The 57082-nt window shown below is 68.4% G+C and carries 52 protein-coding genes (2 of these 52 cut by a window edge); 14 read left to right on the forward strand and 38 right to left on the reverse strand.

The genetic code is table 11. The features are described from left to right. On the reverse strand, positions 1-478 hold the start of the coding sequence (locus tag LK996_RS13645) for an efflux RND transporter permease subunit (protein ID WP_230527907.1). It extends 2660 nt beyond the left edge of the window; the window shows 478 of its 3138 coding nt (coding positions 1-478); its start codon is at positions 476-478; the stop codon falls past the left edge of the window. 1 nt (position 479) lies between these two features. Further along, positions 480-1559 carry an efflux RND transporter periplasmic adaptor subunit gene (locus tag LK996_RS13650; RefSeq protein WP_230527908.1) on the reverse strand — a complete coding sequence of 360 codons (1080 nt, stop codon included), beginning with the start codon at positions 1557-1559 and terminating at the stop codon, positions 480-482. A gap of 177 nt (positions 1560-1736) precedes the next feature. On the opposite strand from LK996_RS13650, the gene cysK reads away from it, so the two are divergent. Further along, complete coding sequence (gene cysK / locus LK996_RS13655; RefSeq protein WP_230527909.1) at positions 1737-2690, forward strand: cysteine synthase A; 954 nt, start codon at positions 1737-1739, stop codon at positions 2688-2690. Between the two features lie 17 nt (positions 2691-2707). Here the strand turns inward: cysK and LK996_RS13660 are convergent, their stop codons facing one another. Beyond that, a complete protein-coding gene (locus LK996_RS13660) occupies positions 2708-3262 on the reverse strand; it encodes a hypothetical protein (protein WP_230527910.1) in 555 nt (184 codons plus the stop codon). 179 nt (positions 3263-3441) lie between these two features. Between LK996_RS13660 and LK996_RS13665 the strand changes: the two genes are divergently transcribed. Both LK996_RS13665 and LK996_RS13670 read left to right on the forward strand, forming a co-directional pair. Beyond that, positions 3442-3960 carry an O-acetyl-ADP-ribose deacetylase gene (locus LK996_RS13665; RefSeq protein WP_230527911.1) on the forward strand — a complete coding sequence of 173 codons (519 nt, stop codon included), beginning with the start codon at positions 3442-3444 and terminating at the stop codon, positions 3958-3960. Then, positions 3957-4571 (forward strand): DUF6498-containing protein, encoded by a 615-nt coding sequence (locus LK996_RS13670; RefSeq protein WP_230527912.1) that lies wholly within the window; start codon positions 3957-3959, stop codon positions 4569-4571. Before LK996_RS13665 ends, LK996_RS13670 begins: the two co-directional genes overlap by 4 nt. 107 nt (positions 4572-4678) lie before the next feature. On the opposite strand, the gene LK996_RS13675 is transcribed toward LK996_RS13670, so the two are convergent. The 7 genes from LK996_RS13675 to pyk form a co-directional block, all read right to left on the reverse strand. After that, on the reverse strand, positions 4679-5689 hold the full coding sequence (locus LK996_RS13675) for a class I fructose-bisphosphate aldolase (protein WP_230527913.1): 1011 nt from the start codon (positions 5687-5689) through the stop codon (positions 4679-4681). 86 nt (positions 5690-5775) lie between these two features. Next, entirely contained in the window at positions 5776-6387 is a 612-nt protein-coding gene (locus tag LK996_RS13680) for an energy transducer TonB (RefSeq protein ID WP_230527914.1), read from the reverse strand. A gap of 104 nt (positions 6388-6491) precedes the next feature. Then, on the reverse strand, positions 6492-7094 hold the full coding sequence (locus LK996_RS13685) for an energy transducer TonB (protein ID WP_230527915.1): 603 nt from the start codon (positions 7092-7094) through the stop codon (positions 6492-6494). A gap of 33 nt (positions 7095-7127) precedes the next feature. Beyond that, positions 7128-7727 (reverse strand): energy transducer TonB, encoded by a 600-nt coding sequence (locus LK996_RS13690; RefSeq protein ID WP_230527916.1) that lies wholly within the window; start codon positions 7725-7727, stop codon positions 7128-7130. Positions 7728-7897: 170 nt separating this feature from the next. After that, positions 7898-8482, reverse strand: coding sequence for a hypothetical protein (locus tag LK996_RS13695; RefSeq protein ID WP_230527917.1), 585 nt, complete (start codon positions 8480-8482; stop codon positions 7898-7900). Positions 8483-8530: 48 nt separating this feature from the next. Next, positions 8531-9085, reverse strand: a complete 555-nt coding sequence (locus LK996_RS13700; protein WP_230527918.1) for an energy transducer TonB — start codon at positions 9083-9085, stop codon at positions 8531-8533. 126 nt (positions 9086-9211) lie between these two features. Further along, complete coding sequence (pyk, locus tag LK996_RS13705) at positions 9212-10687, reverse strand: pyruvate kinase (RefSeq protein WP_230527919.1); 1476 nt, start codon at positions 10685-10687, stop codon at positions 9212-9214. A gap of 33 nt (positions 10688-10720) precedes the next feature. Here pyk and LK996_RS13710 point away from each other — a divergent pair, with 33 nt between their 5' ends. Beyond that, positions 10721-11311 carry a GNAT family N-acetyltransferase gene (locus LK996_RS13710; RefSeq protein ID WP_230527920.1) on the forward strand — a complete coding sequence of 197 codons (591 nt, stop codon included), beginning with the start codon at positions 10721-10723 and terminating at the stop codon, positions 11309-11311. A 30-nt stretch (positions 11312-11341) separates the two neighbouring features. Here the strand turns inward: LK996_RS13710 and LK996_RS13715 are convergent, their stop codons facing one another. The 5 genes from LK996_RS13715 to gap form a co-directional block, all read right to left on the reverse strand. Then, positions 11342-13633: a tetratricopeptide repeat protein gene (locus LK996_RS13715; RefSeq protein WP_230527921.1), complete on the reverse strand. Its 2292-nt coding sequence runs from the start codon at positions 13631-13633 to the stop codon at positions 11342-11344. Further along, positions 13633-15726, reverse strand: a complete 2094-nt coding sequence (locus LK996_RS13720) for a DUF3857 domain-containing protein (protein WP_230527922.1) — start codon at positions 15724-15726, stop codon at positions 13633-13635. Before LK996_RS13720 ends, LK996_RS13715 begins: the two co-directional genes overlap by 1 nt. A gap of 86 nt (positions 15727-15812) precedes the next feature. Further along, positions 15813-16991: a phosphoglycerate kinase gene (locus LK996_RS13725; protein ID WP_230527923.1), complete on the reverse strand. Its 1179-nt coding sequence runs from the start codon at positions 16989-16991 to the stop codon at positions 15813-15815. A gap of 63 nt (positions 16992-17054) precedes the next feature. Then, complete coding sequence (locus tag LK996_RS13730) at positions 17055-18806, reverse strand: sensor domain-containing diguanylate cyclase (RefSeq protein ID WP_230527924.1); 1752 nt, start codon at positions 18804-18806, stop codon at positions 17055-17057. Positions 18807-18953: 147 nt separating this feature from the next. Then, positions 18954-19955, reverse strand: coding sequence for a type I glyceraldehyde-3-phosphate dehydrogenase (gene gap / locus LK996_RS13735; RefSeq protein WP_230527925.1), 1002 nt, complete (start codon positions 19953-19955; stop codon positions 18954-18956). Positions 19956-20065: 110 nt separating this feature from the next. Here gap and LK996_RS13740 point away from each other — a divergent pair, with 110 nt between their 5' ends. Genes LK996_RS13740 through LK996_RS13750 form a run of 3 tightly spaced genes read left to right on the forward strand, consistent with a single transcriptional unit; the run spans position 20066 to position 22606 of the window. Beyond that, the gene (locus tag LK996_RS13740) at positions 20066-20953 is read left to right on the forward strand and encodes a S1/P1 nuclease (protein ID WP_230527926.1); all 888 of its coding nucleotides are present in this window, start codon (positions 20066-20068) and stop codon (positions 20951-20953) included. A 22-nt stretch (positions 20954-20975) separates the two neighbouring features. Beyond that, a complete protein-coding gene (locus tag LK996_RS13745; protein WP_230527927.1) occupies positions 20976-21839 on the forward strand; it encodes an MBL fold metallo-hydrolase in 864 nt (287 codons plus the stop codon). A gap of 14 nt (positions 21840-21853) precedes the next feature. Then, positions 21854-22606, forward strand: a complete 753-nt coding sequence (locus tag LK996_RS13750) for a sulfite exporter TauE/SafE family protein (protein ID WP_230527928.1) — start codon at positions 21854-21856, stop codon at positions 22604-22606. Positions 22607-22735: 129 nt separating this feature from the next. On the opposite strand, the gene LK996_RS13755 is transcribed toward LK996_RS13750, so the two are convergent. From LK996_RS13755 to LK996_RS13820, 14 genes are all read right to left on the reverse strand, one after another. Next, positions 22736-23227 (reverse strand): hypothetical protein, encoded by a 492-nt coding sequence (locus LK996_RS13755; protein ID WP_230527929.1) that lies wholly within the window; start codon positions 23225-23227, stop codon positions 22736-22738. 144 nt (positions 23228-23371) lie between these two features. Further along, entirely contained in the window at positions 23372-25363 is a 1992-nt protein-coding gene (gene tkt, locus LK996_RS13760) for a transketolase (RefSeq protein ID WP_230527930.1), read from the reverse strand. Between the two features lie 83 nt (positions 25364-25446). Continuing rightward, a complete protein-coding gene (locus tag LK996_RS13765) occupies positions 25447-26760 on the reverse strand; it encodes a dicarboxylate/amino acid:cation symporter (RefSeq protein WP_230527931.1) in 1314 nt (437 codons plus the stop codon). Between the two features lie 58 nt (positions 26761-26818). Then, positions 26819-28474: a BatD family protein gene (locus tag LK996_RS13770; RefSeq protein WP_230527932.1), complete on the reverse strand. Its 1656-nt coding sequence runs from the start codon at positions 28472-28474 to the stop codon at positions 26819-26821. After that, on the reverse strand, positions 28471-30237 hold the full coding sequence (locus LK996_RS13775) for a VWA domain-containing protein (protein WP_230527933.1): 1767 nt from the start codon (positions 30235-30237) through the stop codon (positions 28471-28473). The genes LK996_RS13770 and LK996_RS13775 overlap by 4 nt, the downstream gene beginning before the upstream one ends. Next, a complete protein-coding gene (locus tag LK996_RS13780; protein WP_230527934.1) occupies positions 30234-31265 on the reverse strand; it encodes a vWA domain-containing protein in 1032 nt (343 codons plus the stop codon). The genes LK996_RS13775 and LK996_RS13780 overlap by 4 nt, the downstream gene beginning before the upstream one ends. Next, a complete protein-coding gene (locus LK996_RS13785; RefSeq protein WP_230527935.1) occupies positions 31265-31717 on the reverse strand; it encodes a DUF4381 domain-containing protein in 453 nt (150 codons plus the stop codon). The genes LK996_RS13780 and LK996_RS13785 overlap by 1 nt, the downstream gene beginning before the upstream one ends. A 1-nt stretch (position 31718) precedes the next feature. Further along, positions 31719-32633, reverse strand: coding sequence for a DUF58 domain-containing protein (locus LK996_RS13790; RefSeq protein WP_230527936.1), 915 nt, complete (start codon positions 32631-32633; stop codon positions 31719-31721). Between the two features lie 2 nt (positions 32634-32635). After that, entirely contained in the window at positions 32636-33628 is a 993-nt protein-coding gene (locus LK996_RS13795; RefSeq protein ID WP_230527937.1) for an AAA family ATPase, read from the reverse strand. A gap of 116 nt (positions 33629-33744) precedes the next feature. After that, a complete protein-coding gene (locus LK996_RS13800) occupies positions 33745-35688 on the reverse strand; it encodes a type IV pilus secretin PilQ (protein ID WP_230527938.1) in 1944 nt (647 codons plus the stop codon). A gap of 12 nt (positions 35689-35700) precedes the next feature. Further along, positions 35701-36228, reverse strand: coding sequence for a pilus assembly protein PilP (locus tag LK996_RS13805; RefSeq protein ID WP_425493778.1), 528 nt, complete (start codon positions 36226-36228; stop codon positions 35701-35703). 8 nt (positions 36229-36236) lie between these two features. Beyond that, complete coding sequence (locus tag LK996_RS13810) at positions 36237-36932, reverse strand: type IV pilus inner membrane component PilO (protein WP_230527940.1); 696 nt, start codon at positions 36930-36932, stop codon at positions 36237-36239. After that, positions 36929-37657: a PilN domain-containing protein gene (locus tag LK996_RS13815; protein ID WP_230527941.1), complete on the reverse strand. Its 729-nt coding sequence runs from the start codon at positions 37655-37657 to the stop codon at positions 36929-36931. Before LK996_RS13815 ends, LK996_RS13810 begins: the two co-directional genes overlap by 4 nt. Continuing rightward, positions 37657-38715, reverse strand: coding sequence for a type IV pilus assembly protein PilM (locus LK996_RS13820; RefSeq protein ID WP_230527942.1), 1059 nt, complete (start codon positions 38713-38715; stop codon positions 37657-37659). Before LK996_RS13820 ends, LK996_RS13815 begins: the two co-directional genes overlap by 1 nt. Positions 38716-38945: 230 nt before the next feature. On the opposite strand from LK996_RS13820, the gene LK996_RS13825 reads away from it, so the two are divergent. Beyond that, positions 38946-41447, forward strand: coding sequence for a penicillin-binding protein 1A (locus LK996_RS13825; protein WP_230527943.1), 2502 nt, complete (start codon positions 38946-38948; stop codon positions 41445-41447). Between the two features lie 86 nt (positions 41448-41533). Further along, positions 41534-42181, forward strand: a complete 648-nt coding sequence (locus LK996_RS13830; RefSeq protein ID WP_230527944.1) for a hypothetical protein — start codon at positions 41534-41536, stop codon at positions 42179-42181. 51 nt (positions 42182-42232) lie between these two features. Here LK996_RS13830 and LK996_RS13835 read toward each other — a convergent pair whose 3' ends face one another. Continuing rightward, positions 42233-43522 carry a citrate synthase gene (locus tag LK996_RS13835; RefSeq protein ID WP_230527945.1) on the reverse strand — a complete coding sequence of 430 codons (1290 nt, stop codon included), beginning with the start codon at positions 43520-43522 and terminating at the stop codon, positions 42233-42235. Between the two features lie 222 nt (positions 43523-43744). After that, the gene (locus tag LK996_RS13840) at positions 43745-43993 is read right to left on the reverse strand and encodes a type B 50S ribosomal protein L31 (protein WP_230527946.1); all 249 of its coding nucleotides are present in this window, start codon (positions 43991-43993) and stop codon (positions 43745-43747) included. Between the two features lie 344 nt (positions 43994-44337). Between LK996_RS13840 and LK996_RS13845 the strand changes: the two genes are divergently transcribed. Continuing rightward, positions 44338-44844, forward strand: a complete 507-nt coding sequence (locus tag LK996_RS13845) for a MuF-C-terminal domain-containing protein (RefSeq protein WP_230527947.1) — start codon at positions 44338-44340, stop codon at positions 44842-44844. Here LK996_RS13845 and LK996_RS13850 read toward each other — a convergent pair. The 7 genes from LK996_RS13850 to LK996_RS13880 form a co-directional block, all read right to left on the reverse strand. Continuing rightward, positions 44841-45776: a nucleoside hydrolase gene (locus tag LK996_RS13850; protein ID WP_230527948.1), complete on the reverse strand. Its 936-nt coding sequence runs from the start codon at positions 45774-45776 to the stop codon at positions 44841-44843. The genes LK996_RS13845 and LK996_RS13850 overlap by 4 nt on opposite strands. An 8-nt stretch (positions 45777-45784) precedes the next feature. After that, entirely contained in the window at positions 45785-47893 is a 2109-nt protein-coding gene (gene recG, locus LK996_RS13855; RefSeq protein ID WP_230527949.1) for an ATP-dependent DNA helicase RecG, read from the reverse strand. A gap of 16 nt (positions 47894-47909) precedes the next feature. Beyond that, positions 47910-48293: a RidA family protein gene (locus tag LK996_RS13860; protein ID WP_230527950.1), complete on the reverse strand. Its 384-nt coding sequence runs from the start codon at positions 48291-48293 to the stop codon at positions 47910-47912. A 47-nt stretch (positions 48294-48340) separates the two neighbouring features. Beyond that, positions 48341-50533 carry a RelA/SpoT family protein gene (locus LK996_RS13865; RefSeq protein ID WP_230527951.1) on the reverse strand — a complete coding sequence of 731 codons (2193 nt, stop codon included), beginning with the start codon at positions 50531-50533 and terminating at the stop codon, positions 48341-48343. A 67-nt stretch (positions 50534-50600) separates the two neighbouring features. Beyond that, a complete protein-coding gene (gene rpoZ, locus LK996_RS13870) occupies positions 50601-50900 on the reverse strand; it encodes a DNA-directed RNA polymerase subunit omega (protein WP_230527952.1) in 300 nt (99 codons plus the stop codon). 106 nt (positions 50901-51006) lie between these two features. Continuing rightward, positions 51007-51627, reverse strand: a complete 621-nt coding sequence (gene gmk / locus LK996_RS13875; RefSeq protein WP_230527953.1) for a guanylate kinase — start codon at positions 51625-51627, stop codon at positions 51007-51009. An 11-nt stretch (positions 51628-51638) separates the two neighbouring features. Continuing rightward, complete coding sequence (locus LK996_RS13880; protein ID WP_230527954.1) at positions 51639-52499, reverse strand: YicC/YloC family endoribonuclease; 861 nt, start codon at positions 52497-52499, stop codon at positions 51639-51641. A gap of 76 nt (positions 52500-52575) precedes the next feature. Between LK996_RS13880 and rph the strand changes: the two genes are divergently transcribed. The 4 genes from rph to LK996_RS13900 form a co-directional block, all read left to right on the forward strand. Further along, positions 52576-53304 (forward strand): ribonuclease PH, encoded by a 729-nt coding sequence (rph, locus tag LK996_RS13885; RefSeq protein ID WP_230527955.1) that lies wholly within the window; start codon positions 52576-52578, stop codon positions 53302-53304. A 5-nt stretch (positions 53305-53309) separates the two neighbouring features. Continuing rightward, positions 53310-53906, forward strand: a complete 597-nt coding sequence (rdgB, locus tag LK996_RS13890) for an RdgB/HAM1 family non-canonical purine NTP pyrophosphatase (RefSeq protein WP_230527956.1) — start codon at positions 53310-53312, stop codon at positions 53904-53906. A 32-nt stretch (positions 53907-53938) separates the two neighbouring features. Continuing rightward, positions 53939-55099 carry a radical SAM family heme chaperone HemW gene (gene hemW, locus LK996_RS13895; protein WP_230527957.1) on the forward strand — a complete coding sequence of 387 codons (1161 nt, stop codon included), beginning with the start codon at positions 53939-53941 and terminating at the stop codon, positions 55097-55099. A gap of 193 nt (positions 55100-55292) precedes the next feature. Next, positions 55293-57082 carry the 5' portion of a DUF1631 domain-containing protein gene (locus LK996_RS13900; protein WP_230527958.1) on the forward strand. Its footprint extends 664 nt past the window's final position, so 1790 of the gene's 2454 nt are visible here — the first part of the coding sequence; the start codon lies at positions 55293-55295; its stop codon lies off the right edge, out of view.

Here is a 57082-nt window from a genome sequence, read left to right on the forward strand (position 1 = left end):
AACGCTCCGCGTAATCGCTGAGCTGCAACGTGTCCATGCCGGACGACGACATGTTGAGCCAGATGATCGGATCCGAATCGCTTTCGACCTTGCTCACCTGCGGCGGATCGGCTTCTTCCGGCAGGCGGTTGGACACGCGGCTGACCGCGCTGCGCACGTCGTTGGCCGCGCCTTCGATGTCGCGCTCGAGGGTGAACTCGATGCTGACCGACGAACGCCCGTTGACGCTGCTGGACTGGATCGTCTCGACGCCTTCGATGCCCGACAGCGCATCTTCGAGCACCTGCGTCACGCGCGTTTCGACGACGCCCGCGGAGGCGCCGGTGTAGTTCACTTCGACCGAGACGATCGGCGGATCGATCGCCGGCAACTCGCGCAGGGTCAGGCGCGTGAACGCCATGACGCCGAGCACGATCAACAGCAGGCTGAGGACGGTCGCGAAGACCGGGCGCTTGATCGACAGGTCGGAGAGCCGCATGTCAGCCCTCCGAAGCCGTCGCCGCCGCCTTCGATTCGGCGATCTTCGAACCCGGGCGCAGCTTGCCGGTGCCGTCGACGACGACGCGGTCGCCTGCGCGCAGGCCCTTCAGGATTTCCGCGCGGCCGTCGGCGCGCGTGCCTACCTGCACGTCGATCTGTTCGACGCTGCCGTCGGGTTTGGCGCGATACACGAACGTGCGCTGGCCCACCTGCACCACCGCGATCTCCGGCAGCTGCAACGCAGTGCGCGTGCTGCGCTGCAGTTCGACGTTCACCAGCATGCCGGGGCGCAGGCTGCAATCGGCGTTCGCGAAGTCGGCACGCACGGTCACCGAACGCGTCGTGGGATCCACGCGCGCATCGATCGTGCTCACGATGCCGGTCAATCGCTTGTCGGGATACGCGGCGGTGCGACCGAGCACTTGCTGGCCCTTCGCGAGTTGCGCGAGCGCGCCTTCGGGCACGGGGAAGTCGACGTACATCTGCGAGATGTCGTCGAGCGTCGCGATCGCCGTGCCCGGCGTCACCAGCGCGCCCGGGCTGACCTGGCGGATGCCGAGCACGCCGGCGAACGGCGCGCGGATCGAACGGTCGCCGAGTTGCGCGCGCACCTGGTTGACCTGCGCCATCGCCTGGTCGCGCATCGCGCGTTGCGTGTCGAGTTGCGAGGTCGCGATGAGTTGCTGGCGCGCGAGTTCCTGCTGGCGCGCGTAGAGCTGCTGCGCTTCCTTCGACGCGGCCTCGGCCTGCGCGAGCGCGGCCTGCTGTTGTTGGCCGCTGAGCGTGACGAGCACGGCGCCTTTGCCCACTTCGTCGCCGCTGTCGAAATGCACCGCCTGCACCGTCTCGCTCACCTTCGCGGTGACGGTAATCGATTCGCGTGCGCGCGCCGTGCCGATCGCGACGATGCTGTCGGCGAACGAACTCGGTTGCAGCACGGTGGTGGTGACGGTCACCGGCGTGTCGCCTCCGCCGCTGCCGCGGTTGGAAGCGGCGGCTTGATCGCGCCCGCAGGCGACGAGGCCGGCGCTGAGCGCGACGAGGGCGAGGAGGCGAAGCGGTCGGGGGGAAAGCGTCATGCGCGGATTCTAGGCCGTTGCGTGCGAGGGTTCGGTTACCAACCCCGCGAAAACGCGCCGCATGGCGCCCCGTTGACCCCGAACGCCCCATGACCAATGACAGTGGCGCGCCCCGGCCGACGGCCTGCACCGGGGCGCTGCTACGTTGTTCCTGTCATTCCCCCGAGAGGCAGACCCATGCGTTACGACAGCATCCTCGACACCATCGGCCACACCCCGGTCGTCCGCCTGCATCGCATCGCGCCGAAGCACGTGACGATGTACGCGAAGGTCGAGTCGTTCAATCCCGGCGGTTCGGTCAAGGATCGGCTCGCGATCGCGATCATCCTCGATGCCGAAGCGAAGGGCCTGCTCAAGCCCGGCGACACCGTCGTCGAAGCGACGTCGGGCAACACCGGCGTCGCGCTGGCGATGGTGTGCGCGGCGCGCGGTTACAAGTTCGTTGCAACGATGGCGGAGACGTTCTCGATCGAGCGCCGCAAGTTGATGCGCGCGTACGGCGCGAAGGTGATCCTGACGCCCGCCGCCGAACGCGGCAGCGGCATGGTGCGACGCGCGGAAGAACTCGCGAAGCAACACGGCTGGTTCCTCGCACGCCAGTTCACCAACCCGGCGAACCCCGCGTATCACCGGCAGACGACCGCGGCGGAAATCCTGCGCGATTTCGCCGGCGATCGCCTCGATCATTTCGTCACCGGCTGGGGCACGGGCGGCACGCTCACCGGCGTGGGCGAAGTACTGCGCGTCGCGCGCCCGGAAGTGAAGATCACCACGTGCGAGCCCACGAGCGCGGCGCTGCTGGCGGGCGCGGAGTTCGTGCCGCACAAGATCCAGGGCTGGACCCCCGACTTCGTGCCGGAAGTGCTCAACCGCGAAGTCGCGGGCACGCTGTTGAAGGTCGACGAGATGGTCGCGCGCGACACCGCACGCAGGCTCGCGGAGGAAGAAGGCATCTTCGTCGGCATTTCCGCGGGCGGCACCGTCGCCGGTGCGCTCGAAGTCGCGAAGCACGCGAAGGAAGGCGAAGTGATCCTGGCGATGCTGCCGGATACGGGCGAACGCTACTTCTCGACGATCCTCTTCGAGGGCGTCAACGAAGGCTCCGACGACGAGTGGCTGGCGGGGCTCTGAGCGCCCGCGCGATCCACTCAGGCGACCAGCGTGCCGCCCTCGACGGCGTGTGGGTCCATGCGCCCGTGGCAGATCGCCATCACGCGCGAACGCATGCGGCGCGGATTGTCGAACGACTGGATGGCGAGCGCCGCCATGCTCATCGCGACGGTGAGGTTCGCGAGCGCGGTCTCGCCGGTCGAGGCGAGCATGCTGGGCGTCAGCGCCGCGGCGACGGTGAGTGCGACCGACACGATGACGTAGGTGCGGATCGCCGACCACGCGTTCTGGTCGAGGCCCTTCGCGTGGAAGCCGCGCCGATACGGCAGGCCCATGATCTTCGAGAGCGCGTCGGCCAGGCGGATTTCGTGGATGGTGCCGGCGGCCTTGATCGCGAACCCGAGCAGCGTCGCGCCGAGGCCGGCCATCGACGCCCACGCGGGAAGATCGGCGCGCGGCAGCGTGACGATCACGCACGCGAGCACGAACAGGATCAGGCCGAGGCGATGCAGGCGGGCCGCACGATCCACCTTTTTCTGCAGGCGGTCGATGTTGCCGAGCGTGACGTGCTTGCTGAGCAGCGGGAACTTCATGACAAGACTACTGACGAGGTGAGCGCGCAAAGGGTTGCAGGCGCGAGGGTCGCAATGCGATCGAAGGCGCGCCGGGCGGCGCGTCACAGGTCGGGAAATCCCCACGTGGCGCGCATTTCACCACGATTTCACGCCATGCTCATGAATGCGACGGAAGCGGCCGTTACAGGGGCACACGCGTGAAAATCGAAGTCATCGAAGGCGACATCACGACGCTCGCGCTCGACGCGATCGTCAACGCCGCCAACCACGCCCTGCTGGGCGGCGGCGGCGTCGACGGCGCGATCCACCGCGCCGCGGGGCCGGGCCTGCTTGAGGAATGCCGCGCGCTGCCCGAGTTCGTCTCCGGCGTGCGCTGCCCCACCGGCGAGGCGCGGATCACGCACGGGCACGCGCTGCCGGCGCGGTTCGTGATCCATACCGTCGGCCCGGTGTGGCACGGCGGTCGCAACGACGAAGCGCGCAAGCTCGCGGCCGCCTACCGGGCCTGCCTCGCGCTCGCGGCCGAACACGACCTCGACTCGATCGCCTTTCCCGCGATCAGCTGCGGCGTGTTCGGCTATCCGATCGAACAGGCGGTGCCGATCGCGGTGCGCACCGTGCGCGAATGGGAAGGCGCGAAACCGTCGCGCGTCGTGTTCTGCTGCTTCGACGGCGGCATGGCGAACCGCTATCGCACGATGCTGGCGCTGCGATGAGCCCTTCGGCGCGCATGCTGCTGCTGGCGAATGTCGCGACGCTCGCCGCCGCGCTGGTGTTCGATTGGCCCGCGGGCTGGCTGCTGTGGCCGTACTGGATGCAGAGCGTGGTGATCGGCTGGTATGCGCGCAAACGCATGTTGTCGCTGCACAACTTCAGCACCAGCGGCTTCACTTCGAACAATCGCGCGGTGCCGGAGGACGAAGCGGGCAAACGTTCGACCGCGAACTTCTTCACCCTGCACTACGGGTTCTTCCACCTCGGCTACTTCGTGTTCTTGTGCGCGCAGCATCCGCTGCACGCGGGCTGGGACCTGATCGTGCTCGCCGCGTGCGGCGTGTCGTTCGTGCTGTCGCAACGCCAGACCTATGCGGCGCAACACGCGGCCGACCTGCGCGGCCGGCCGAACCTCGGCACGCTGATGTTCACGCCGTACCTGCGCGTGATCCCGATGCACCTGGCGATCCTGCTCGGCGCCGCGTTCGGCGCAAGCACAGGCCTGATGGTGTTGTTCACCGCGCTCAAGACACTGAGCGATCTGGGCCTCGACGCGATCGATCGACGCATGGCGGTGCGCGGCGCGGAACGCACGACCGTCGTCGTGGAGTAACAACGCACAACGAAAAACGCCGGCGCGAAGGCCGGCGTGTCTCGCGGGGGTCGGAGTACCTTTTCCACCGGAAAAGGTGCTCTGACCCCTGTTTTTGCTTTCGCCGCTTACGCGACCTTCTTCCACTGACCCAAAGCAGCCAGACCGTTGTCGCGCGCACGCGCGAACACCGTTTCCTGCGCCTTGCCGATGTTCTTCTGCAGGTCCTGCGCCCAGATCTTCAGCGCGGCGGACTGCATCGCGCGGCCGTAGGAGAACGACAGCGGCCACGGGTTCGGGCCCATGCGGTTCATCGCGTCGAGATGCGCGGTCGCGTCTTCGTCGCTCTGGCCGCCGGAGAGGAACACGATGCCCGGCAGGATCGCCGGCACGGCGGACTTCAGGCACATCAGCGTGCTTTCGGCGACTTCGTCGACCGAGGCCTTCTCGCCGCTGTCCTTGCCCGGCACGACCATCGACGCCTTGAGGATGGTGCCTTCGAGCATGACGTTCTGGTTGTACAGCGCGTCGAACAGCGCGCGCAGCGTGACTTCGGTGACCTCGTAGCAGGTCTGGATGTCGTGCGTGCCGTCCATGATCACTTCCGGCTCGACCATCGGCACCAGGCCCGCTTCCTGGCACAGCGCGGCGTAGCGCGCGAGCGCGTGCGCGTTGGCTTCGATGCAGGTGCCCGACGGGATGTCGTCGCCGATGTTGATCACCGCGCGCCACTTCGCGAAGCGGGCGCCGAGCTTGTAGTACTCCTCCAGGCGCGCGCGCAGGCCGTCGAGGCCTTCGGTGACGACTTCACCCGGGAAACCGGCGAGCGGGAACGTGCCCTTGTCGACCTTGATGCCCGGCAGGATGCCGTTGTCCATCATGACCTTGGTGAACGGCACGCCGGCCTTCGTCGACTGGCGAAGGGTTTCGTCGAAGAGGATCGCGCCGGAAATGTGCTCGCCGAGCTTCGGCGTGGTCAGCAGCATCTCGCGGTAGGCGCGACGGTTTTCCTCGGTGTTTTCGACACCAACGCCGGCGAAGCGCTTGCCGATGGTGGCGGTGGATTCGTCGATCGCGATGATGCCCTTGCCCGCGGCCACCATGGCCTGGGCGGTTTCGGCAAGCTGTTCGATGCTCATTTCGGTGCGGACTCGAGGCTCCGGAAGGGTCGTCGATTATAGCGGCCCCTCCGGGTGCCCGTGCCCTCACGGCCGAGCAGCTGCGGCTAGTACGGCGTGCCCGCGATGGCCTGGTGGCGGTCTTCGTTGCGGCGCTGCGCGCGATCGAACAAGTGATCGTTGAGGTCGTAGCGCTCCTGGTACCTGTGCAGGAAGGCGGCCAGGTTGTCGATGTCGCACCGGCCCCGCAGGGCATTGGGCCAGGTGTCGGCGCGCGTCTTCCAGGTCAGCGTGGCGACCGTGAAGACCGGTTGCGGCGCACCGGCTTCGGGGCGTGGCGTGAACTTCCACTGCCGCACCGCGTCGACCCCGGCGCCTGCGAACGCGGCCCAGAAACCGTCGGCGGGTTCGATGCCGCCGGTGTCGCTGTTCCATTGCTGCAGGACGTGGAAGTTCGACGTGCTGCCGTCGGGGTTGATCGTGTAGCCGAGCGCCAGGCAAACATCGCGCCTGGCTTGCGCGAAGCCGTCGGGCCAGGCCGGGAGGGCGAGCTCGCCGTCGAGGGCCCACCGATTGCGGATGGCGCCTTCGTTGGCGATTTGCGCGGATTCCGGCGGTGCGAGGTTCGGGTCGGTCTCGGAAGACGCCTGGACCTGGGCAGCGGCGGGCGTGGCCATCGCGCACAGTGCCGTGGCGAAGGCGAGTGGCAGGAGGGTCATGGCGACCTCCTCGCGTGAGCGGGCACGGGGCCCGGGAAGAGTCATTCCTTGATAACGGCGACCCTGCCGGGCCCCGGCCGCTTCCCCCTGACCGGGGTCCGCGCTCAGGGCTTCATGTTGGGCTGGTTCTTCGGCGTGCCCGCGAAGGTCTGGATGCGGTCGTCGCGACGGCGCATCACGCGCTGGAATTCGTGTTCGTTCAGGCCGTACTCGCGGTCGACGTCGCGCATGAAAACGATGAGATCGTCGATCTTGCACCGCCCGCGCAGCGTGGCCGGGTTGGTGTCCTTGCGCGTCTGCCAGGTCAGCGTGGCGACGGTGAACACGGGCGCGGGCGTCGCGACTTCCGGGCGAGGCTGGAACTTCCATTGACCCACCGCGTCGGCGGCGGCGCTGGCGAAGCCGTTCCAGAATCCGTCGACCGGTTCGAGCCCCTGCGTCTGGCTGTTCCACTGCCGCAGGACGCGAAAGCCGGAAGTCGAACCATCGGGATTGATCTGGTAGCCGAGCGCGAGGCAGACGTCGCGCTGTGCCTGCGCGAAGCCATCGGGGTACACGGGCATGGCGAGCTTCGCCCCGTCGGCGAGCATCCACTTGTCGCGAATCGCGCCTTCGCTGGCGATTTCGACATCCGATGCGTGGTCGACTGCCATCGCGGGACCCGCGATGCAGAGTGCGAGGAACGCGAGCGCGGGAATCCTGGTCATTGCGGTCTCCAGTGACGGGGGATGGCTTGCGCGTCAGCGCGGGCCGGGGGTCAACGCTTGCATTTGCATGCGGTGCGAGCGCGCGCGGTACGTGTGCTCGATCTGTTTGGACACCATCGTGTCGCGGCGATCGAGGTCGCGCATGAACACCGCGAGATCGGTGATGCGGCAGTGCGCGCGCAACTCGCTGGCATCCGCCACGGTCGCGCCGAAGAAGGACAGCGTGGCGACGGTGGTCACCGGTTTCGCACTGGCGACATCGCGCGGCTGGAACCGCCACTGGCCCACCGCGGCTGCGCTGGCGCGCGCGAACTTCAACCAGAACGGACGCATCTCGGTGCGCGAAACCGGTCCGCTCTTCCACGTGCGCAGGACCTTGAAGTCGCCGGTCGTGCCGTCGGGATAAACCGTGTAACGCAACGCGATGCACGCGTCGGGACGTTCGTCGGTGTCGTATTCGGCGGGATAGGCGGGCGCGACGATCTTCGCGCCGGGCGCGACCGTCCAGTCCTTCGCGAGACCGCCTTCGTTGGCGATGTTGTAGTTCGGAAGCCGCTCGGCGCCTGCGCCGGCGGAGAAGCACACGATCGCTGCGGCGACGACGCCGCGAATCCCGTTTGCGTACGACGCCATTCCCTGCTCCTTGCGCATCGGCCGGTCAACGAGCCAATGCGCTTGCCGCCCCTGATCACGGCCATCCCCGGCCGTTGGCGCATCATTTGCCTGCGCGCCATGAACGGCTGCTTACTTTTACGGACCCCGGGAGAAGTCGCTACGCGGCTTCTCCCGGTGACCCCCGGTCACTAGTTACGGGGCGTCCCCGCCGCCCGCCGGATCGCCGCATCGCGCGAGCGGTTGTCGTTGTCGATCTGGTGGTCGTTGATGTTCTTTTTCTTGGTCTTCGCCATGTGGTCGGCGAGGTCCGGGATCTGGCAATGGGCGCGCAGGTCGGCGGCGGTGAGGTCGCGCGTCGCCTGGAAATTCAGCGTGGCCACGGTGAACACCGGCGCAGGCGACGTCACTTCGGGGCGAGGCGAGAACTTCCACTGGCCGACCGCCGCGGCGCCGGCTTTCGCGAAGGCCTCATAGAAGCCCGGCTGCGGTTCCTTTTCCTCGGTGGCGCTGTTCCATTGCTTGAGCACCTGGAAGTTGCTGGTCGTGCCATCGGCGTTGATCGTGTAGCCGAGGGCCATGCACACGTTGCGCATGTCGGGGGCGAACTCGGCGGGATACCCGGGGGCGGCGAGCTTCGCGCCTTCGGCGAGCATCCACTTGTCGCGGATGCCGCCTTCGTTGGCGATCGCCGTGGCGGGTTCGGCGGCGTTGGCGGATACGGCGGCCAACAGCGACAACGCGGCGAGCGCGCGAAGGGAATTGCGGACGAGCATGGGGCGACTCCTGGAAAGCGGAACGGTTCGCGGAACGTGCCGCAGATGCTATCGCTGGCCGAGTCCGCTGTCGCGCAGGTCGAGCTGGGCGAGGATCGCGGGGACGCGGCGGCCCGATGCGCCACGCAGGTCGCGCAGCAGCGCAGTCAGGTTCGCGATCCGGCAATGGTCGCGCAGCGCCGGGGCGCCCGCGGCGCCGCCGAACACGAAGGTGCCGACGGTGTACACCGGCGTCGCCTGCTTCACTTCGGGGCGCGGCTGGAAACGCCACTGCGCGAGCGCATCGCCCGCGGCGCTCGCGAACGCCATCCAGTAGCCGTCGGCGGGTTCGTCGTCGTTGCCCGATGCGCTGTTCCAGGCCTTGAGCAACGTGTAGTCGGACGTCGTGCCGTCGGCCTTCAGCAGATAGCCCACGCTGACGCACACCGCGTCCTTGCGCGGTGCGAACGCCGGCGGATAGACCGGAACGGCGATCGGCACGCCTTCCTTCAACATCCACTTGTCGCGGATGCCGCCTTCCTCGACGACATCGATGTCCTGCCCGGCGAATGCCGGCGCGACGATTCCCAATGCACAAAGCAACACGATGCTCCGCACGTGCATGGCAGGCCTCCTCGGCGAATGCCGCTGGCGAAACCTTCGCCACCGGAATACACCCGCTTCGGGGAGGGAGCAACGGCCGCTGGTCGGCGCTTTCGTACCGGTTCCGTTACCTGAAGGCGCGCCGGCTCAGGCGAGGTCGCCGAGCCCTTCGGCGCGGCCTTCCGGGCCGACCTGCAACAGGCGCAGCGTATTGGTCGCGCCGTGGTGCTCCATGTGGTCGCCGCTGGTGAACATGACGCGGTCGCCGACGTCCAGGATGCCCTGGTCGTGGAGGAGCTTCAGCGCCTGCCGCGCGGCGTCGCGCGACGCCAGGCCGCGGCTGTCGAACTCGACGGGGAACACGTCGCGCATCATCGCCATGCGTCGGCGCGCACCGATGAAGCGCGACAGTCCGTAGATCGGCACGGTCGAGCGGAAACGCGACAGGAAGCGTGCGGTACCGCCGGATTCGGTCATCGCGATGATCGCGCGCACGCCGATGTGTTCGGAGAGGAACATCGACGCCATCGCGATCGCCTGGTCGACGCGTTCGAGGTTGCGCGGCGCCTTCTCGAAATCGGTATCGAACTCGAACTGGCGCTCGGCGCCGACGCAGATGCGCGCCATCGCTTCCACCGCGCGCACGGGATAACTGCCCGCCGCGGTTTCCTGCGAGAGCATCACCGCGTCGGTGCCGTCGATCACCGCGTTGGCGACGTCGAGGACTTCGGCGCGCGTCGGGATCGGGCTGTCGACCATCGACTGCAGCATCTGCGTCGCGGTGATCACCACTTTGTTGCGCAACAGCGATTCGCGGATGATCTTCTTCTGCAGGCCCGGCAGTTCCGCGTCGCCGATTTCCACGCCGAGATCCCCGCGCGCGACCATGACCACGTCGCTCGCGTCGACGATCTCGGCGAGGTTGTCGATCGCCTCGGTGCGTTCGATCTTCGACACCAGCGCGGCATCGCTGCCGGCGGCGCGGGCGATCGCGCGCGCCTCTTCCATGTCGGCGGCGTTGCGGCAGAACGAGACGGCGATGAAGTCGGCGTCGATCTGCGCGGCGATCTTGATGAGCTCGCGATCGCGATCGGTCAGCGCACCGAGGGACAGGCCGCCGCCGAGGCGGTTGAGTCCCTTGCGATCCGACAGCGCGCCATCGTTGAGCACGGTCGTGGCGATGCGGTCGCCTTCGACCGATTCCACCCGCAATTGCATCAGGCCGTCGTCGAGCAGCAACGTGTCGCCGGCGCGCACGTCGTTCGGCAACCCGAGGTAACTGATGCCGACTTCGCGTGCGGTGCCGGGCGGTGCGTCGGCGCGCGCGACGAGATCGAACGGCGCGCCCGCCTTCAACTGCACGCGGCCTTCGGCGAAGCGTTCGATGCGCAGCTTCGGACCCGGCAGGTCGACGAGCAGGCCGACTTCGCGACCGGCGCGCTGCGCGGCTTCGCGCAACGCCTGCGCACGCACGACCTGGCCGGCGGGATCGCCGTGCGAGAAGTTGAGGCGGACGACATCGACCCCCGCCTCCAGCAGTGCGTCGAGCACGCCGGGCGGATCGGTCGCGGGGCCGAGGGTGGCGAGGATGCGGGTGCGGCGGCGGTGCGTGGTCGGAGTCATTAAAGTGTTCTACCACAGCCCCGCGAACCGGCCATGGCATTGCATACGTTTTCCATCGACGACGCGCTCGCGGCACTGCCGGGTTTCCCCGAACTGCGGGGACGACGGACGCGCCTGCGCGGCCCTCGCGAAAGCGACGCCGATGCACTGTTCGCCGTGTTCTCCGACGCGCGGGTGATGCGCTACTGGAGCCGTCCGCCGATGACCTCGCGCGACGAAGCGGCCGGGCTGGTCGCCGAATGCCACGAGCAGTTCGAAGCGCGCACGCACCTGGGCTGGGTGATCACCGCTCGGGACGACGACGAAGCGATCGGCACATGCACCCTGTTCCACTTCGATGCGCGCAATCGCCGCGCCGAAATCGGCTACGCCCTGCGTGCCGATCGCTGGGGCCAGGGGCTCGCGCGGGATGCGGTGTCGCGCGCGATCGCGTGGGCGATCGCGCACCTGGGCCTGCACCGGATCGAGGCCGACATCGATCCGCGCAACGACGCGTCGCGCCGGCTGCTGCACGCCATCGGGTTTCGCACGGAGGGCCTGATGCGCGAACGCTGGATCGTCGGCGGCGACATCGCCGACAGCGAAGTGCTGGGGTTGCTGGCGCAGGACTGGCGCGACGGTTGAGCGTCGCGCCAGCGGTTTACCGCGGCCGGCTCATTCCATCTGGCTGTCGAGCGGCTCGATGTAGATCTTCTTCGCTTCGTACAGCGCCAGTCGTTCCTGCACTTCGCGCGACTGCTTCACGATGTCCGCCGAAGCGTTCGCGTAGCCGGCGATGATCTTCTGCCACTGGTCCACGACCTTCTTCTGCAACTCGACCGCGCCGGCGAAATCGCCGCTCGCCGCGCGGCACGCCGCGACGGTGTCGACGTATCCCCAGTTGAGGTCTTCGATCGCGCCCATCTCGGCGACGATCTGCATGCCGGCCTTGCCGTCGCGGAAGCCGTCGACCTGCGTGGTGCAGTAGGCCCACGCGAGGTTGTTCGCTGCAGCCTCGTCCTTGTTGCGCACACCCTTGTGCCAGACCTCGACGGCCTTCGCGCGCGATGCGTCGGTCGCCTTCTTGTAGAAGAGCCAGTAACCGTAGTCGGCGGTGATGGCGTCCGAATTCCCCGCGAGTGCGCGCTCGGCCCAGCGAGTGCCTTCGGCTTCGTCGACCGGACCGAGCCTGCCGTTGAGCAGCGACGTGCCGAGCAGCGCCTCGGAATCGTGGTCGCCCTGCTTCGCATCCGACTCGAGCAACGCACGTGCGCGCACGATGTCTTTCGGCGTGCTGTCGTCGCGCATGAAGCCGACCGCGAGCAGGCGGCGCGCTGCGGCCTGACCGTCGATCTCCAGTGCCTTGTAGAGCGCGGCGGCGTCGCCATCGGCGCTCGCGCCGGGCATCTTGCGGTCGTACAGCAACGCCAGGTCGGCCGCCGCGAAGCGGTCCTCGGCATTGATCACGCCGTCGAGCAGCCAGCGTTCGGCGGCCGCGCCGTCGTTGGCCGCCTGCGCCTTGTACGACAACATGCGACCGGCGAACGAGGAGCCGCCGTGCGCGGCTTCCTCGAACATGCGCAGTCCCGCCGCTTCGTCGTGCGGGCCGTCGGCGGCGTACGCGATCCGGAAGGCTTCGCTGGCCTGCGCGTCGGGATCGCCCGCTTCGGCCGCCTGCTTCAACCAGCGTGCGTGCGCAGCGTCGTCTTTCTTCGCTTTCGCCCAGTCGGCCAGCATCGCGAAGCCGTCGCCGCGGCCGTTCTGGCTGCGGCGTTCGAGGAAGGCGATGTCCTTGTCGGTGAGCGCTGCGGTCTCGTTGTCCGCGAGCATGGCGCGCAGGCGCATCATCGTCGCGTTCTCGTTGCCCGCGGCTTCGGCGCGAGCAAGGCGCGCGGCGAGCGCCGCGGGCAGAGGTTCGTCGTGGAGGTCGTACCAAAGCTGCAGGTAGGCGACGGACGCCCCCATGTTCGACCAGTGCGCGTCGGCGCGATCGAGCAGCTTGTCGGCGACGGCGGCATCCTGATCGACGCCCACGCCGTTCGCGTAGGCCCAGGCGAGCAGCATGGTCTGGTAACCGTAGTTCTTTTCCGCGTACGGCAGCAGCGTGTCGACGAAGCCGTCGGCGCAGCGCTCCGGGGCGTTCTCGCGTTCGCACAACAGCAGCCAGAAGCGCGCCGACATCACGCCGCCGGCGGTCGCGCCGCGACGTGCGATGTCGCGCCTCGCGGACGGGTCGGCGGTCTCGCGCGCTTCGCGCCAGGCGACCGCGTCGGTGGCTTCGGGGTGGTTGGCATCGCGCGTGACGTCCAGCAAGCTCTTCGCCACCGACGTGCGGAGGAACGGGTACTTCGCTTCGGGATTCCGCAGGATCGCGGTCGTTGCATCGAGGAAGTCGAACGAGAGGTGGCGTTCGACCTTGCGATCTTCATCCCACGCAGCGACGACGATCGGCATGTAGCGATAGATGCGCCATTCCGGGTAGTACGCGTACAGGCCACTCAGGCCCGCGGTGACGACCACCGCGCGCGCATCGACCGGCCGCAGCACGCGCGCCGGGCGGCCGGACCGCGACTCGCCGGTCTGCGACAACGCCAGTTTCGCGAGCGCGGCAACGGCGGCGGTTTCGCGTTCGGCCGTCGCCTGGTCGCCCGTGGCGTCGGCGCACAGCATCGCGGTGCGATGCAGGGCAATGCTGACCGGCACGCGCTCCACCGCGCCGCGGACCGCGGCGGCGTGCGTGCGGCACGCGTCGGCATCGACTTCGTTGTCGCTGTAGCCGACGTCATCCATCACGTTGTACGCATCGAAGATGCCCTTCGATCCGTCGGCATTGGCCAGGAAGTGGTCCCACGCGGCAGCAGGATCGCGCGCGACGTCGGGCGCGGCCGCGGGCGTCGGCGTCGCGGCGTGCGCGCTGCACGCGGCGAACAAAGCCAGCGCCAGGACGGAGGGGAACAGCTTGTGCATCACGGAGCTCCTTGCGTCGTGTTCGAGGTGTCGCCACTGCCGCTGTCCAGGACATCGCGCAGCAACGACTTCAGGCGTTTGTCGCGTTCGCTGGCTTCCAGCGTCGCGGCCGGCGGTGCGAAGCGCAGGCGTGCCGAAAGCGCGTCGCGCACCTTGCGCATCTGTTCCAGGTGCGCGGTCGCACGCGCGCCATCGATATCGGACGCCGTGACCTTGAAGTCGTACACCACCTTCACGGTCTCGCCGTCCTTCGAAATGTCACGCGCGAAATCGAACGCGGGCGAACTGTACTTCTCGTGCTCCGGCGCGACGGTGGCGCGCCAGCCCTGCGGCGCGGCGATCGAGACTTCGTGGCGATAGGCCGCCGGCGTGCCCGTTTCCATCGGGCCCTTGCGCGCCATCGTCGATGGCAGCTGGCTGATGCCGTCGAGCGTTTCGGCCCACACGTCGAGGCCGCGAATGTTGCCTTCCACCTCGAACGGCGCGCGCAGCACGTAGCTCTCGGACATCTTGAGCACGTTGGCGTTGCGATCGTCGACGACCTTCGGCGCCTGCACCGACTCGAGTTCGCCGAAACGCTTGCGGTAGTAATCCGCGTAGCGGCGTTCCATCTCGTCGGGACGCGAGCCCGCGAGGCTGCTCCGCGCGTAGTTCGCGTTCATGCCGCGGTAGGTCGTTTCGATCTCCAGCTTGAGGCTGCCGTCCTTGCCTTCGGGCGTATAGCGCTCGACGGTGTCCATGCCCGCCTCCGCCTTTGCCGGCGGTGCGATCTCTTCGAGCGCCGTCGTGCCCGCGACAATCGGCAGGCCCACGCCGTAGTCGCTCAGGTCGAGCGTGCGGGGATCGCCGCCCTGCTGCGTCATCGTCGGATCGACCCATACCGGCTTGTCGTCGATGGTCGCGCGCACGATGACGTGGTTGAACGCCGCCGCGGTCGGTTCGATTTCGCGAAGCCCGCGGCCGCGCGTGGTCGACACCAGCGCGGGCACGCCCCGGATGTCGAGCTGCGCGAGGATCGTCGAAAGCAAGTACGCCTTGTCTTTGCAGTCGCCGTAGCGACGGGGCCAGGTTTCGGAGGGGTCGGCGGGGCGGTGGGTATTGCTGCCCATTTCAACGCCGAAGTAGCGGACTTCGTCCTGCACCGCGCGCAACGCCGCGGTCAGGCGCGCGTTCGCGTCGGGCAGCTTGCGCCATTCCGCGATGCGCGCCTGCAGGTCCGCAGGCAGCGCGCCGGCTGCCGGATACAGCGGCATCGCCCATGCGACGACGTCGTTCCATCCGCGCGCGGGGCCGAGGTGCAGGCGCGGCGACGGATCGAACCACACCGGGTAGTTGCCTTCGTCGACCACGGGCGTTGCACCATGTACATCGAGCGTGGCTTCCACCGCGTCGGGTTCCTTCAGCACCGTCGGCGCGGGCGCGCCGTTGCGCTGATGCACCTGCACCTGGGTGCCGGGGTCGTACAGCACGCGCATGTGCAGGTCGTGCATCGGGCTGCGCCAGGCCGTGGCCACGCCATCCCAGCCCTGTCCGGCGAGGATCGGGTTGCTGCCGGTGATCGTGTAGCTGACGCGCACGACGTCGCCCACGCGCACGTCGTCGAGGACGATCAACGCGGTGACGCGGCCGTCGGACAGGTCGTTCTCGAAATCCGTTTCGCGACGCGCGAGCGATATCTTGTCGGGCAGCAGGCGGTCCTCCCACTTGCCGTCGCGGCGCAGTGCCACGGCGTGCAGCACGAGGCGCTGGTATTCGGGGTTGAACTCGATCTGGTACTTGCCCGCGTCGCGCACGTTGCCCGTCGTGCGGGATTCGTACGCGTAATCGGTGTACGACGCATCGATACCGCCACGGTGGTCGGTCTGTTCGTCGTACAGCCAATAGCGCCAGACCTTTTCGTCGGCGCCGGGCGCCTTCGGATCCCACGTCGCCGCGACCGGATGCGGTTCGACGAAGGCCGGCGCCGGCCCGACGTAGAACTTGAAATCCCCGCGCTTGTGTTCGACGTCCGCCTGTTTGACGTCCGCCGACCAAGCCGTTCCGCAACACGCAAGGCCCATCGCGAGGGCCAACGCCAACGTCCAGCGCTTCATCGGTACTTCCGTGCTTGATTTCCCCGGCGCCAGCCTACACCGGCCCGCGGCGGCACGGATGCCGCGGGCCACCGGGTCTCACGAAATCAGATACCGCGCGACTGCAGGGCCGCTACCGCAGGTAGCGTCTTGCCTTCGAGGAACTCGAGGAACGCGCCGCCGCCGGTGGAGATGTAACCGACGTCGCCGGCGATGCCGTACTTGTCGACGGCCGCGAGCGTGTCGCCGCCGCCGGCGATCGAGAACGCATCGGACTGCGCGATCGCGCGCGCGAGCGCTTCGGTGCCCTTGCCGAACGCGTCGAACTCGAACACGCCGACGGGTCCGTTCCACACGACGGTGCCGGCCTTCATGACGATGTCGGCGTAGGCCTTCGCGGTGTCGGGGCCGATGTCGAGGATCATGTCGTCGGGGCCGACGTCGTCGACCGACTTCACCGTCGCCGGCGCATCGGCGGCGAACGCGGGCGCGACGACGACGTCGGTCGGCATCGGGATGTCCGCGCCGCGTGCCTTCGCATCGGCCAGGATCTTGCGCGCCGTGTCGACAAGGTCGGCTTCGTACAGCGACTTGCCGACCGGCTTGCCGATCGCGGCGAGGAAGGTGTTGGCGATGCCGCCGCCGACGATCAACTGGTCGACCTTCGACACGAGCGAGCCGAGCAGTTCCAGCTTCGTCGACACCTTGCTGCCGGCGACGATCGCGAGCAGCGGGCGTTTCGGCGTTTCCAGCGCGCGCGCCAGCGCGTCGAGTTCGGCCATCAGCAACGGACCGCCGGCGGCCTGCTTCGCGAACTTGATGACGCCGTGCGTCGACGCCTGCGCGCGATGCGCGGTGCCGAAGGCATCCATGACGAACACGTCGCACAGGTCGGCGTACTTCTTCGACAGCGTCTCGTCGTCCTTGCCCTCGCCCATGTTCATGCGGCAGTTCTCGAGCAGCACGATCTCGCCGGGCGCCACGGTGAAATCGCCGCTGAGCCAGTCGCGCACCAGGCGCACTTCGCGGCCGAGGCGCTCGGAGAGACGTTCGGCGACCGGCTTGAGCGAGTCGTCCTCGGTGAAGTGGCCTTCGGTCGGGCGGCCCAGGTGCGACATCACCATCACCGCGGCGCCCTGATCGAGTGCGGACACGAGCGTCGGGAGCGCGGCGGCGATGCGCTGTTCGGAGGTGACTTTGCCGTCCTTGATCGGCACGTTGAGGTCTTCGCGGATCAGCACGCGCTTGCCGCGCAGGTCGAGGTCGGACATCCGGACGATGGGCATGGGGCGCGCGCCTTGGCGAATCTGAGGGGCGCACATTGTACCGGCCCCATCCGGGGCGGGCCTTCAGAGCGAGACCCGGTTCCTGCCCTGGTGCTTCGCGCGGTACAGGGCCGCATCCGCGCGCGCCAGCATCACTTCCGGGTCGTCGCCGTCTTCCGGGAGGTTGGTCGCCACCCCGATGCTCACCGTCAGCACGCCCACCGGCGAGCCGGCGTGCGCGATGTCGGCGTGCAGCACGCTCGCGCAGATGCGCTCGCCCACGCGCACCGCCTGCTCGAGCGTGGTGTCGGGCAGGAACACGATGAATTCTTCGCCGCCGGGGCGCACGATCACGTCGTCGCGATGGTAGAGCGCGCTGCGCACGGCGCCGGCGAAACGCTTGAGCGCGTTGTCGCCGCGCGGATGGCCGTAACGGTCGTTGTAGGCCTTGAAGTGGTCGATATCGAGGGCGAGCGCCGACAGCATGGTTCCGTTGTCGCGCGCCTCGCGCCACAACTGGTTCGCCGCTTCGCGGAAGCCGCGGTAGTTGAGGCAACCGGTGAGCGCGTCGGTGCGGCTGAGCCGATCGAGTTCGGCGACGACGTTGCGCAATTCGGCGGTGCGCTGCGCGATCTCGCGTTCGCGCGCGTCGACGACCTGTTCGAGCGACGCGCGCAGGCGGCGCTGTTCCTCGAGGCTGCGACTGGTCGCGCGATAGGCGTCGGCCATGCGGTCGCTGAGCGAGTTCATCGCGTCGGCGAGCGGCGCGAGTTCCTGCGGCATCGACTTCGGTTCGATCGGCGAGGAGGCGTGTTCGAGTGCGAAGCGCTGCATCTGCACCAGCAGCTTGTGCACGCTCATCGACAGGCGGCGCATCTGCCACCACGCGATGCCGAGCACGCCCGCGGCGACCGCGACCAGCAGGCCGAGCATCGTCGCGATCGTGCGGAACAGTTGCGCGTCGAGGGTTTCCTTCGGCATCAGCACCAGCAGGCGCCAGCCGCTGTCGAGACCCATCGCGATCGCATACGCATCGGCATCGTCGTGCAGCACGCCATCGACGCGTTGCCAGCCCGCTTCGGGTGCACCCGGTGCGACGGCGCCCAGCGCCTTGCCGCCGCCGGTGGCGTCGAGCCGATCCATCGCCTGGAACGGCAAGCCGCTGCTCGCATACGCGACCTGGCCGAGGCGATCGACCAGCACCGCTTCGTAACCGTGCGTGCGCAACCACGCCACGCGCGCACCGGCGAAGGCTTCCACGCGCATCGCGCCTTCGACGATGCCGGCGAAGCGTTCGTTCACGCGGATCGGCGATGCGACGCAGGCGAGCGGCGGCTGGTTCGGCGCGGCGCGGTACACGTCGGAGCTGGCCGGCGCGTCATCGCGCGCGACCAGGTCGAAACACGGGCCGGGGGACACGCCGGTGCGATCGGCCGGTTCGGCGGCGATCACGCGGCCCTGCGCATCGAGCACGCGCATGGTGGCGAACGAGGGGTACTGGTCGCGCAGGCGGCGCAGGTCGCCGGTCCAGCTGGCGCGGTCGGCGAACGCGCCGCGGTCTTCCATCGCTTCCGCACCGCGGCGCGCGGCGAGCACGCGCGTCGCCGCGCCATGCACCTGCAGGAATTCGTCGAAGCCGCGCGCACTGATCTCCGCGGCCGATCGCAGTTGCGTCGCCGCGTCGGTGCGTTGTTTCGCAGACTGGCTCCACGCGAGCAATGCGCAGAGGATCAAGGCGGGCAATACCACCGCGACGACCAGAAGACGCGCGAAGTCGCGCCGCAGCGCCCAGTCCGGACCTGCCGACCGGATACCGATGGGAACCGCCGCCGCCATGGATGCCAAGCTACCGATGTGCCGTGGACGCGGCAACGGGGAAACGCCCCGCGAGGCGGCACTACGTCGCAAAACGACGCGACCCCGCCGAAGCGGGGTCGCGATGTGAAGACCGGGCCGTGACCCGTTCCTCAATGCAGGCCGCGGTCAGCCCTTGGCGATGACCTTGACCATCTCGAGGCACTTGTTCGAGTAGCCCCACTCGTTGTCGTACCAGCTCACCAGCTTGACGAAGGTCGCATCGAGCGCGATGCCGGCTTCGGCGTCGAAGATCGACGTGCGCGCGTCGCCGCGGAAGTCGGTCGCCACGACCTTGTCTTCGGTGTAGCCGAGCACGCCCTTCAGCGCGCCTTCCGACTGCGCCTTCATTTCGGCGCAGATCTCGGCGTAGGTCGCCGGCTTGTCGAGTTCCACCGTCAGGTCGACGACCGACACGTCGGAGGTCGGCACGCGGAACGACATGCCGGTGAGCTTCTTGTTGAGCTCCGGGATCACCACGCCGACGGCCTTCGCAGCGCCAGTGCTCGACGGGATGATGTTCTCGAGGATGCCGCGGCCGCCGCGCCAGTCCTTGTTGGACGGACCGTCGACGGTCTTCTGCGTCGCGGTCGCCGCGTGCACGGTGGTCATCAGGCCGCGCTTGATGCCCCACTTGTCGTTGAGCACCTTCGCGATCGGCGCGAGGCAGTTGGTGGTGCACGACGCGTTGGAGACGATCGCTTCGCCGTTGTACTTCGCGTGGTTCACGCCGTAGACGAACATCGGCGTGTCGTCCTTCGACGGGGCCGACAACAGGACCTTCTTCGCGCCCGCGTCGAGGTGCTTCTGCGCGGTGGTCTTGTCGAGGAACAGGCCGGTGGATTCGATGACGACGTCGGCGCCGACTTCGTCCCACTTCAGGTTGGCAGGGTCGCGTTCCTGGGTCAGGCGGATCTTCTTGCCGTTGACGATGAGCGCACCGTTCTCGACCTTGACGTCGCCCTTGAAGCGGCCATGCACCGAGTCGTACTGCAGCATGTAGGCCAGGTAGTCCGGCTCCAGCAGGTCGTTGATCGCGACGATCTCGATGTCGCTGAAGTTCTGCACGGCAGCGCGCAACACGTTGCGGCCGATGCGGCCGAAGCCGTTGATACCAACCTTGATCGCCATGGAAGCTCCTGGAGCGAGGGGAATGAATACCGGAGAAGATCGAGGGTCGCGGTGGCCCGCGTCCCGGGAAGCCCGGTATTTTAGCGACTCCCTCCCCCACGGCCACCTGTATGACCCGGTTTCCGCACGCGCTCGCCCCCCTCGCCGTCCTCGTGGGGGCCCTGCTGGCCGCGCCCGCGGCCCATGCGTGGAGCGCGCTCGGGCACCGGATGGTCGGCGAACTGGCGTCTCGCCACGTGAATGCCACGACGCAGGCGGAGATCGCGACGCTGCTGGCCGGCGAGCCCGACCCGACCCTCGCCGGGGTCGCCACCTGGGCCGACGACCTGCGCGACAACGACCCGGCGCGCTTCAAGGCCACTTCGCGCTGGCACTACATCAACACGAACGACGGCACCTGCGACTTCGACATGGCGCGCGACTGTCCCGACGGCCAGTGCGTGGTGGGCGCGGTCGAAACGCAGCGCGCGATCCTCGGCGACCGCACGCAGCCGCTGCAAGCGCGCCGCGACGCGCTGAAATTCCTCGTCCACTTCGTCGGCGACATGCACCAGCCGATGCACGCGAACAACCACCAGGACGCCGGCGGCAACAAGTACCAGATCAGCCTCACGACGACGCTCGCGCCCGAGGCCTACGCGAAGAAGCACTACGTCGACGGCGTGATGGGCACCAACCTGCACTCGGTGTGGGACTACTACATCCTCGGCGAGGTGGGCGTCGACAAGCCCGGTCATCCCGGCCTCGGGCTCGCGGGCTATGCCGATCGCCTCGATGCGCTGCCGTGGCCGCCGGAATCCGGCGCGGTCAGCGAACCGATGGCGTGGGCGAAGGAGTCCTGCCGCCTCGTCGATGCGCGTTCGTTGTATCCGCAAGGACACAAGCTGGATCGCGCCTACCTCGACGCGAACCGGCCGCTGGCCGAGCAGCGCGTGCGCCAGGCCGCATGGCGGCTGGCACGGCTGCTCGACGACACGCTGGGCGCGCCGGCGCCCTGACCCCAAACGCAGGAGCCACGCCATGCGCCCCGACGTCGCCGCCTTCCACGATCCCGCCACCGGCACCTGGAGCTACGTCGTATCGGACCTGGCGACGCGCAAGGCGGCGATCATCGATCCCGTGCTCGACTTCGACGCGAAGGCCGCGCGCACGACGCACGATTCGGCGCAGAAGCTCGTCGACCACGTGCGCGCGAACGACCTCGACGTGCGCTGGCTGCTCGAAACGCACGCGCACGCCGATCACCTGTCGGATGCGCAATGGCTGCTCGAACAGTTTCCCGGCGCGACGCTCGGCATCGGCACGGGCATCCGGCAGACGCAGCGCAGCTTCGCGCCGGTGTTCGAGTTCGGCGACGACGTGGCGCTCGACGGATCGCAGTTCGGTCGCCTGTTCGAAGCGGGCGACCGGTTCGCGATCGGCGACATCGACGCCGAGGTGATCGCCGCACCCGGCCACACCGCCGATTGCGTCGCGTATCGCATCGGCGACGCGCTGTTCTGCGGCGACACGCTGTTCATGCCCGACGCCGGCACCGCGCGCACCGATTTCCCGAACGCCGATGCCGCCATGTTGTATCGCACGATCCAGTCCTTCTACGCGCTGCCCGACGACACGCGCGTATTCGTCTGCCACGACTACGGCCCGAACGGGCGCGAAGTCGCGTGCGAGACGACCATCGGCGCGCAGAAGCGCGACAACACCCACCTGCGCGCCGACACATCGGAAGCCGAGTACGTCGCGTTGCGCCAGGCGCGCGATGCGACGCTGCCGATGCCGGCGCTGATCCTGCAGTCGTTGCAGGTCAATCTTCGTGCGGGGGCGTTGCCGCCGCCATCGGGGAATGGCGTGCGCTATCTCAGGATTCCCCTCGACCGCGTGTAAGGAAACACTGATCCATGACGGAAGCCGAATGGGCCGCCGCGGCCCTGTTCTTCATCGTCGCGACGCTCTATTCGTCGGTCGGCCACGCGGGCGCGAGCGGATACATCGCCTCGATGGCGCTGCTCGGCTTCGCGCCGGAACAACTGCGCCCGACGGCGCTTGCGCTGAACCTGCTCGTCGGCGGCATCGGGTTGTTCCGCTTCTGGCGCGGCGGGCAGGTGAAGTGGCGCAACGTGTTGCCGTTCGTGCTCGCGTCGGCGCCGGTGGCGTTCTTCGCGGCGCAGATCAAGTTGCCGAAGGAAGCGTATTCGACTCTGCTCGGCGTCGTGTTGCTGGTTGCCGCGATCGGCATCTTCCGCAGCGCATCGCGCGCCCAGGTGCAGGATCACGCAGCGGAAGGACGTCGCGTGCCGTGGTCGCTCGGGTTGCTCATCGGCGCCGCGATCGGACTGCTGTCGGGCCTCACCGGCACCGGCGGCGCGATCTTCCTCACGCCGCTGCTGTTGTTCGCGCACTGGATGCCGACGCGCGAGGCAAGCGGCACGTCGGTCGCATTCGTCTGGATCAATTCGCTCACGGGCCTCGCGGGCTTGTTGAGCGCCACCGGCACGTTGCCGACCGCGTTGCCCGCGTGGCTGGTCGCGGTCGCCGCGGGCGCGTTGCTCGGGACGCAGTTCGGCCTGCGATGGTTGCCTGTCGCGCGATTGCGACAGGCGTTGGGCGTGGTGTTGCTGATCGCGGCGGGGAAACTCCTGTTCGCGGCGTGAGCGTTCTCCTCGAGAATCAGCGCTGAATCGCATCTTGCCCGGTTTGCGGCTGGCGGGCGGGCGGAGTAGGATCGCCCCTCGAAACAGCCCTACAGCGCCCCATAGCTCAGCACCCATTCGCCGGGTGGTCTAGGGGATTGCCGAGGGGGCTGTTTTTTTATGCCCGCGTTGTTCGCACTTGCGCGCAGGCAAGCCCTTCGGGATGACGTCGAAGACATGCACGTATCCGAACGCGTCGGACGTGATGGGGACGATCAGTTCGAAGTCGCACGACCAGCGCGCATCGACGGCAGGCAGGATAAGGAACGGGCGTCCATTCTCCTGTACTGCAACTTCCGCGACATCCGAGCAGCCGGCGACCAACCATTCGACGAAGTCAGTCGGGTCGAAGCCGTCCTTCAACACGCGGCTCGCATACCCGTGGCGCGGCTTGAGATCGAGCACTCGCGGGCATTCGTAGGGCTTCCCCCAATACGCTGTCAGATGCCTCGTGAGATGCGCCTGCTGCAAGCGCGTCAATGCAACGGCCTGTTTGGCCGTCGCATTTTGCGGGACGCCGGACACTGCCACGTGCTCGACATAGCGCAGCAACCAGCGGTGCGCATCAGCCGTGATCGCCACGCCGCAACATTCCGAATTGATGGAATCCGGAATGTGCGTGAGCGGTTCCTGCTCGCTAAGGTGTCGAGAGACTCGACGTCAGCCTGCTCTTTCGTCTCTCGTTCATGACGCTTGGCTTCTTCGACGAGCGTCGGTTCGCGTCCGTCAGCGCAGCGACTGCGCCACGCGCACCACGTTCTCGACCGTGAACCCGAAGTGCGGGAACAGCGCTTCGGCCGGCGCGCTCGCGCCGAAGCGATCGATGCCGATCACCGCGCCGTCGAGGCCGACGTACTTGCGCCAGAAGTCGGTGACGCCGGCTTCGATGGCCACGCGCTTGCGACAGGCGTTCGGCAGCACGGCTTCGCGGTACGCGGCGTCCTGGCGATCGAACACGTCGGTCGAGGGCATCGACACGACGCGCACGCCGTCGCCGAGTTGCGCGGCGGCCTGCATCGCGAGGCCGACTTCCGAACCGGTGGCGATGAGGATCAGTTCCGGCGCGCCGACGCTGTCGCGCAGGATGTAACCGCCACGACGGATGTCGGCAACCTGCTGCGCGTCGCGCGGCTGGTGCGCGAGGTTTTGGCGCGTGAACACCAGGCAGCTCGGACCGTCGTGCTGTTCGATGGCCGCGCGCCAGCACACCGCCGATTCGACGGCGTCGCACGGGCGCCACACGTCGTTGCCGGGGATGTAGCGCAAGGAGGCGACGTGTTCGATCGGCTGGTGGGTCGGGCCGTCTTCGCCGAGGCCGATCGAATCGTGCGTGTACACGTGGATCGCATGCGCGCCCATCAGTGCGCTCATGCGCACGGCGTTGCGCGCGTAATCGCTGAAGACGAGGAAGGTCGCGTCGTACGGGATGAAGCACTCGTGCAGGCCCATGCCGTTGCTGATCGCGGTCATCGCGAACTCGCGCACGCCGTAGTACACGTAGTTGGCGTTGGCGTCGTCGCTGGTGACGGACTTGCTGCCCTTCCACAGCGTCAGGTTCGAATGCGCGAGGTCGGCCGAGCCGCCGATCAGTTCCGGCAACAGCGGGCCGTAGGCTTCGAGCGCCATCTGCGAGGCCTTGCGCGACGCGACGACCGGGCCGTCGGCCTGCAGCTTCGCGATGTACGCATCGGCGGCGGCGGCCCAATCGTCCGGCAGTTCGTTGCGCGCGCGGCGCACGAGTTCGTCGGCGAGTTCGGGATGGCGCACGGCGTAACCGTCGAACAACGTGTTCCACTGGTCTTCGCGCACCAAGCCGGCGTTGCCCGCGCGCCAACCGTCGCGGATTTCCTGCGGGATCTCGAACGCGCCGTGGTTCCAGTTCAACGCGGCGCGCGTCGCGGCGATTTCGTCCTTGCCCAGCGGTGCGCCGTGCGAGGACTCCTTGCCGGCCTTGTTCGGCGAACCGAAGCCGATCGTGGTACGCGCGCAGATCAGCGTGGGCTTGTCGCTCGATGCGAGCGCCGCGTCGACCGCGCGCTTGATCGATTCACTGTCGTGGCCGTCGACGCCGCGGATCACGTTCCAGCCGTAGGCCTCGAAACGCTTCGGCGTGTCGTCGGTGAACCAGCCCTGCGTGTCGCCGTCGATCGAGATGTGGTTGTCGTCCCAGATGGCGATGAGCTTGTTGAGGCCCCACGTGCCTGCGAGCGACGCGGCTTCGTGCGAGATGCCTTCCATCAGGCAGCCGTCGCCCATGAACACCCACGTGTGGTGGTCGACGACTTCGAATTCGGGGCGGTTGAAGCGCTGCGCGAGCAGCTTTTCGGCGAGCGCCATGCCGACGGCGTTCGCGAAGCCCTGGCCGAGCGGGCCGGTCGTCGTTTCGACGCCCGGGGTCATGAAGTTTTCCGGGTGGCCCGGCGTCTTCGATTCGAGCTGGCGGAACGACTTCAGGTCATCGATCGAGAGGTCGTAGCCGGACAGGTGCAGCAACGCGTACTGCAGCATCGAGCCGTGGCCGTTGGACAGCACGAAGCGGTCGCGGTTGAACCACTGCGGGTTGTTCGGGTTGTGGCGGTAGTAGTCGTTCCAGACGACCTCGGCGATGTCGGCCATGCCCATCGGCATGCCGGGGTGCCCGGACTTCGCGGCCTCGACCGCATCGATTGCGAGGAAACGGATGGCGTTGGCGAGGTCGCGGCGGCTGGGCGTCGGCATGGCGGGCGGGCGTCGGGGATGCGGCAAGGGACGCGCATTGTCCCATACCACCCGGCCCGGACCCGCTCCCGGACGACGAGGCTCTACGGGGCAGCGGCCGTTTCGCCCGCGCCGAGGTCCGGTTCGCCCGACGCGACCAGCGTGGCGAGCGTGAGGTCGCCGGTGACGTTGAGCGTCGTGCGGCACATGTCGAGGAAGTGGTTGACGCCGAGGATCATGCCGATGCCGACGGGGTTGACGCCCACCATCGAGCAGATCAGCGCCACCACCGGCAGCGACCCCGACGGCACGCCGGCCGTGCCGATGCCGCCGAGGATGCACACGACCATCACCATCGCCTGCTGGCCGAGCGAGAGGTCCACGCCGAAGAACTGCGCGAGGAACAGCACCGTCACGCCTTCGAACAGCGCGGTGCCGTTCTGGTTGGCGGTCGCGCCGACGGTGAGCACGAAGCGCGCGATGCGGCGCGGCAGGCCGAGTTCTTCTTCCGCCACGCGCAGCGCGGTCGGCAGCGTCGCATTGCTCGACGCCGTGGAGAACGCCATCACCATCGCTTCCTGCGCGCCGCGGAAGAACTTCAGCGGCGACTTGCCCGCGATCACCTTCAACGCGACCGAATAGCTGACGAACTGGTGCAGCGCGAGCGCGAGCACGACCACGCCGACGTACGCGCCCAGGCGGATCAGCAGGTCGAAGCCGAAGATCGCCGTGAGGTTGAACATGAAACAGAACACCGTGACCGGCGCCAGGCGGATCACCAGGCCGATCAGCGTCATCGAGATTTCGAGGAGGCCTTCGACGCCGCGCTTCAACACGTCGGTATGCGGCGACGGCGTCAGCACCAGGCCGATGCCGAACATCACCGCGAAGAACATCAGCGACAGGATCGTGCCGTTGCTCGACGCGGCCGCGATCACGTTGTCAGGCACGATCGACACCAGCATGTCGATGCCGCGCGGCTGCGTGCCGACGCTGGCGACGATTTCCTTCGCGCGATCGGCGTTGTCGGCGAGCAGTTGCTGCGCGAGCGCGGGATCGACGCCGGCGCCGGGCTGCAACCAGTTCACGAGCGCGAGACCGAGCAGCACCGCGACCGCCGACAACACGACCGTGTGGGCCAGCGTCTTCCAGCCGATGCGGCCGAGCGCGCGCACGTCGCCCATCTCCGCGATGCCGACCACCAGCGCGGAGAACAGCAACGGCACGATCAGCATGAAGATCAGGCTGAGGAAGATCTTCGACACCGGCGTGGTCACGTAGGTCGTGAATGCCTGCACCCACGCGGCTTCGTGCGCGCCGGTCGCATGCACGATCAGCCCCGCGACGATGCCGACGGCGAAGCCGATCGCGATCTTCGTATGCAGCGGGAAGCGCTTGCGGGCGGGCATCGAAGTCATGCGGCGGGTCCGTCGGCCGCGGACCGTCCGCGGGATCGCCGGGACTGTAACGCGCCGCTCAGGCCGGGGGATAGAGCGGCGGCAGGGGGTCGGGCACGCGCGGGCCGCGCGCGGGGGCCGCCACGCGCACCCCCTTGGCGAAGACGCGGCGCAGGGCTTCGCGTGCGATGCGCGGGTCGGCGCCGGCCCAGCGCGCGCGCTGCAGGAGTTCGAGCGCGTCGCGCTGTGCGTCGTCGTCGATGCGTGCAAGCAATGCGTCGATGTCGGCGGCGGGCGGCGTCACCGAGGCGCAGAGGGCATCGGCGATGTCGCCGAGGTCGCCGTCGGCCAGGGCACGCTTCAAGTCGGGACGCGGTGGTGGCGCGGGTTCGGCGTCGTCGTCCTCGTTCGGCGCATGCGGTTTGCGACCGAGCGCCCACAGGAACGTCAGCAGCCACAGCAACGCGAATGCGGCAGCGGCCGCGGCCCACGGGAGCACGCGCCCCTGGATGCCGGGGATCGCGATGCGGCCGTCGTCGGTCGAGGTCGCGGCCTTCGCATCGGGTCCGCTCGCATCCGGCGCCGCGGCGACATTGCCGGCCACGCCGGGCGCGACCTGCAAGTCGATCGGCGGCAACGTCGCGGTGCGCACGACGCCCGCGCGCACGTCCCACCATTCGATGCGCGGCGCGTCGATGCGCAACGCACCCGCGCGCGTGGGCACGATCGAGAACGTGCGCGACACGGTCGTGCGCGGGCGGCCTTCGGCGAAGGATTCGTCGGCCTGCGTCGATGCAGGAAAGACCTGCGCGGCGCCGGCCGTCGTCAGTCGCATCTCCGGCACTTGCGCGGCGACCGCGCCATCGGCGACCGCTTCGACCTGCACCGTCGCCGATTCGCCGGCGCGTGCGTTGCGCGGCAACGCGACGTAACGCAGGCGCAGGTCTTCGAGCGGCAACCACGGTTGCGGTGCATTCGCGGGAATCGGGCGCACGCGCACCACGCGATCGGGCGCGTTCGCGGCGAGCGGCGTGCGGCCGTCGCCGAACAGGTCGTCGAAGAATCCGCCCACGCCCTGCCCGCGGAAACGCGCGCCTTCCAGCACGACGCGCCCACTGCGTTCGGGCACGAGCAGGAAGCGGCGCTCGACCACGTTGTAACGCCGCCCCGACATCTCCTGCGAGTACTGCAGGTCCTGGCCGACCTTGCGCAACGTCGCGCCCTTCGGCGCGGGCTGGTCGAGATCGCCGGATACGAGCGGCACCGCGTAATACAGGCGCACCTTCAAACCGACCGCTTGCTGCACGTAGGGATCGGCGTGATCGATCTCGGTTTCGATGAAGGCCACGTCCCCGGCGCGCGCGGGCACGCGGCTGGCGGGCAGCACGGTGAGCGTGATCGGCGGCGTCGTGCGGTTGCCGACCTGCAACGCAGGAATGGTGAACACGCCTTCGCGACGCGGCTGCAGCACGACCGAGTACTGCGTGTGCATGGTGACGCGGCCATTGACCGCACTCGCGCTGCGCTGGCTCGAATGTCCGCTCAATTCGAAATCGCGCAGCAACGGCGCGTAGTCCGGCGCGCTGTCGAGCGACTCGGCGGCGATGTTGAGCGTCGTCGTCTCCCCTGCTTCGATGCGGTCGCGATCGAGCCACGCGCGCACCTGCGCATGCGCGGCGGGCACGACGAGCGCCAACAGGAACAGCAGGGCGACGGCGAAACGCTTGTGCATCATTCGCCGCCCTCCAGTTGGCGGCGTTCGTATTCGAGGCGGAACTTCGCGCGCAGCAAACCGCCCGGATCGTCGGGCACGCGGCGCAGCCACGCGTCGTTGGCGAGGCGGCGTTCGCGGTCCTGCGGCGATTCCTTGCGCGCTTGCTGCTTGCCTTGCTGTTGGCCCTGCTGGCCTTTTTCGAGCGCCTGCCGCATGCGTTCGCGTTGCGCGGCGTCGGCGGCGCGTTGTTGTCGTGCGTCGGCGGGGGTTTCGGGCTTCGCGTCGCCGGGTTGCGGGGATTGCGGCGTGCCGGCCTGGCGTTGCTGCGCCTTGTCCTGCTGCGCCTTGTCCTGCTGCGATTGCGCCTGTTGCTGCGACTGCGATTGCTGCTGTTGCGATTGCTGCTGTTGCTGCGACGGCTGTTGCTGCGACTGCCCGTTCGCCTGCTTCTGGTCCTGCTGGTCCTTCCGGTCCTGCTGCGAGCGCGGATCGTTGTTCTTGCCCTGCCCCTGCGGCGGCTTGCGCTTCATCGCCGCTTCGACCGCGCGGCGGTTGGCGATCGCGTCCTGCATGCCGGGTTGCGCGCGCAGGGCGCGATCGTAGGCCTGGATCGCCTGTTCGTAATGGCCCTGCTTCGCGAGTGCGTTGCCGAGGTTGTATTGCGCGTCGGCGCCGGGCACGCCGTCGTACGCCTGCTGCGCGTTCGCGAAGTCGCCGCGGCGATACGCGGACTCGCCCGCGTCCATGCGCTGCGTCGCGACCTGGTCCGCGCGGCGCCACAACGTGCCTTCCGGTGCGGGTGCGGTGGACTGCGCCCGTGCGAAGCCCATCGGCACGCACAGCACCACGAGCATCGCGGCGACGCCCGCGCCACGGCGGAAGGCGAACAACGCGAGCAACATCAGCGGCGGGATCAACCAGTAGCCCGCGTCTTCCCAACTGCGGCCTGCGCGGCCTTGCGTCGATGTCGCGTCGGCCGCCTGCGCCTGCAGCACGCCGAGCGCGCGCAGATCGCCGTCGTCGATCGACAGCGGGACGAACGCGCCGCCGCCCGCGCGCGCGAGTGCACGCAACGATCCGGCGTCGAGCGCCGCATTCGCACCGAGGCCGAGCACGGAGACGCGCATGCCCGGCTTCGATGCATTCGACGCCGCGGCGTTCGCCGCATCGTCGCCGCGATCGGTGAGCAGCAGGATGTCGCCGCGATCGAAGCCGGCCTGGCGCAACAGGTCCACCGAACGCCTGATCGCGCGGTCCGGGCGATGGCCGTCCACCGGCATCACGTCGGGCTGCAACGAATCGAGGAACAACGCGACATTCGCCGCGTCGTCGGTGAGCGGCGCGACCGTGTACGCGTCGTCGGCGAAGGCGAGCAGGCCGACCTGGCCGGCATCGCGTTCGCGCAGCAGCGTGGCGATCTTCGCGCGTGCCTGCAGTAAACGCGACGGCGGCAGGTCGGGTTGCAGGGTGCGCGTCGACAGATCGAGCGCGATCACCAGCGGCGTGCGGCTCTGCCACGCCGGTTGCGGCACCTGTTTCCACGCGGGACCAGCGAGCGCGAGCACGGCGAGTGCGTATGCGAGCAGCACCGCGACCAGCGCGCTGCGCGTGCGCACGTTCGATGCAGGTTCGAGCAGGTGCGGCAGCAGATGGGGATCCACCGATGCGCGCCACGCGTTGTCGCGCCGCGCGCGATGCATCCACAACCACGCGATCGCCGGCAGCGCGAGCAGCGCCCACAACCACGCGGGGCGCAGGAAATGCAGCATTTCGATCTCGCTCATGCACGCCTCCGCAGCGGCACGGCCGCGAGCGCGGCGAGTGCGAGTGCGATGCCGAGCGGCACGGGATAACGTTCGATGCGCGGGCGCACCGCCTGGCCGGGGCGTTTCACCGGTTCGAGGCGATCGATTCCCGCGTAGATGCCTGCGAGCGATTCGGTGTCTCGCGCACGGAAGAAGCGGCCGCCGGTGGTGCTGGCGATGCGTTCGAGGCCCGCTTCGTCGATTTCATCGGGCCCGCCGCTCGGCATCGGCAAACGGAACCCGAACACCGATACGCTACCCTCGCCGCCGAACGCCACCGTGTGCACGCGCACGTTGGCATCGCGCGCGAGTTCGGCGGCCTTCGCGGGTTCGAGCACGCCGGCGGTGTTCACGCCGTCGGTGAGCAGGATCACGACACGCTGGTCGGCGGGTTGCGACTGCAGGCGCTTGACCGCGAGCGCGAGTGCGTCGCCGAGTGCGGTTTCGCGCCCCGCGAGGCCGACGACGCTGTCGTCGAGTTGCTGGCGCACCGTCGTGAGGTCGAGCGTGAGCGGCGTGAGCGTGTAGGCACGCTGGCCGAAGACGAGCAGGCCGACGCGATCGCCGCCGCGTCGATCGAGGAAGTCCGCGAGCACCGCCTTCGCGGCGGTGAGGCGATCGACGGGTTGTCCGCCGAGTTCCATGTCCTCTTCGCTCATGCTGCCGGACAGATCGACCGCGAGCATCAGGTCGCGGCCCGCCTGCGGCGGCACGATCGGCGGACCGAGCGCCTGCGGCCGCGCGCAGGCGATGACGAGCGCGAACCATGCGAGCCACGCGAGCAAGCCCGCGCCGCGCCCGCGCAACGCATGCCCGCCGCGCGCCTGCGCGACCGCATCGATGTGCGCGCCATACGGCACGCGCAATGCGGCGGAAGCGGAACGGCGCCGCGGCAACACCCAACGCGCGAGCAACGGCAGCGGCAACGCGAGCAGCGCGAGCGGCCACGCGAACTGCGACAGCCACGCGGACTGCGCAAGCCAGGCGGGGAGCGCGGACGACAACATCAGTGCATCCACTCCAGGTAACGCTTGCGTGCCCGCGCGCGCAGATCGTCGACCGCACCGGCATCGACCTTGCGGCGGAAGGCGCCGTCGAGCAGCAACGCGCCCGCGTCGCCGGCGAACAGGGCCTGCTTCGCGCCAGCATCGAGGTGCGCACGCCACCGGTCGCCTTCGTAACGATCCGCATCGGGATCGCGACGGCGCGCGGCGCGGCGCAGGAGTTCGGAGATCGCGGCGACCTGCGCGCTCGGCGTCGCGGCGTGCGCGAGCGCATCGTCGAACACGCGCGCGATGGCGCGGCGTCGCATCGCGCGACGTCGGATGAACACGAACGCGATCGTCGCGCAGGCGACGACCGCCGCCAGCACGAGCCACCATCCCGGCGCGAGCGGCCACCACGGCGCCGCGGGGGCGGCGTGCACGTCGCGCAGGACGAGGTCGGCGGGCGAGTTCATGTCAGGCGACGCTCGCCTGCGGACGACCCCAGCCCGCGAACCACGCGTCGCTCGGCGCATCGGTCGACAGCACCTGCACGCGCACGCCGCGCGCGGGCAAGGCTTGCAGCGCGGCTTCGATGGGTCCGGTGAATTCCTGCCGCCAACGCTGGCGTTGCGGCGCGCTCGCGAGGTCGAGTTCGACGCGATGTTCGCTCGTCGCGAACGGCAACGCCGCCTTCGGCGGATCGCGTTCGAGCGGATCGACGAGCAGCAGCACCGTGGTGTCGTGGTGCAACGCGAACGCGGGCCAGCGATGCGGTTCGATCGCGGCGATGCTCGACGGATCGGCGAGCACGACGAGTCGCGAACCTGGACGCAGCACGCGCGCCGCATGGTCGAGCGCGACACTCAACCCAGCGTCGTCTTCCGGCGGCTTCGCGTACCAGCGAACGAGCGCGTCGAGGACGCGCAGCGCGCCGCGCGGACCGCCGGCGGGCGGGATCGGCGCTTCGCGCTGGCTGCCGCGCAACGCGGCGAGGCGATCGCCGTCGCGCAGCGCGGCCCACGCCGCGATCGCGCCGGCGCGCGCGGCCTGCACCGACTTGAAGCGCACGCGCGTGCCGAAGTACATCGTCGGCGCCGTGTCGGCGACGATCAGCGTCAGGCGTTCGCGTTCGGCCTGGAACAACTTGGTATGCGGGCGCCCGCTGCGTGCGGTGAGGCGCCAGTCGATGTGGCGCGCGTCGTCGCCGATCGCGTACTCGCGCGATTCGGCGTACTCCATGCCGCGTCCACGCAGCGGCGACAGCGCATGGCCGGACACGCCGTGCCGGCCACGCCGCGCCTCGCGCCGCCCGAGTGCGAGCGCGCGCAGACCGACGAGTTCCTGCAGCGTGGGTGCGATGCCTTCCTGCGGGGGCATTGCGATGGGCATGGTCAGGGCAACGGGACCTTGTCGAGCAGCGCGCGGGCGAGGCGATCGCCATCCCAGCCTTCGGCGGTCGCTTCGTAACTCGGAAGCACGCGGTGACGCAGGACATCGGGCGCGATCGCGCGCACGTCTTCCGGCGTGACGAAGTCGCGGCCCGCGAGCCATGCGCGCGCGCGGGCGCAGCGTTCGAGCGCGATCGAGCCGCGCGGGCTCGCGCCCCACGCGATGCGGCGCGCGAGCGCAGCGTCGTAGCGCGCGGGTTCGCGCGAGGCGAGCACGAGTTCGATCAGGTAACGCTCCACCGGCGGCGCGAGGTGCAGGTCGAGCACCGCGGCGCGCGCGGCGAACACGTCGTCGACCGGCATGCGTTCGATCGCATCGGACACGGGCTGCAGCACGTTGCGCGCGCGTTCGCGCGCCAGGCGCAGGATCTCGGTTTCGGTCGCCGCCTCGGGATAGCCGATGCGGATGTACATCAGGAAGCGATCGAGCTGCGCCTCGGGCAGCGGGAACGTGCCTTCCTGTTCGATCGGGTTCTGCGTCGCCATCACGAGGAACAACGGCGGCAACGGATAGGTCTGGCGCCCGACGGTGACTTGGCGTTCGCCCATCGCTTCGAGCAACGCCGACTGCACCTTCGCGGGCGCGCGGTTGATTTCGTCGGCGAGCAGCAGCGGATGGAAGATCGGGCCCGGCTGGAACTCGAAGCGACCGTCCTGCGGGCGCCAGACTTCGGTGCCCGTGAGGTCGGCCGGCAAGAGGTCCGGCGTGAACTGCACGCGCGCGAAGGCGGCGTCCAGGCGCGCGGCGAGCGCGCGGATCGCGCTGGTCTTGGCCAGGCCCGGCGCGCCCTCGACCAGCAAGTGGCCGTCGGCGAGCAGTGCGATGAGCAGGCGTTCGATCAGCGCGCCCTGCCCCACGATTTCCGCGGAGAGCTGGTCGCGCAGCGTCGCGAACGCGGCGTGCAAACGTGAGGGTGGATCGCTGCGGCTGTCCATCGCTTGGGGTGGTTCGGGGGATGGGCCGAGTTTGACTGGTTCCGCCCGCGTTGGTTCACCCCGAAACGACAACGGGGCCGTGAGGCCCCGTTGCATTCATCATCCGGCGAGGTTGATCAACCGCGCTGGGCGACCTGCATCACCTTCGGCGTCACGAAGATCAGCAGTTCCGCCTTTTCCTTCGAGCGGCCCTTCTTCTTGAAGAGGTTGCCGATCACCGGGAGGTCGCCGAGCCACGGCACCTTGGTAACGTCGGCGCGGTCGCGGAACTCGTACACGCCGCCGATCACCACCGTCTGGCCGTTGTCGATCAGCACCGCGGTGTTGATTTCGCGCTTGTTGATCTGCGGCACGTCGCCGATGCCCGACTGCACGAAGCCTTCGATCTCGTCCTTCTTGACCGCCATGTTGAGGAACACGCGGCCGTCGTTGGTGATCGTCGGGGTGACCTTGAGCTCGAGCAGCACGTCCTTGAACTGCACGTTCGGGATCGCGGCGGCGCCGGCGCCCTGCTGCTGGCTGACCGTCACGTAGCCGACTTCCTGGCCCTGGCGGATCACCGCTTCCTTCTGGTTGCTGGTGACGATGCGCGGGTTCGAGATCACTTCGCCGCGACCTTCTTCCTGCAGCGCGGACAGTTCGATGTCGAGCACGTAGCCGGCGTTGATGATCGACAGCGCGAGCGCGCCGGCGGCATCGACCACGGGCAGGTTGACGTTGAGCGCCTTCGTCAGCGTCGGTGCGACCAGCGGATTCGGCGTCGGGATCGCGCTGTTGGCGCGATTGGCCGCGGCGATCGAGTTCGCCGTATCGGTGTTGGCCGACACGTTGCCGTTGAACAGGACGTTCTCCTGCGTGCCGGCGATGCCGAACTTGGCGCCGAGTTCGCGGGCGAAGGATTCGGTCGCGATCACGATGCGGGCTTCGATCAGCACCTGGTCGACCGGCTTGTCCAGCAGGCTGACGAGACGGCGGACTTCGGAGACCTTCGCCGGGATGTCGATGACCAGCAACGTGTTGGTGCGACGGTCGAAGCTGATGCTGCCGCGCGGCGAGAGGAAGCCGCGCTGGTTGCCCGGGCCGGAGCTGCCGGCGCCCGTGCCCGACTTGCTTTCTTCGGTCAGCAGCTTGGCGATGTCCTCGGAGTTGCCGTAGTTGATCGGGATGTACTCCGTGATCATCTCGGCGCGGTTTTCGATCGCGATGCGGGCGTCTTCCTTCGCCTGCTCGTACTTCGCGATCTCGTCCTGCGGCGCGACCCACACGACGTTGCCGTCGCGGCGCTTGTCCAGGCCCTTGGCGCGCAGGACGATGTCCAGCGCCTGGTCCCACGGCACGTTGATCAGGCGCAGCGTCACGTTGCCCGCGATGGTGTCGGAGGCCACGATGTTGAGGTTGGATTCCTCGGCGATCAGCTGCAGGACGGTGCGCACCGGCACGTCCTGGAAGTTGAACGTCACCGGGCGGCCGCTGTAGGCGCGGACCGGCGCATTGGAGGCCGTCGCCTGGCCCATCGCGGTGCCGGACTTCGCCTGCGCCGCGCGCGGCACGATCTCGACGACGTATTCGTTGCCCGACTGGTAGGCCATCGTCTCGAAGTTGCCGTTGGTCGCGAGCACCAGCTTGGTGCCGGCGCCGTCGGCGCGTGCATCGATGCGCTGCACCGGCGTCGCGAAGTCGGTGACGTTGAGCGGACGCGCGAGCGACTGCGGGAGCTTCGCGTTACCGACGTCGATGACCACGCGCGAGCCTTCGGTGCGCATGTCGGGGACCGCGCCGGCGCCGCTGAAGCGCAGGCTCAGTCGACCCGCGCCGCCGTCGCCGCGCTTGAAGTCGATGTTGGACACCGCGATCGTGCCGGGCATCTGCTTGGCCGGATCGAGGCTGGGCGTCGGAGCGGTTGTTGCGGTCGCGGCAGCCTGGGCCATGACGACGCGCCCGGCCTGGGCCGCGTCCGCGGCGCCGAAGGCCACGACGAGCCCGATCGCGAGCCCCAGGGCCCCGGCCCGAAGCGAGGGGCGCCGTGCTGGCCGCGTCGAGTTGGCGTTGTGCAAGGTCATCGTCCTTTCCCCTTATTGATCTTCGAGCGCGACCGAAGCGGGTCGCTCCAGCCAGCCACCCGCGCCGTCCGGCACCAATTCCACGAGTTCGATCCGGTCTTCGTACACCGCGGTCACGCGACCGTCGGCCTGTCCCATGTAGACGCCCGGTCGCACGCGATAGGTCACCTTGTCAGGTGCCATCACCAACGCGATGAGGTCGGTTCCCCGGCCGATCGTGCCGACCATGTCCATGCTGTCGAGCGGGAACTGTTCCAACGTTTGCTTCGGGCGGTTGGGATCCGGGCGCGGACCGCTGCCGCCGCTGACGTCGCTGAAGGCTTCGCTGAAAGGATCGCGCAAGGCCTGTGCGGCGTACTCGAAGGTTTCGAACTGTTGCATCACGGGGAGCGGGTCGAGCGGCGGCGCGGGACGCGCCTTCACTTCGGCCACCCACTTCTCGAGGTTGCCCGCGGGATCGGGCCCGCTGGTGATGCTGCGACCGCAACCGGCCAGTGCCGCGGCGATCGCGACGACCAGCACCACGCGGGAGGTCTGCATGGAAGCCATCAGTGGTTTCCTCCCTGCGGTGCAGGCGTGGCCGGTGGCGCGGCAGGCGGCGCGGCCGCGGCGCCCGCGCCGGCGGTCTCGGTGTCGTCCAGGTAACGGTAGGTCTTCACGGTGCCGGCGAGCTGCAGGACGCTGTTCGGGCCGATCTTCGCGCCCGGCGACGGATTGCGCGGGGTCAGCACGATGTTGTGCATCGTCATGATCACCACGCGCGGCAGCGAAGCGACGCCGCTGACGAACGCGCCGAACTGGTGGTACGTGCCCACCATGCGCAGCTGGATCGGCTTCTCGGCGTAGAACTCCTTCGGCGCTTCCGGACCCGGCTGGAAGAGCTCGTTGGTGATGCCGGTCGCGAGCGCGGTCTGCGAGATGTCGATGATCAGGTCGGGCATCTCGGTCTTGCTCGGCAACTGGCGCAGCATCTGCTGCAGTTGCTGCTCCATCTGCGCGAGCTGGAGCTTGAGCGGTTCGAGGTTGGCGGCGCGGCCCTGCTTCGTTTCGAAGTCGGTGCGCAGGTTGCCTTCTTCGATCTCGAGCTTGGCGAGCTGCTCACGCTGGCCGGTGACCACGAAGTACCAGACCAGGCCGATGATGAAGGCGGCGATGATCGAGCAGAAGATGATCTTGTAGTGCGTCGGCCACAGCGCCGTGTTGTTGAGGCTGAGGTCCTTCAGCGCCATTTTTTTCTGGCTCATGGCGCGGCTCCAGTGGTCGGGGCGGCAGCGGGCGCGGCGGCGGCGGTGCTCGCCGGCGTGGGCACGGTGGTCGCCGCGGGCGCGGCGGCGGTACCGGGCGCGGCGGGCGTCACGTCGGTCGGCGGCGCCATCGGCGTGGCCGGCGCGTCGGGAATGCCGTCGCCGTTGGTGTCCTTCGGCGCGTTCGGGTTGGCGAGCTTGACTTGCAGGTCGAACTCGTACGGCAAGCCCTTGTTGTCGCCGCGCGCTTCGATCACCGACAGTTCGGGGTTGGTCATCCAGCCCGAGCTCTCGAGGTTGCGCATGTAGGTGGAGACGCGCGCGTTGGACTGCGAACGGCCCTTGAGCGTGAGCAGGTCACCGTTCTGCTGGATCGTGGTGAGCGTGACGCCGTCGGGAATCGTGCGCACCAGCGAATCGAACAGGTGGACCATCTGCGAGCGGTTCGCCTGCAGCTGCTCGATCACTTCCTTGCGCGCGAGGAGCTTCGCCTTCTTCTGGTCGAGGACCTCGATCTCCTTGATCTTCGCGTCGACCTGGGTGATCTGCTCGCGCAGGAAATCGTTGCGTTCGGTCTGCCCGTCGATCTGGGCGTTGTAGAACATGTAGATGAGACCGGCGATGAGCACCGCGCCGAGCGCGGAGGCGCCGACCATCGCGCCGAATTCCTTCTGGCGCTGGCGACGCCGCTCGGCGCGCCACGGGAGGAGGTTGATCCGTGCCATCAGTCGAAGCTCCTCAGGGCCAGGCCGCAGGCAATCATCAGCGCGGGGGCATCCTGGTTCAGCGCATGCGCCTGCACGCGCGGCCCAAGCGTCATCTGCGCCAGCGGGTTGGCGACTACCGTCGGCACGCCGAGTTGTTCCTCGACCATCGCGCCGATGCCGGGAATCGAGGCGCAACCGCCGGCGAGGACGATCTGGTCGACGCGGTTGAATTCGCTGCCTGCGTAGAAGAACTGCAGCAGTCGGCTGACCTGCTGGACCATCGCTTCCTTGAAGGGTTCGAGCACTTCGATGTCGTAGCTTTCGGGCAGGCCGCCCTGGCGCTTGGCGAGGCCGGCTTCTTCGTAGCTCAGGCCGTAGCGGCGCATGACTTCGTCGGTGAGCTGCTTGCCGCCGAAGACCTGCTCGCGCGAGTAAAGGCTGCGACCGCCGCGCAGGATGTTGAGCGTGGTCATCGTCGCGCCGGTGTCGACCAGGGCGATGATGCCGTCGCGCGGCGCGGTGAGCGTGTCGGCGAGCAGCGAGAAGGCGTTCTCGATCGCGAACGCCTCCACGTCCATCACCTTCGCGGAGAGGCCGCCGAGTTCGAGCGCGGCGACGCGGGCGTCGACGTTCTCGGTACGCGACGCGGCGAGCAGCACCTGCACCATTTCCGCGTTGCCGGGCATCGGGCCCAGCACCTCGAAGTCGAGATTCACTTCCTCGATCGGGTACGGAATGTAGTTGACCGCTTCGAGTTCGACCTGCGACTCCATGTCGATCTCTTCGAGGTCGCCCGGCATCGGGATGATCTTGGTGATCACCGCCGACCCCGCGACCGCCGCGGCGGCGTGCTTGGCCTTGGCGCCGGAGCGCGACACGGCGCGGCGGATGGCCTCGCCTACCGCTTCGACTTCCACGATGTTCTTTTCCACCACCGCGTTCGGCGGCAGCGGTTCGACCGCGTAATGCTCGACGCGGTAGCGATTCCCCGAGCGGGAGAGCTGCAGCAGCTTGACCGCAGTCGAGCTGATATCGACGCCGATCAAGGGCGGCTGGCTATTTGTGATCAGTCCCACGTTTTCTCCCCTAATCACGGGCGCTTACGCGCACAACGTGCCCCAGAGCATTAAATAACGGACTTTAAACGATCTGGCAACAGCCCCGTCCCCGGGCGCCTGTCACAAGTCCGAAATTCCCCCATCTCTACCCCTGCTGAACGGTATCGGCGACACATTCCGGCCGCCGGGCCGCTCCCCACGCCTCCTCTATACTCCGGGCTCAAGACGCCCGCAATCGGATTGGTTTGATGTCTCGTTTTCGTCGTGTGCTGCGTAGGGGTTTGGTGGCTTTCCTCGGTGCAGCCGTCCTGGGTGTCCTGGGATTGGGCCTGCTCTGGTTCCTCATCGCACCCAAGCTTCCTGATGTCGATCAGCTCCGCAACGTCGAGTTGCAGGAGCCTCTCTACGTGTACGCGCGCGACGGTCGCCTCATGGCGCTGTTCGGCGAAACACGCCGCTATCCCATCGAGATCGAGAAGGTCCCGCCGCGCCTGAAGCAAGCCTTCATCGCGATCGAGGACGCGCGCTTCTACCAGCACCACGGCGTCGATTACAAAGGCGTCGCGCGTGCGGTGTGGCTGATCGCGACCACCGACGCGAAGCGCGTGCCGGGTGGTTCGACGATCACGCAGCAGGTCGCGCGCCAGTTCTTCCTCAGTTCCGAGTACAGCTACACGCGCAAGCTCGCCGAGATGATGCTGGCGATGCGCATGGAGAACGAGCTGACGAAGGACGAGATCTTCGAGCTCTACCTCAACAAGAGCTTCTTCGGGAACCGCGCCTACGGCGTCGCCGCCGCGGCCGAGTTCTATTACGGCAAGTCGCTCGACCAGCTCTCGCTCGACGAGATGGCCACGCTCGCGTCGATCCCGAAGTTCCCGTCCAGCGGCAACCCGATCACCAATCCCGAGCGCGCGAAGCTGCGCCGCGATTACGTGCTCGAACGCATGGCGGACCTGAAGTTCATCTCGCCCGCCGAGGCGAACGCCTCGGCCGCGGTGGCGATGCACGCCACGCCGCACGAACGCCCGATCGAGGTCTACGCGCCGTACGTCGCGGAAATGGTGCGTCAGGAAATGGTCGCGCGCTTCGGCGGCGACGTGCTGACCAAGGGTTATCACGTCACCACCACGATCGATCCGGCGCTGCAGGCCGCCGCCGACCAGGCGGTGCGCGACGGGCTGCGCACGTACGACCACCGCCACGGCTGGCACGGCGTGGAGAAGCAGGTCGAACTGCAGGCCGGCGACACGCCGGAAACGATCCGCGGCCACTTGCGCGGCATCGTGATGCAGGGCGGCCTCATGCCCGCGATCGTCACGGGCGAATCGGACAACACGGCGACCGTGATGCTGTCCGACGGCACCCAGGTCGACCTCGGAAGCGACGCGAGCGAATGGACCGGGCGTTCGCCCGCTTCGCTGCTCGCGCGCGGCGACATCGTGCGCGTGCGCATCGACATGCCGAAGCCGGCGGTGGGCAAGGACGGCAAGCCGGTCGCCGCCGAAGCGGTCGACGCGACGCCGAAGTACAAGCTCGACCAGTTGCCGCGCGCGCAATCGGCGCTGATCTCGCTCGAAGCCAACACCGGCGCCCTGCGCGCGCTCGTCGGCGGCTTCAGCTTCGCCGGCCAGAAGTTCAACCGCGCCACGCAGGCGCGCCGCCAGCCGGGCTCGAGCTTCAAGCCGTTCCTGTACGCGGCGGCGTTCGAACGCGGCTTCAATCCCGCCTCGATCGTGCTCGATGCGCCGGTCGTGTTCCGCGATCGCGTCGGCCACATCTGGCGCCCGCAGAACGACACCGGCAACTTCGCCGGCCCGATGCGCCTGCGCGAAGCGCTCGTGCAGTCGCGCAACCTCGTGTCGGTGCGCCTGCTCGACGCGATCGGCGTGGACTACGCGCGCAAGTACATCAGCCACTTCGGCTTCCCGATCGACCACCTCGTGCCGAATTTGTCGATGTCGCTCGGCGCGTCGTCGCTGCAGCCGCTCGCGGTCGCGCGCGGTTACGCGGCGTTCGCCAACGGCGGCTTCCTGGTGACGCCGTGGTACGTCGACGAAGTGAAGGACCGCAACGGCAAGGTGATCTTCAAGGAGAAGCCGAAGGTCGCGTGCCCCGGTTGCGGCATGCGCAACGGCCAGCTGGTGTCGTCGACGGTCGTCGACGGCTTCGACCTCGGCAACACGCCCGCACCGGCGCCGGCGAATGCGGCGACCGTCGCGAAGCCCGTCGAACCCGCGAAGGTCCCCGAGGGCAGCGAACTCGCGCCGCGCGCGATCGACGAACGCGTCGCCTACCAGTTGCAGTCGATGATGCGCGACGTCGTGCAGCGCGGCACCGGCACCGCGGCGAAGGTGCTCGAACGCCCCGACGTCGGCGGCAAGACCGGTTCGACGAACGACCACCGCGATGCGTGGTTCTCCGGCTTCGGCGGCGGCGTGGCGACGACCGTGTGGGTCGGTCGCGACGACTACAAGTCGCTCGGCTATCGCGAGTACGGCGGCAAGGCCGCATTGCCGATCTGGATCGACTACATGCGCGTCGCGCTCGATGGTCGCCCGGTGATGGCGAACGATCCGCCGCAGGGCATGGTCGAAGTCGCGGTCGGCGCCGGCGGGCATCTCGTCGCCAACGGCACCGGCGGCATCACCGAGTGGGTGAAGACCGAAGACCTCGAGCGCATGGAAACCTACGTGGACTACGGCCCCGAAGACGCGGCGCCGAGCGAAGACACGTACGACATCTTCTGATCGAACACCGGCCTTGCGCCGGTGTGACATCGTGGGCACGGGCCGATGCGGTAGAGTCGGCCCGGGACCACCTCGGAGGACGCGCCATGCATCACGCCCGTCAGCATGCCGAGACCCGCACCCGCGAACGCCGCCGTCGCCTCGCCCACGAGGCCGCGCGCCTGATGGCCGAAGGCGGCATCCGCGATTTCCACATGGCCAAGCGCAAGGCCGCCGAACGCCTCGGCATCCACGACGACGCGTCGCTCCCGCGCAACAGCGAGATCGAAGACGCGTTGCGCGAATACCAGCGGCTGTTCCAGGGCGATGCGCAGGTCGCCGGATTGCGCCAGCGTCGCGAGGCGGCGTTGCGTGCGCTGGAGTTCTTCGCCGTGTTCGATGCGCGCCTCGTCGGTCCGGTGCTCGATGGCACGGCCGATCGGCATTCGCCCGTCGCGCTGCATCTGTACACCGATGACGCCGATTCGGTCGCGCGCCAGCTCGAGCAGCACGGCATTCCCGCCGAATCGCGTTCGCGCCGCGTGCGCCTGGATCGCGAACGCGCGATCGACGTGCCGGTGTGGGTGTTCAGCGCCGAGGACCTGACGTTCGACCTCGCCGTGTTGCCGCACGATGCATTGCGGCAGGCGCCGCTGTCGTCGATCGACGAAAAGCCGATGAAGCGCGCGTCGCTGTCGCAGCTGCGCACGCTGCTGGCCGAAGAAGAGATCGCCGGCTACGAATCCGGCCGGTAGACATGCAAACGCCCCGCGGATGCGGGGCGTTGCGTTCCAGCTTCGTCGCGATCAGCGCTTGTCGAGCGCGGTGTAGTCGCGTTCGGCGTAACCGGTGTAGATCTGGCGCGGACGGCCGATCTTCGCTTCCGGGTCGGTCTGCTGTTCGAGCCAATGCGACACCCAGCCCGCGGTGCGCGCGATGGCGAACATCACGGTGAACATCTCGGTCGGGATGCCCAGCGCCTTGTAGATGATGCCCGAGTAGAAATCGACGTTCGGGTAGAGCTTGCGCTGCACGAAGTACTCGTCCTTCAGCGCGGCTACTTCCAGCTTCATCGCCACTTCGAGCAGCGGGTCGTTGACGCCGAGCTCGTTGAGCACCTGGTGGCACATCTCGCGGATGATCTTCGCGCGCGGGTCGAAGTTCTTGTACACGCGATGGCCGAAGCCCATCAGGCGGAAGCCCGATTCCTTGTCCTTCGCCTTCGCGACGGCAGAACCGACGTTTTCCGGACGGCCGATCTCTTCGAGCATCTGTAGCACGGCTTCGTTCGCGCCACCGTGCGCGGGACCCCACAGCGCGGCGACGCCGGCGGCGACGCAGGCGTACGGGTTCGCGCCGGTCGAACCGACGAGGCGCACGGTCGAGGTCGACGCGTTCTGCTCGTGGTCGGCGTGCAGGATGAAGAGCAGGTCCAGCGCCTTCGCGGCGACCGGGTTGAGCTCGAGCGGTTCGCTCGGCACTTCCTTCATCATGTGCAGGAAGCGCGTGGTGAACTCGAGGTTGTTCTTCGGGTAGCGGATCGGCCAGCCGATCGAATAGCGATAGCACGCGGCGGCGATCGTCGGCACCTTCGCGATCAGGCGGATCGCGGCGAGGCGGCGCTGTTCGGCGTCCTCGAGATCGAGCGAACCGTGGTAGAAGCTCGCCATCGAACCGAGCATGCCGACCATCATCGCCATCGGATGCGCGTCGTGGCGGAAGCCGTACAGGAACGTGCGGAACGCCTCGTGCATCATCGTGTGATGCGTGACCTCGTGTTCGAACGTGTCGAACTCGGTCTTCGACGGCAGTTCGCCGTTCATCAGCAGGTACGCGACTTCGAGGAAGCTCGAATTCTTGGCGAGCTGTTCGATCGGGTAACCGCGATACAGCAGCACGCCCGCGTCGCCGTCGATGTAGGTGATCGCCGACTTGCACGCCGCGGTGGCGGTGAAGCCCACGTCGTACGTGAAGCAACCGGTTTCCTTCGGCAGCTTCGCGATGTCGATGCACGGCTGGCCGAGGACGGGATGCTGCACGGGCAGTTCGACATTCTTGTCGCCGGCCGTCAACGTCACCTTGTCGAGTTTGGACACGAGGCACTCCTTGGAAATGCGATACGCCGCGGGCACGCCGCGGAAGGCCGGAATTATTGCATGGCGCGATGCGGCGCACGCCCCCGACTTTCGTCCTGGTTCGTTGCACCAAAGTTGAAGGAAAGCACTAAAAAACGGCCTCGCCCATGTAACTCGGCTGGAAACGAAAACGGCCGCCCAAGGGCGGCCGTTCGTCTCGACGGGCAGGAAGCCCGCGAGGAATTACTTCGCGGCGCCGTAGCGCTTGCGGAACTTGTCGACGCGACCGCTGGTGTCGACGATCTTGTTCTTGCCCGTGTAGAACGGGTGGGTCGCGGACGAGATTTCCACCTTGATCAGCGGATACTCGTTGCCATCCTCCCACTTCACGCTTTCCTTGGAAGAAAGCGTCGAGCGCGTGAGGATGCGGAAATCGGAGGTCACGTCGTGGAAAACGACGTCGCGGTATTCGGGATGGATGCCGGCCTTCATGGCTGCCACCGGGTCTGAGCTGGGAAAGAGCGGCATTCTAGCCGCCCCGTTGAGCTCGGCGCAACCCGGGAGGTGAGCGGGAATCTGAACCCTCGGATCTTCACCATCTTCCCCGAGGCCCATTCCAGCTTCCGCGAAGGGTTGGGACGCATCGTCGGCAGGCGTCGCTCCGCGCCCGGCGAAGTGCGTAAAGGCGCGCCCTAGAGTGGTTCCAGCGCATCTGGAACCCCGCTTTGAATGACCTTCCATCGCTTCCGTTCACCGAGCAGGTGGCCGCACGCGCTTGCTCCGGCGACCGGCGCGGCCCGTCGCTCAGGCTCGGCCGAACACCCGCTTCCCTGCGCATGTTGGGTTTCCCCGATCTTCCTTTGCGGATGACGGCGGGCGTCTTCCACAAGGTGGCGACCGGCAAGTATGGCGAACGCGAAACGGTGCCCTTGCGCGTGATTGCACGTTTGCCGGAACTGATCGATGAGCCGATGGCGCTGTTCGACTCCGCTTCGGTGCAAGGCGCGCTGGTCGTGCTGACGTCGGCGCGCGTCGCATCAGGTGTCGTGATCGCCGCGGTGTTGTCGAACGCGCGCGACGCGAACACGACAGTCAACCTGGTGACGAGCGTCTATGCGAAGGAGCGTATCGACTGGTTCGCCGAGCAGATACGCGCGGGGCGACTGCGATACGCAGACGAAAAAAAGGGCTCCGACATCCTGGAAGTCTCAGGCCACGCGCTCGACTGCGGGGCGGAGCCGGGTAATCGAAACCCTTCGACGCGGACGGTACTCCGGGCGGAGGACCTGCGCAACTTCAGGACGGCGCAACGCGCGGTGCGATTGTTCTCGCTGGTGGACTAGCCCGCCGCCAGCGCGGCCTCCAGCCGCGCTTCGAACGCCGCCTGGTCGTAGCGTCGCAGGATCGCGACGTTGTCGGGTCGGCCTTCTTCACGGCGCCAGTCGACGATGGTCGCGCCGCGGGCGTGGCGGCCTTCGAGTTCGACCACCATCGGGCGCTCGGCCATTTCGAGTGCGCCTCCGGGGTGCAGGGCCAGCGCCATCGCCAGTGCATCGGCCGAGTGCCAGAGCTCGCCGCGGCGGCCTTCGGCCCATTCGCGCGTGCGGCGCGAGATCGCGTCGTAGAAGCGCGCGCGCTTGGCGTCCGCGCGCACCCAGCGTTCGAAGCGCGCGTGGGGGAAGCCGTGCGCCATCACCGCTTCCCAATCCGCGAGTTCGGTGCGCTCGAACGACTGGAACACGATGTGCGCCGCTTCCGGATCGAAGGCGATGTTGAATTCCGCGGCCGCGGTGATGTTGCCGTGCGCGGTGACGGCGCCGCCCATCACGACGAGGCGCGCGACGCGCGAAGGCAGCGTCGGATCGAGCCGCAGCGCGAGCGCGAGGTTGGTCAGCGGACCCAGGCACACGAGCAGCAGCTTGCCGGCGTGCACGTGCGACAGGCGCAGGATCGCGAGTGCGGCGTGTTCGGTTTCCGCATTGCGCGCAGGTGCGTCGTAGCCGATCTCGCCGAAGCCGTCGCGACCATGCACGTAGCCTGCATCGCGCGAAGGATGCAGCAGCGGTCCGGTGGCGCCCGCGAACACCGGCGCCGGGTGGTCGGCCACTTCGCACAACTTGAGCGCGTTGCGCACGGTGTGCGAGAGGCCGACGTTGCCCGCGGCGATGGTGAGCCCGATGACCTCGTGTCGCGGATCGTCGAAGGCCATCAGGATGGCGAGTGCGTCGTCGACGCCCGGATCGGTGTCGATGAGGAGCGGGATGCGGTCGGTCATGGTGTCCATCAGGCGGAGGCGTAACGCGCGGCGCCGCCGACCCAGCGGTCGATGATGCGGTCGGCGAGCGCGGGGTCGTCGGCGAGCAACTGGTCGGCGAGCGTGCGCACGCGCGGCAGCAGCGCTGCGTCGCGCGCGAGGTCGGCGACGCGGAACGCGGCCAGGCCCGTCTGCCGCGTGCCGAGCAGTTCGCCCGGGCCGCGCAGTTGCAGGTCCTTTTCCGCGATCACGAAACCGTCGTTGGTTTCGCGCATGGTTTCCAGGCGTTGCTTCGCCATCTGCGAGAGCGGCGACTGGTACAGCAGCACGCACGAGGACACGGCACTGCCCCGCCCCACGCGTCCGCGCAGCTGGTGCAACTGCGACAGGCCGAGGCGCTCGGCGTTTTCGACCACCATCAGCGACGCATTGGGCACGTCGACGCCGACTTCGATGACCGTCGTCGCGACGAGCAGGTCGAGGTCGCCGTCCTTGAACGCGCGCATCGTCGCCTGCTTCTCGGCGGCCTTCATGCGGCCGTGCACGAGGCCGACGCGCACGTGCGGCAACGCTGCAGACAACGACTCGAAGGTCGTCTGCGCGGCCTGCGCGATCACTTCGTCGCTGTCGTCGATCAGCGTGCACACCCAGTAAGCCTGGCGACCTTCGGCGCATGCGGCGCGGATGCGTTCGACGAGTTCGGGGCGGCGATCGGCGCTGAGCGCGACGGTCTGCACGGGCGTGCGGCCGGGCGGGAGTTCGTCGATCGCCGAGACATCGAGGTCGGCGTACGCGGCCATCGCGAGCGTGCGCGGGATCGGCGTCGCGGTCATCACCAACTGGTGCGGCACGCTGTCGCCGCCGGCGCCCTTGTCGCGCAGGGCGAGGCGCTGGTGCACGCCGAAGCGATGTTGTTCGTCGACGATGGCGAGTGCGAGGTCGTCGAAGGCGACGCTTTCCTGCATCAACGCATGCGTGCCGACGACGACCTGCGCTTCGCCGGACGCCACCGCCGCGAGCACCTGCGTGCGTGCGCGCCCGGTGACCTTGCCGGCGAGCCAGGCGACGCGCACGCCGAGCGGTTCGAGCCACGCGCGCAGGTTGACGAGGTGTTGCTCGGCGAGCAGTTCGGTCGGCGCCATCAACGCCGCCTGCCGTCCGCCTTCGACCGCGAGCATCGCGGCGAGCGCGGCGACCACGGTCTTGCCGCTGCCGACGTCGCCCTGCACCAGACGCAGCATCGGATGCGGTTGCGCGAGATCGTGACGCACCTGCGCATACACGCGCGACTGCGCGCCCGTCAGCGCGAACGGCAACGCATCCTGCAGGCGTTGCGCGAGCTTGCCCTTGCCGGCGAGCACCGGCGCGCGATGGCGCTGCAAGGCGATGCGCTGGCGACGCAGGCTCAGGTGATGCGCGAGCAGTTCTTCGAGCGCGAGTCGCTGCTGCGCCGGATGCGTGCCCGCGAGCAACGCGGCGATGTCGGCATCGCGCGGCGGACGATGCATCGTGAGCAACGCGTCGCGCAGCGAGGGCAACGCGAGTGCGTCGCGCATCGATGCGGGCAACAATTCCAGTGCTTCGGCTTCGGGCAACTTCTCGAGCGCCTGCCCGATCAGCTTGCGCAGCGACGCCGGACCGATGCCTTCGATCGCCGGATACACCGGATCGAGCTGCTCGCCGAGGGCATCGCCCGCATCGCCGACCACGCGATAACTCGGATGCACCATCTCCATGCCCTTCCCGCCCGCGCGCGGCATGCCGTAGCAGCGCACGCGCGCACCGGGCGAAAACTGCGCCGCCTGTTGCGCGCGGAAGTGGAAGAAACGCAGCACGAGCGTGCCGTGCGATTCATCGCCGATCGCCACGCGCAACGACGGGCGATAACGGAATCCGCGTTCGACCGCTTCGACGACGCCTTCGACCTGCGCGGCGACACCGGCGCGCAGGTCGCGGATCGCCGTCAGCGACGTGCGGTCTTCGTACTGGCGCGGCAGGTGCAGCCACAGGTCCTGCAGCGTGAGCAGGCCGCGCGTCGCGAGTTTTTCGGCCACGCGCGGGCCCACGCCGGCGAGCGACGACAGCAATGCGTCGCCTGCGGCGGCGAATCCGGGAATCGGTCGAGCGACGCGCGCCACGCGTTCGTCGGTGGCGTCAGTCGAGGACCACGATGGCGTCGACCTCGAACTGCGCGCCGCGCGGCAGCGAAGACACGCCGATGGTCGAGCGCGCGGGATACGGCGCTTCGAAGTAATCCGACATCACCGCGTTGACGCGTGCGAACTGGTCGAGGTCGGTGAGGTAGAGCCCGAGGCGCACGACGTCGTCGAGCGAACCGCCCGCGGCTTCGCACACCGCGCGCAGGTTGTCGAACGCGCGGCGCGCCTGCACCTCGATGTCGCCTTCGACCAGCAGGCCGGTGTCGGGGTCGAGCGCGATCTGGCCGGACAGGAACACGGTCTCGCCGCGGCGGACCGCCTGCGAGTACGGCCCGATGGCCGCGGGCGCGCGGTCGGAATGGATGGGCTGGCGGGGCATCGGCGAAGCTCTCTTCAGCGGGGCGATGCGCGCAGTGTAGGCAACCGTCAGAGGCGCTGCACGCCGTGCACGACGTGCAGGCGCCGCACGCGGCGGATCACGTCGGCCAGGTGCTTGCGATCGTGCACTTCGATCGAGAAGCGGATGGCGCTGACGTTGCTGTCGCGTTCGACGTATTCGACGCGGTCGATGTTCGACTCGGCCTGGGCGATCGCCGCCGCGACCTGCGCGAGCACGCCCGGGCGGTTGTCGACTTCGATCTTGAGCGCGGCCTGGTAGTCGCCGGTGACTTCGCGGTCCCAGCCCACCGGCACCCAGCGTTCCGGCGACTTGCGCAGCTCGGCGACGTTCGGGCACTCGAGGCGGTGCACGACGATGCCGCGGCCCGCCGTGTGGTAGCCCATGATCTCGTCGCCCGGGATCGGCAGGCAGCAGTTGGCGAAGGTGATGACGCCGCGTTCGCTGCCGGTGATCAGGATGCGGTCGGTCGACGGGCTGAACAGCCCTTCGACGCTGAGCAGGTCGCTGGTGTCGGCGACGTCGGGCATGCGGCGCGCGAGCACGTTCGACACCTGCGACGGCATGCGGTTGCCGAGCGCGATGTCGGCGAGCAGCGCTTCCAGGCGCGGGTAGCGGTGCTCGGCGAGGTAGGCGTCGAGATGCTGCTGCGGAAGCCGGTCGAGCGAGGTGCCCAGCGATTCCAGCGCGCGATCGAGCATGCGATGGCCGAGGTTGACCGCGTCTTCGTGTTCGAGGTGCTTGAGCTGGTGCCGGATCGCGGTGCGCGCCTTGCCGGAGACGACGAACTCCAGCCACTGCGGCTTCGGCGTCGACGACTTCGCGGTGATGATCTCCACCGTCTGCCCGCTCACCAGCTTCGTGCGCAGCGGCACGAGCGCCTTGTCCACGCGCGCGGCGACCGCCTTGTTGCCGACGTCGGTATGCACCGCGTAGGCGAAGTCGAGCACGGTGGCGTTGCGCGGGAGCGAGAGGATCGCGCCCTTCGGCGTGAACAGGTAGACCTCGTCGGGGAAGAGGTCGACCTTGACGTTCTCGAGGAACTCCAGCGACGAACCGGTGGCGCGCTGCGATTCGACGAGGTTGGCGATCCACTGCGACGCGCGGCTCTGCGCGCTGGTCGGCGAATCGCCGCCGTGCTTGTACGACCAGTGCGCCGCGATGCCGCGTTCGGCGATCAGGTCCATCTCCTCGGTGCGGATCTGCACTTCGATCGGCGAACCGTAGGGGCCGAACAACACCGTGTGCAGCGACTGGTAGCCGTTGGCCTTCGGGATCGCGATGAAATCGCGGAAGCGCCCGTCGAGCGGCTTGAACGCGGTGTGCACCACGCCGAGCGCGTGGTAACACTCCGGCACCGTGCGCACGACGATGCGGAAGCCGAACACGTCCATCACCTGGTCGAGCGTCTTTCCCTCCGCGCGCATCTTGCTGTAGATGCTCCACGGCGACTTGATGCGGCCGACGAGGCGATACGAGAAGCCTTCCTTCGTCAGCCGCTGCGCGAGGCGCGCTTCGATCTGCGTGAGCGACTCGCGGCGCACCACGGGCTGCATGCGGATGCGCTTTTCGATCACCGCGTGGCGCCACGGATGCAGGCCGCGGAACCCGAGGTCCTGCAACTCGGCCTTGATCAGGTTCATGCCGAGGCGCTGCGCGATGGGCGCGTAGATCTCCAGCGTCTCGGTGGCGATGCGGCGGCGTGCTTCGATGCTCTGCGCGCCGAGCGTGCGCATGTTGTGCAGGCGGTCGGCGAGCTTGATCAGGATGACGCGCAGGTCGCGCGCCATCGCCAGCAGCATCTTGCGGAAACTTTCGGCGGCGGCTTCCTGGCGGTCGCGGAACTGGAGCTTGTCCAGCTTCGTCACGCCGTCGACCAGTTCGGCCACCGTCTCGCCGAACTCCTTTCCGATCGCCATGCGCGTGAGCGGCGTGTCCTCGATCGTGTCGTGGAGGATCGCGGCGATCAGGGTCTCGACGTCGAGGCGCTCTTCCGCCAGCACCGTCGCGACCGCGACCGGGTGCGTGATGTAGGGCTCGCCCGACTTGCGCATCTGGCCCACGTGGGCCGCGGCGCCGACCGCCCACGCGCGGCGGAGCAGCGCGAGCTGGTCCGGCGGCAGGTAGGAAGCAGCCTTCTCCAGCGCGATGACGTACTCGGGCACCACCGGGGTCGGCGGCGCTTCGGCGAGCAGATGCGCGGGTTCTGTCGGGGGGGACATGGGGCCAGCCTACCGCTTTTGGCCCCCGAAAAAGAGAAGGCCCCGCAATGCGGGGCCTTCGGGTGGATCAGTCGTCGCCCTTGGACATGTCGTCGTCGGCGACCACTTCCGCGGCGGCCCATTCGAGGGCTTCGCGTTCCTTGCGTTCGCGTTCGGCCTTGTCGACGGCCTCGATGAAGTCCGTGTCGATCTGGCGGGCGGCGATCTCGCGGAGGGCGAGGACCGTCGGCTTGTCGTTGGCTTCGGTGTTGTCGATGCGGGGCTCGACGCCATTGGCGAGCTGGCGCGCGCGCTTGGCGGCCATCATCACGAGTTCGAAGCGGTTATCGACCACTTCCAGGCAATCTTCGACGGTAATGCGCGCCATGGGGCTCCTGGCCTTGCGGGCCTGGCTGACTACAAAGGGGTCGCGATTGTATGGGGCCGCCGCCGCCGAATGCAAGCGAGGGCCTTGCGAATCAAGCGTTTAGGCTTCAGGAACCGGCGTGCAGCAAGGCCTGGATGAGGTTTGCGTGGCGCAGGTCCTGCATCGGCCGGCGCAAGCGGCTGGCGGTGAAGATCGCGCACATCTCTCCGACCGCGGTCTCGAAGTGCTCGTTGACGATCACGTAGTCGAAGTCGACGTAGTGCTCCATCTCCTCGCGCGCGGCGGCCAGGCGACGCTGGATCGTCTCCTCGCTGTCCTGCCCGCGCACGCGCATGCGGTGTTCGAGCGCATCGGCGGACGGAGGGAGGATGAAGACCGACACCGCGTCGGGGACCTGCTTGCGCACCTGCAGCGCGCCCTGCCAGTCGATTTCGAGCAACACGTCCTTGCCGGCCGCGAGTTGCGGTTCGACCGACTGCTTGGCCGTGCCCTTCCAATCGCCATGCACGAGCGCGTGTTCGAAGAAGTCGCCGGCGGCGACCATCGCCTTGAACTCGTCGGCGCTGACGAAGTGGTAGTGCTCGGCGTGGCGTTCGCCCGGACGCGGCGCGCGCGAAGTGAAGGAGATCGACAGCCGGATGTTCGCGTCGCGCGCGAGGCACGCGTTGACGATGCTCGACTTGCCGGCCCCGGAGGGCGCCGCGACGATGAAAAGCGTTCCGCGCATCGGGCTCGTGCTCATTCGATGTTTTGGATCTGTTCGCGGACCTGGTCGATCAGCACCTTGAGCTCGACCGCCGCCGCCGACGTCCGCGCATCGACCGACTTGCTGCCGAGCGTGTTGGCCTCGCGGTTGAATTCCTGCAGCAGGAAGTCGAGTCGGCGACCGACCGGTTCCTTCTGCCCCAGCACGCGGCGCAATTCGGCGACGTGGCTGTCGAGGCGATCGAGTTCCTCGTCGACGTCGAGCTTCTGCAGGCCGATCACCAGTTCCTGTTCGAAGCGGCCCGGATCGACCGGCTGCGCGAGGTCGGCCAGGCGCGTTTCCAGTTTCTGGCGCAGGGCGGCGCGGATCTCGGGAACGAGCGCGCGCACGTCGCCCGCGATGCGCGCGATGGCGACGTTGCGCTCGCCGATCACGGCGGCGAGGTTGGCGCCTTCGCGTTCGCGCGAGGCGACGAATTCGGTGAGGACCTGGTCGAGCAGCGACAGCGCTTCGGCGTGCAGCGTGGCCGGATCGGTCGCGCGCGAACCGAGCATGCCGGGAAACTGCAGCAGGTCGGTGAAGTTGACCTGCATGGTCGGGAAGCGCGAGAGCAGGTCGCGGGCGATGCCGGACAGCTGGTCGACGACCGCCGGGTCCACGCGCAGCGCATCGCTGCCTTCGGGTGCGCGCAGGCGCATGCCGACATCGAGCTTGCCGCGCGAGATGCGCGCACCGATGCGTTCGCGCAGCGCCGGTTCCAGCGCGCGCAAGTCGTCGGGCAGGCGCGTGCCGATCTCGAGGAACCGGTGGTTCACCGAGCGCAGCTCGCAGGTCAGCGTGCCCCAGGGCGTCGTGCGTTCGCCCGAGGCGAAGGCGGTCATGCTGCGGATCACGGCGGTTCCCGGGGCGACTGGAGGGCGGATGGTAATCTAGCTCCCCGCCTTTCCGCCGATTTCGCAGGCCTCCCCCATGACCCACGTGCGCCCCAGCGGCCGCATGCCCGAACAGCTGCGCGCGGTGAGCCTGCAGCGCGGATACACGCGCCACGCCGAGGGTTCGGTGCTGGTGTCCTTCGGCGATACGCGCGTGCTGTGCACCGCCAGCGTCGACAACAAGGTGCCCGGGTTCCTGCGGGGCAAGGGCGAAGGCTGGGTCACGGCCGAGTACGGGATGCTGCCCCGCGCGACCCATTCGCGCTCCGATCGCGAAGCCTCGCGCGGAAAGCAGGGCGGTCGCACGCTCGAGATCCAGCGCCTCATCGGCCGCGCGTTGCGCGCCTGCGTCGACCGCACCGCGCTGGGCGAACGCACCATCACGCTGGATTGCGACGTGCTGCAGGCCGACGGCGGCACGCGCACGGCCGCGATCACCGGCGCTTACGTCGCGCTCGTCGACGCGGTGCGCTGGCTGCAGTCGCGCAAGGAAATCACGCGCGATCCGATCCATGGCGCGGTCGCCGCGGTGTCGGTCGGCCTGTGGCGCGGCGCGCCGGTGCTCGACCTCGACTACGCCGAGGACAGCGCCTGCGACACCGACATGAACGTCGTGATGAACGACGGCGGCGGCTTCATCGAAGTGCAGGGCACGGCCGAAGGCCATGCGTTCCGCCGCGCCGAACTCGATGCGCTGCTCGGCCTCGCCGAAAGCGGCATCGCGCAGCTGTTCGCGCTGCAGCGCGAGGCGCTCGCGTCGAAGTGAACGACATGGCACGGCGCCTGGTCCTGGCGAGCGGCAACGCGGGCAAGCTGGTCGAGTTGCGCGACCTGCTCGGCGATGCGGGCCTGCAGCTGCACCCGCAATCCGAGTTCGGCGTGCGCGATGTCGACGAGACCGGCCTGACCTTCGTCGAGAACGCCTTGCTGAAGGCCCGCCACGCCGCGCGCGAAACGGGTTTGCCGTCGCTCGGCGACGACTCCGGGCTGTGCGTCGACGCGCTCGGCGGCGCGCCGGGCCTGTATTCGGCGCGCTATGCCGGCGCGCACGGCGATGCGCAGGCGAACATCGCCAAGTTGCTCGATGCGCTGCGCGACGTGCCGGACGATGCGCGCACCGCGCACTTCCACGCGGTCGTCGTGTTGCTGCGCACGCCCGACGATCCGCAGCCGATCATCGCCGAAGGGCGCTGGCCGGGCCGCATCCTGCACGCGCCGCGCGGCGACGGGGGGTTCGGTTACGACCCGGTGTTCCTCGACATGCAATTGAACGCGTCCGCCGCCGAGCTCGACCCGGCGACGAAGCATGCGCGCAGCCATCGCGGGCTCGCGCTCGCCGCGCTGCGTGCGCGATTGCACGAACTTTAATTGTGCTCTGACCCCTGTTTTTGCTCACGCCGATGTCACTCGTCACGCCGCCGCTGTCGCTGTACGTCCACCTGCCCTGGTGCGTGCGCAAGTGTCCGTATTGCGACTTCAACTCGCACGAGCAGCGCGGCGTGTTGCCGTTCGGTGCGTATATCGATGCGCTGATCGCGGACCTCGACCAGGACTTGCCGCTCGCATGGGGGCGCGTCGTGCATTCGGTGTTCTTCGGGGGCGGCACGCCGTCGTTGTTCCCGCCCGAGGCGATCGATGCGTTCCTGCAGCAGGCGAGCGCGCGGTTGAAGTTCGCACCGGGGCTGGAGATCACGCTCGAAACCAATCCGGGCACCGCCGAACACGGCCGCTTCGAGGGGTATCGCGCTTCGGGCGTGAATCGCCTGAGTTTCGGCATCCAGAGTTTCGACGACGGGTGCCTGCAGCGCCTCGGCCGCATCCACGATTCGGGCGAAGCGGTGAGCGCGGTGAAGCTCGCGCAAGACGCGGGCTTCGACAACATCAACGTCGACCTGATGTACGCCTTGCCGGGGCAGTCGCTCGCGATGGCGGTCGACGACGTCGAACGCGCGATCGCATTGCAGCCCGCGCACCTGTCGCACTACCAGCTCACGCTCGAACCCAACACGGTGTTCGCCGCGCGGCCGCCGCAGGGCATTCCCGACGAAGACACGAGCTGGGACATCCAGGAAGCCTGCCAGGTGCGCATCGCGCAGGCGGGGTTCGAGCATTACGAAGTGTCGGCCTACGCGAAGCCGGGGCGGCAATCGCAGCACAATCTCAATTACTGGCGCTTCGGCGATTACCTCGGCATCGGCGCGGGTGCGCACGGCAAGTTGACGCTCGGCGCTTCGCAGTCGGTGCTGCGGCGGTGGAAGGTCAAGCATCCGACCGAATATCTCGCGAAGGCGGGCAGGCCCGAATCGATCGGCGGCGACGAAACGCTGACCGCGACGCGCCTGCCCTTCGACTACATGCTCAACGCGTTGCGGTTGCACGAAGGCTTCGCGCTCGACGCGTTCGAGAAGCGCACCGGGCTGCCGCGCGCGGCGATCGCCGGCCGACTCGACGCGGCGCGCGAGCGCGGGTGGCTGGACGTGTCGGCCGACGGGCACGTTCGTCCGACCGAACTGGGCCGGCGCTTCACCAACGACGTGGTTGGGCTGTTCCTCGAGGACTGACCTCGAGGACTGACCTCGAAGACTGACCTCGAAGACTGATCGCGCCGATCACTGACGCACGGGGCCGCAAAGCGACGCCCGTCGTCAGCCGGGCCGGTCGCTCTCGGCAAAATGACGCACTGCAAGGCGCGCGCGAGTGGCGAGCGTGTCGGCGTCGTGCTATCAAGCGCGGAACGTACCGCGCGAGCGTCCGATGCCCGTTTCGTTCGACCTGCCCGGCACCCACACGCCACCGGCGACCCTTGCCTCGGCCAACCTGCCCCGTCGCGTGCGCCGGGTCATGGATCATCTCCTCAGCTTCGTGTCCGACGAGATGGCGCGCCATCTCTCGCAGATGCTCAACGAGGCCGAGCAGCAACTGTTCCGGCTCGCCGACCACGCGCGCAATCCCGGCATCCAGGCCGGGCACATGGAAACGCTGCGGACCCTGCGCCTGAATCGCGCGGACCTCGTGCCGCGTTACCTGATCGGCCTGGAATCGGCGCTCGCGAACGTGCGCGATCCGAAGGCCGCGGCGCGCCTGGGCGTGACCGGCGTGAAGCAACCCTCGTTCCGCAACCTCAGCTTGGTCGACGACGAATCGATGGACGAGGACTCGGTGCTGCGCGACATCGCGTTGCGCCACGAATCGCGCGCGAGCCTCCCGCTGCATCTGCTCGGGCAGCGCTTCGGCGTGCTCGCGGGCCAGCCGGCCTTCGACGCCGAACGCCTGCCGGTGGGTCCGCAGATGCTCGGCCGCATCCTGCGCGAGGCGGCCAACGCGTTGCAGATCGGCCTCGAGGCGCGGCTGTTGCTGTTCCGCACCTTCGACCGCGTGGTGATGATCCATTACGGCCACCTCGCGGAAACGATGAACGCGTTGCTCGAACGCGACGGCATCCTCCCGAGCCTGGCCTACGTGCCGCTGCGCGTGCGCCCGGTGCTGCAGAACCCGAAGGGGCCGACGCCGGCCGAACGCATCCGCCAGGAAAAGCCGGCACCGGCGCATGGCGGTGGTGGCGGCGCAGGCGCCGGTTCGAACTTCGCGCTCGGCGGCGGCGACCCGGCCGGCGGATCGCACGCCGCATCGCACGACGGCCACGCAAACGTCGACGCCGACGATGCGCACGCCGACGCGCACGGCGGATCCGGCACGGCGCAGGCGCCGCGTCCGCGCGCCGCGGGCGGCCCGCGCGACATCCATCGTCCGCATACCGCGTGGATGGGCGAACAGGACGGCGAGGACGGGGGCTTCGACGAATCCGCCGCATACGCATTGCTGCAGCAACTGCTCTCGGGTCGCCGCGACCTGATCGGCAAGCTGCGACCCGCCGCGCGCCAGGAACGCACGCGCCAGGAACTGCCCACGCCCGACCTGCTGCGCGCGCTCGACAACCTCGTCTCCTCGCCGGTCTCGCCGACCGGCAGCCCGCGCAGCCTGCTCGACATCAAGCAGACGCTGCTCGCGCAGTCGCGCCAGGTGCACGGCAAGGGCGCCGCGTTCTCGCGCGAGGACAACGACGCGTTCGAACTGCTCGGCATGCTGTATTCGCAGATCGAACGCGAAGTGCGGCGCGATACGCCCGCGGTCGGCCTGCTCGGCCGGTTGCAGGTGCCGCTGCTGCGCGTTGCGTTGCAGGATCGTGCGTTCTTCGTGCGCCAGCAGCATCCGGCGCGCCAGCTGCTCAACGCCGTCGCCGAATCGGGCGCGACGTGGCTCGGCGATGAAGACGTCGATCCGCAGCTCGTGCATTCGCTGCGCAACGCGGTCGAACACGTCGTCCAGAATTTCCGCGAAGACCCGGCGGCCTTCGACACCGCCAACCGCGAACTGCAGACCAGCCTCTCGCACCTCGCGCGCAAGGCGGAAGTCACCGAGCGCCGCCACGTCGAGGCCGCGCGCGGCAAGGAAAAGCTCGAGCTCGCCAAGCGCCGTTCCACCGAAGTGATCGAAGCGGCGGTGCGCGACCAGCGCCTGCCGAAGTTCGTGCGCGCGTTGCTCAA

The organism is Noviluteimonas lactosilytica (assembly GCF_020866925.1).
Classification (GTDB): Bacteria; Pseudomonadota; Gammaproteobacteria; order Xanthomonadales; family Xanthomonadaceae; genus Noviluteimonas; species Noviluteimonas lactosilytica.

Coding starts and splice junctions, on each gene's coding strand:
- LK996_RS13780 (WP_230527934.1), bottom strand. CDS start 31,265: ATGTTGTCGTCCGCGCTCCCCGCCTGGCTTGCGCAGTCCGCGTGGCTG.
- cysK (WP_230527909.1), top strand. CDS start 1,737: ATGCGTTACGACAGCATCCTCGACACCATCGGCCACACCCCGGTCGTC.
- LK996_RS13675 (WP_230527913.1), bottom strand. CDS start 5,689: ATGAGCATCGAACAGCTTGCCGAAACCGCCCAGGCCATGGTGGCCGCG.
- LK996_RS13825 (WP_230527943.1), top strand. CDS start 38,946: ATGTCTCGTTTTCGTCGTGTGCTGCGTAGGGGTTTGGTGGCTTTCCTC.
- LK996_RS13710 (WP_230527920.1), top strand. CDS start 10,721: ATGGCATTGCATACGTTTTCCATCGACGACGCGCTCGCGGCACTGCCG.
- LK996_RS13810 (WP_230527940.1), bottom strand. CDS start 36,932: ATGAGCCAGAAAAAAATGGCGCTGAAGGACCTCAGCCTCAACAACACG.
- LK996_RS13865 (WP_230527951.1), bottom strand. CDS start 50,533: ATGTCCCCCCCGACAGAACCCGCGCATCTGCTCGCCGAAGCGCCGCCG.
- LK996_RS13670 (WP_230527912.1), top strand. CDS start 3,957: ATGAGCCCTTCGGCGCGCATGCTGCTGCTGGCGAATGTCGCGACGCTC.
- LK996_RS13845 (WP_230527947.1), top strand. CDS start 44,338: ATGTTGGGTTTCCCCGATCTTCCTTTGCGGATGACGGCGGGCGTCTTC.
- LK996_RS13790 (WP_230527936.1), bottom strand. CDS start 32,633: ATGCCCATCGCAATGCCCCCGCAGGAAGGCATCGCACCCACGCTGCAG.
- LK996_RS13815 (WP_230527941.1), bottom strand. CDS start 37,657: ATGGCACGGATCAACCTCCTCCCGTGGCGCGCCGAGCGGCGTCGCCAG.
- rph (WP_230527955.1), top strand. CDS start 52,576: ATGACCCACGTGCGCCCCAGCGGCCGCATGCCCGAACAGCTGCGCGCG.
- LK996_RS13715 (WP_230527921.1), bottom strand. CDS start 13,633: ATGCACAAGCTGTTCCCCTCCGTCCTGGCGCTGGCTTTGTTCGCCGCG.
- LK996_RS13800 (WP_230527938.1), bottom strand. CDS start 35,688: ATGACCTTGCACAACGCCAACTCGACGCGGCCAGCACGGCGCCCCTCG.
- LK996_RS13765 (WP_230527931.1), bottom strand. CDS start 26,760: ATGACTTCGATGCCCGCCCGCAAGCGCTTCCCGCTGCATACGAAGATC.
- gap (WP_230527925.1), bottom strand. CDS start 19,955: ATGGCGATCAAGGTTGGTATCAACGGCTTCGGCCGCATCGGCCGCAAC.
- LK996_RS13695 (WP_230527917.1), bottom strand. CDS start 8,482: ATGCTCGTCCGCAATTCCCTTCGCGCGCTCGCCGCGTTGTCGCTGTTG.
- pyk (WP_230527919.1), bottom strand. CDS start 10,687: ATGACTCCGACCACGCACCGCCGCCGCACCCGCATCCTCGCCACCCTC.
- LK996_RS13830 (WP_230527944.1), top strand. CDS start 41,534: ATGCATCACGCCCGTCAGCATGCCGAGACCCGCACCCGCGAACGCCGC.
- LK996_RS13730 (WP_230527924.1), bottom strand. CDS start 18,806: ATGGCGGCGGCGGTTCCCATCGGTATCCGGTCGGCAGGTCCGGACTGG.
- LK996_RS13805 (WP_425493778.1), bottom strand. CDS start 36,228: ATGCAGACCTCCCGCGTGGTGCTGGTCGTCGCGATCGCCGCGGCACTG.
- LK996_RS13685 (WP_230527915.1), bottom strand. CDS start 7,094: ATGACCAGGATTCCCGCGCTCGCGTTCCTCGCACTCTGCATCGCGGGT.
- LK996_RS13690 (WP_230527916.1), bottom strand. CDS start 7,727: ATGGCGTCGTACGCAAACGGGATTCGCGGCGTCGTCGCCGCAGCGATC.
- LK996_RS13700 (WP_230527918.1), bottom strand. CDS start 9,085: ATGCACGTGCGGAGCATCGTGTTGCTTTGTGCATTGGGAATCGTCGCG.
- LK996_RS13785 (WP_230527935.1), bottom strand. CDS start 31,717: ATGAACTCGCCCGCCGACCTCGTCCTGCGCGACGTGCACGCCGCCCCC.
- LK996_RS13740 (WP_230527926.1), top strand. CDS start 20,066: ATGACCCGGTTTCCGCACGCGCTCGCCCCCCTCGCCGTCCTCGTGGGG.
- rpoZ (WP_230527952.1), bottom strand. CDS start 50,900: ATGGCGCGCATTACCGTCGAAGATTGCCTGGAAGTGGTCGATAACCGC.
- LK996_RS13725 (WP_230527923.1), bottom strand. CDS start 16,991: ATGCCCATCGTCCGGATGTCCGACCTCGACCTGCGCGGCAAGCGCGTG.
- LK996_RS13745 (WP_230527927.1), top strand. CDS start 20,976: ATGCGCCCCGACGTCGCCGCCTTCCACGATCCCGCCACCGGCACCTGG.
- tkt (WP_230527930.1), bottom strand. CDS start 25,363: ATGCCGACGCCCAGCCGCCGCGACCTCGCCAACGCCATCCGTTTCCTC.
- LK996_RS13750 (WP_230527928.1), top strand. CDS start 21,854: ATGACGGAAGCCGAATGGGCCGCCGCGGCCCTGTTCTTCATCGTCGCG.
- LK996_RS13850 (WP_230527948.1), bottom strand. CDS start 45,776: ATGACCGACCGCATCCCGCTCCTCATCGACACCGATCCGGGCGTCGAC.
- LK996_RS13840 (WP_230527946.1), bottom strand. CDS start 43,993: ATGAAGGCCGGCATCCATCCCGAATACCGCGACGTCGTTTTCCACGAC.
- LK996_RS13860 (WP_230527950.1), bottom strand. CDS start 48,293: ATGCCCCGCCAGCCCATCCATTCCGACCGCGCGCCCGCGGCCATCGGG.
- LK996_RS13795 (WP_230527937.1), bottom strand. CDS start 33,628: ATGGACAGCCGCAGCGATCCACCCTCACGTTTGCACGCCGCGTTCGCG.
- LK996_RS13775 (WP_230527933.1), bottom strand. CDS start 30,237: ATGAGCGAGATCGAAATGCTGCATTTCCTGCGCCCCGCGTGGTTGTGG.
- LK996_RS13720 (WP_230527922.1), bottom strand. CDS start 15,726: ATGAAGCGCTGGACGTTGGCGTTGGCCCTCGCGATGGGCCTTGCGTGT.
- LK996_RS13770 (WP_230527932.1), bottom strand. CDS start 28,474: ATGATGCACAAGCGTTTCGCCGTCGCCCTGCTGTTCCTGTTGGCGCTC.
- LK996_RS13680 (WP_230527914.1), bottom strand. CDS start 6,387: ATGACCCTCCTGCCACTCGCCTTCGCCACGGCACTGTGCGCGATGGCC.
- LK996_RS13660 (WP_230527910.1), bottom strand. CDS start 3,262: ATGAAGTTCCCGCTGCTCAGCAAGCACGTCACGCTCGGCAACATCGAC.
- gmk (WP_230527953.1), bottom strand. CDS start 51,627: ATGCGCGGAACGCTTTTCATCGTCGCGGCGCCCTCCGGGGCCGGCAAG.
- hemW (WP_230527957.1), top strand. CDS start 53,939: ATGTCACTCGTCACGCCGCCGCTGTCGCTGTACGTCCACCTGCCCTGG.
- LK996_RS13650 (WP_230527908.1), bottom strand. CDS start 1,559: ATGACGCTTTCCCCCCGACCGCTTCGCCTCCTCGCCCTCGTCGCGCTC.
- rdgB (WP_230527956.1), top strand. CDS start 53,310: ATGGCACGGCGCCTGGTCCTGGCGAGCGGCAACGCGGGCAAGCTGGTC.